We start from the raw sequence: 57,671 nt of genomic DNA, 5'->3' as shown, positions 1-57,671 counted from the left end.
TGGAAAGAAACACAGATATAGTAATATATCCTAACAGTTATGCAACACTAGAGGTAATATATTCTCCTAATAATAAAAAGGGAATTCATACAGCTATACTGGCATTGATCTTTTCCGATCGTGCGCAACGGATAGTTCTTACAGGCGAAACGAAAGATAAAGACGAAGATCGTAAACGAGAGGAAGAACGTAGAAGGGAAGAGGAGACTCGTAAACAAGAGGAAGAACGTAGAAGGGAAGAGGAGACTCGTAGGCGAGAGGAGGAACGTAGAAGGGAAGAGGAGACTCGTAGGCGAGAGGAGGAACGTAGAAGGGAAGAAGAGACTCGTAGGCGAGAGGAAGAACGTAGAAGGGAAGAAGAGACTCGTAGGCGAGAGGAAGAACGTAGAAGGGAAGAGGAGACTCGTAGGCGAGAGGAAGAACGCAGAAGGGAAGAGGAGACTCGTAGGCGAGAGGAAGAACGCAGGAGGGAAGAGGAAACTCGTGCTACATATACTATAAAAGAGGTACCTGCTGCTCAAGACGCTACCATAGAATGCCCTGCTCAAGGCCTACCAACGACTTACTCAGGGAAAAGAAAGATAGCATTACGGGATCTGAGGGTCACAGAGGTTGGAGGTAACTTACGAGTAACAGGTCGTCTTATAAAAGAAGATACAGAACGCTTTACCCAGCGTGGGGAAGTATACATCAAGTATGGTGAGTTCTGTCAGAATAATAAAGAGATAATTGGATTTTATTATTCGGGCGATAGTTCTGTCGATTTAGATTTCTATGTCTCAAAAGCAGAAATAAACAATAAAATATATATACTTACTAAATCTACTGAAAATAAAAACAATCGCTTCTTCACAAATATTATTATAGAATTAGTACGCCGCTAATGATTAAAAGAGGGGGCTGTCCGAAAAGTCTAAAACACTGCTTTTTGAAGTGTAAATAACGCTCAATTTAAATTTTATTTCATTGATAATCAGTTGTTTTTTTGGGTATTGCTGTAGGAGCAAAGTCGCGTAAGTGAGTATGTGAGGTAATTCGCTCTCTAAAGACAAGGCCTTTCGGACACCCTCTCTTTAAAGAAGACAGAAAAAAGACTAATAACAAGTGATAAAAGGAGTAAGTGCTGGTGCTTACTCCTTTTATTTAAAATGGTTAAACCTTTTATTTAAAATGGTTAAAAAAATATTTACGAAAAGATTATGAAAACTCAAGAAAAAAACGTATCTTTGGCAGGATATGACCATACAAAAACAGAAACGATGGAGACTGTAACTAATGTATTTACTGAAAAAGATAATCATTCCTATACAATATGCTTTTTGGGAGGACGTGATGAGAGTATTTTTAGAAAGCGAAAATACAATATTTCCAAAAGAGATATAGAACTATTGGTGAAAAAAATTTATGAGGTGTTCAAAAAATCTAGTGAAATAAAAATATTAAAAATTATTACAAGCGGAACAGGAGGAATCTCAGAAGTTGTAGTAAAGAAGTTTGAAAAATATAGTGATAAACGTGATCTTAGGGAAAAAGGAAAAGAAATACAACTGATAGCAGTCATCACAACAGAAGAAAAGAAGACGCCTATAGGGTATGATTATGTGATTAGAACCGATAATGTAACTGAGCAAATGGAAGCAATGATGAACCTTTCTAATCTTTTTATAGGTTTACCTGGAAGTACTAGCACCAATATCGCTACAGTAGTGGAAACTATTTCTAAGAAAGATAGCAAAGAAAACTTTATAGTGTTACTACATTCTTATTGGTATTCTGTTCCTTTTTGGAAAGGAGAGCTTCCTGTAGAAAAGGTAAAGACTTTGAATAAGGCCTTCCTTTTTAATCAAATATCTCCAAGGCAATATAGCTCAGCAACTTCAAAAACAGCAAGTTTGGAAGGCTTAAAAGAAGATATTTTAGATTGCTTATACATAAATGTCCCTAAAAAAGAACGAAATATAGAATATGATGTACCTATATTGGCTATTGATTTTAACTATGTTATTGAAGAAGAAAAAGAAGTTAAAATCTTTTCAATTTCTTATGAAACAGAAAGTTATATAAATACTTCTTTAGAATATTTCAACTATTTAAATGATTCGAAATATAAGGAAAATACGCACTTTGCAAGGGAAGAGGAAGTATATGCAGTAACTATTTTACCTAATGGAAAACATCGTCGACTAGAACATCTACATTATTATCCAGAAAAAACTCATACTAGTGTTTCTGAATACAGATTAGAACGGCTTAAAAACGGATCACAGCTATCAGGGAAAGATAAGATCTTTGAAAAATTTGCAAAATTTCTAGATAAGAAACAATATGGGCAGACGCTTCTATGGAGATGTAAATCTTTTGGAGCAGGGCTTAACAAATTAAGATTTTCTATCTTTATTTTATTTAATCAGCAATTGCCTGAGACAAAGATAAATGTTATTAAGTTACATGTAGAAAATTTTATTTCTCAATTCTCTTCCTCAAAAACAGCTGAAGTAATTGGAGAAAAGAACAATAAAATAGAAGAAAGTAATAGGGAATTACTAAATATAAATAAGAAATTAGAAGAGAGTAAAAAAAATGTTGAAGAACAGGCAAGAAAGGCTGCTTATGCACAGGTATTTATTAGGAATCTCTCTCATAATATTATCTCACACGTACTCGTTCATTTGCAGAAGGGAGAGGATTTCTCCTTTAATAAATTAAAAAGCCATATACAGAAACCTAATACTTATCAAGGTAGTTTCCAGCTTCCTTGGGAAGAAAAACAAAGGGGAATAACCCCTATAGAGCAGCAAGAACAATTAGCAGTGTTTTTTAGGTATATTTCTAATCGTTGTTTTTACCTCAATGAGGCAGTTTATGGAATAACTAATACGGTAGCAGAGAAAAGAGTATATGGAGAACTTTTTAAACAGTTAGATGAAAACCGTATTTTGCTTAATTATATATCGGGGATAGACAATTTTAAATATCAAATACATTTTATTAAAGAGACAGAAGAAGGATATGAAATCTTTGATGAGAAAAATGATATTTCTATTATGTTACCAGGAGGAACTATAGGACAACAAGCTTTTTATAATATTATAGAAAACATCATTCGAAATACAGCTAAACATAATGTGATAGGAATGCAAGATTGTGTACATTTTGTAGTTAAGTTTTCTAATTCAAAGTCATTGAAGAAATATTACGAAGTAGAAATTTTTGACTCTATTGTACAGACAAACTCGAGAAGATTAAAAAGTAAATTAAATAACATGTTACTTAAGTCTGCTTTTAATATGAATAATAATCAATTGCGTTCTTATGGTTTAGGACAGTTAGAAATGAAAGCAGCCGGAGCATTTTTGCAACAAGAAGATATAGCTAAAATAGGAGAATTTTCAGAAAAAACACTCAAGGAATATAAAAAAACAGGAAAAAATGTAGTGGAAATTTTTCAAGAACACAACCTTACTTTCTTGCATGCTTTTACTACAAATCAAGTTTATGATGAGGCTCTTCAAAACCTTAGAGAAACAGAAAATAGATATTTAGGCTATCGTTTTTACGTAAGAAAACCTGAAAAATACGCCTTTGTGTTTAAAGAAGATTATTTCTTAGAAGAAAAAAATAAAAAATCCTTAGAAAGTTATGGAATAAGTTTTTTAGCAGCAGAAGGATTTAAAAAAAGTATAGAAGAAGGGCAAGTATATAGTTATGAATTTATATTTTTACAAGAAGGAGCTCAGGATAAATTAGGGGAATTAGGAGAATGTTTTTACAAAACACATAATGATAAACAAACTAATAGAAAGGAAAGAATAGAGATACTATCTCTACTTCCAGAGAGACTGATGCTCATAGAAAAAGACTTTGTAAAGAAACTAATAGATTCAAAAGATATAGAAGATTTTGAAAAAAAGGTATGGGAACGGTGGGAAGGAAAGGAAGATGAGGAAATAGATGAAAATACAACAAAAGTTAATCAAAATATATGCCAAGATATAATAAGAGAGACAGATATAGAAAATGGATTTGATTATGATGAATGTAGACAAGTGGTCTTCTTTAACCATTTGAATAATTATCGTACCTGGGAAAGACTGACTGAAGGTGTAAATACCTCTTTGGTAACTATAGAACCATTATCAAGTGCAGCACAACGGAAATTACCAGGGTTTAAAAATGATTTAGAAGAATATGTAGAAGAGGCAAGAAAGTCTCCTATATGTCAAAAATTAGTAGAAGCCTATTTCAACAAAGTAATCGTAATAGATGAGCGTATCCAAAGAGCTGCAGAAAGTATTTATCCTGCAAAAGATGGCCAAGGGGTGAAAGAAGCTGAGATTTTTAATTATATAAATGTACTCATTCCTAAAAAAGAAGAAATAGATTTGGCGAAAGAACATTTTTCAAACGATGATAAAAATGCAATTATAGCATATATAGATAATATAAAAAAAGCAGAGTTTTTAGTAATTCACTATGGAATCTTAGAGCGGATTTATAACAATGACACTAATAGGACAGAAGCTATTAATAAGCAATTGAACAAATGGGTAAAAGTAACACGGGTTATAGTTACTTCAGGAAGAGGAAGACAAACCTTAGAGCACCTTCCCTTATCGGTAAATTACCTGAATATCTCTTCCTTATTATATGCTTTTGTGGAAAATAGAAATAAATATTCAATTAATTATATATTAAACCAATCAAGAAGATAATGGAAAAGTTAATCGTTTTTACTAATAAGAGAAGTATAAAAAATTTTATGCCCGAAGATAGAGAACGGAATAAAGTAGAGTTCAAAGAAATAAAAGAATTAGAAAACAAAGGGGTAATGGCACTTAGAGGAAATGTTTTGATTTCTGACTATAATAAAGAAGATGTTCTCTTTTTAGCAAGTGATATGATAGATCAGCAGTCATTCAAGAAATTTTATAATAATATAAAGGAAGACGAGGATGATATCTATATACTTTATCATCTTAATGATCATGGTAATAAATTTGATCATGAAAGTATTCTCTTTGATATTGATGAGAAGAGAAAAAAAGTGGGACAGCATGTAGGAAGGGATAGAACCTATGATGTTTTTGCCCAAAAAATATCAAGCTTTTTAATAGAAAGAGGAGTAAATGGAAGAGAATGGAAAGCAGATGGGCTCGCCTATACTCAAGACCAAATTGCAGATATCATAGAAGCTATTTTCTATGAAGGAGAAACAGAAAAGACAAAAAGAGCAGAGAAAGAATTCCTTGAAAGTATTAAAAATAAAAAAGAATGAATATATTTTTTGTAGGGAAACCTGATTTTATTTTTTTAGAAGGAGAAGCAGTCACCTTTTCGAGTGCCTCTCCTTTGGAGATTATAGAGGAGGTACAGTGTTTGCAGGAGCCTCCAAAGCTCTTCTGTATCTATATAGATTATAAGCCAGAGTTATCTCAGCATGCAGGTATAGAGGTGCTTAAGCGACTACGCTTGCACCACTATCACCAGCATTGTGTACTCTTTTCTTTCTATTCGAGAGAAGAACTTTTGCTAAAGGACACAAGAAATCTAATACTCTATTCGCAAGGAGTAACTTATTATCAGCTATCAACATCTTTTGATATAAAAAGTATTGATTTCGAAGCATTATCCCAACAACAAGTATACGAGGATTTGAGTTCTTTCTTTAAAATAGAAAACTATCTACCCGATAATCGACATATTTTTGCCAATTGGTGGGGAGTCTATACCCTTTGGCAAATGCATAAGGTTATGGAAGAGAGGCTCAAGAATCAAGCTCACTATACTCTAGAACCAACAATAGAGACATTTTTTAAGAGAACAGATAAACTATGGAAACAATATAACAGTATAGAAGGACAGATTGCACAATACCTAAACCCTATTGATAAAGACGATATTATAAAAGAGTTAGAAGAATATCAAAGGGAAAATAAAGAAGAAGATATCACTAATATATGGGAAGAGTTTAAAGAAAAACCTCCTATAATTATTTATGTAGATGATCAAGCAGAGGAAGGCTGGTCGGATATATTTCAAAAAATTATTTATGGAGAAAAAAATGAGTATTTTAGAACAATAGTCCCCAACAAAAATATAGAAGGAGAAGCATTCGTAGAAGAGGTAGTAAATAAAATAATAGAAACAAGAGATGAGTTGTTCAAAATTATAGAAGAAAGAAAATTATATGGAGACAAAAATATTTACCAAACAATTCTTTTGATCCTAGATATACGCCTTAGAGCAGAAGATGAAGAGATACCTCTGGAAGAAATCTCTGGAATACAAATACTTAAGATTCTTAAGGAAGAGGATTTTCCTTGTCCAATACTTGTCACAACGGCTTCTAACAAATGGAAATTGTACCATAACATACATAAATTTGGAGCGCTTGCTTATTGGCAAAAGAAAGGACTGGACGAACAAAATGACCCCAAATCTCTGTTGAATAACTATATAGATCTTGTGCGAATAATATATCACTTGGCTATAAAGAATAAACATATTCGCTTTGTTTATAGTAAATTTGTACCCCTATATAAAGTATACAAAAAACATGAGGATGTCTTTTGGTGGGAAACAGCATTTTGGATTAGAGAGAAAAAGCCGACAAAAGCTCCAATAAATAATAAAAAAACCTGTAATGATCTTTCCTCTCTAAAGGAAATTCTCAATATAGATATAGAAGGAGATGATATAAAAAAAGAAATGGTAAAGCGGGAAGATATTTGGGAGGTAATTAAAGAATCCATAAAGTTATATCTTGATTTTATACGAATGGAGATTGTAGAAAATGATTATAAAGAAGACTTATCTAAAGCATATAATAGTCTTATTGTAATTTATTTGTACAGAGTATTCGAAGTTATTTATTATACAGAAAAAGAGAGTAAGGATGCTGACAAGTTGAAGATAATGTCTCCTAAAGAAAAGTATAAGAAAACTGATGAAAATAAATCACAATACTCACAAAATATAATAAATAACAGAAATATAGCAACCCATTATAAAAATATAGAAATAGAAATTTTACAGGTTTTTATTTCTTCTATTTTCAATTTGTTGAGTAATAGGGATATAGATAAGAATATAGGAGATAAAGATGAATATGAATGGAATAAAAATTTTATATATATAGGAGCCGTTTCAGAAATAAAAGAAAACACAATTATAATAACTACTCCTGTGTTGAAAAGTGAGTTCGAGGTTGATAAAAACAATGAAAAATTAAAGGGAATAAAGGATGAAGAACTAAAAAACAAAAAGATATATTTTAAAATAGAAGAAATAGAATGTAGCGATTCTATAAATGATGGAGGAAAAGAATTAGTAGCTAAAATATTAGCTGTTGAAAATAAAGAGGTTGATAATATAATAAAAGAAGAGGCTGTAGTAAATATGAATATAGATATAGGTAAGGAATATGATGATACCATAGAATATAAAGGACAAATTAAAAGATTTGATGGCAAAAGAAGATGTATTATATTACAGTGTTCTGATTTGGACTTGAAAAGAATAGAAAAGGATATAGGAATCAAAATTAAAGGAGAAAATGCGATAAGACATATAATGAGTAAAAATGTAATAAGTAATGCTGATGGCGTAAATATTTATGAATATGGTATAACTTTTTGCAAAACAATGGAATTAAGAAAAGATGGAACACAAGTAACGTTTACTATTTGCAAAAAACAATCGAATTCAAATATATTAGAGGTCAAAATCGATAAAAAGTATTGGAATGATAAATAGAAAAATTTTATTATGCTTTAATAAGTATAAAGAAAAGGATGAGATAGAAAACTATTTTCAAAATAGTTTTTTCTCAAAAGATAGGATAGGAGCGATAGACTTTGTGTATGATTGGCCTTCTTTTGAAAAGAAACGAGAGGCTATAAAAAGTAGTGAATATGCTGCTTTAGTAGTACTCTGTCAGCTTACTTGGCAAGATGGACAAGGAAAGCTACATGAGGCGAAGGAACATTGGGGAGTGAGATTGGTACAAAGAGAAATATGCTTGAATAGAGAGATAGATATTCCTGTACTATTCCTTTCTTTTTTGCCAAAAAAGGATATAATCGACAGCTATCCCGATATGCAAATTATTTCCTTATATACCTTAGGATATCATTTTATTCAACTTTCAACAACAGGGCCAAGTAATGCAGATTTGGAAGCTTTCTATAAGATGGAGCGAGTGTTGCCTCTTGAGAAAGAAGATGCTTATCAGTTTGCTAATCCAAAGGGAATGTTAGCGCTTATTAGGCATGATGTAAAACAGGAAAAGATTAAATATTATAGAAAATGGCTTGAACAGATCTTGCAAACCGCCGCTGAAAGTACTGAGAAAAAACAGCTACTTGAACTATTGGATAGTGCCACTGAAGAAGAAATTAGGAATATCTGTACCGAAGCAGAAAAACTCTTTACCGATGCTATACTTTCTCTTCCAAAGGAAAACACAGCTACTGATAAGCAAAAGCCTCATGTACTCATTTTAGAAGATGATGAAAATATTCTAAAAGAATTTAAAGTGGAGGCTAAGGATAAAATAATACTGACCCATCACACCAATACAGTAGAGGCCTTAGCTGAGATAAAAGCAGATACTAATAATACTTATAAGGTAGTGATTGTGGATTTTCGCATTTGGGATAATCCTTCTGCTGCTCTTTCTCAGCGCACGATGACCCAACCTCAGGGCTACCGTTTTATAGAGAAGGTGGTTGCTATGGGGCATTACTGTGTATTTATAGCACTTTCAGAGCTTCCCAGAATGTTCCAGCATCGGATCTCCAGCCTTAGCCCTATACTGATTGTTCCTGAGAATAAGCAATTGGTGCTCTCGACAGCAGAACAGCGTGCCAATTTTATCCAGAAACTCCACTATTGGGCGGCCGATACCGAAGAAAGACTTAAGGTCAATGCCTTTGGAAGTGAAAAACTCTTTGAGTTTTATAAGTGGCTTTTGATGCGGAAAGAAGCGCTTGAAAAGATAGATAAAGGAGCTATAAAGCTTATAAATAGTTTTAAAAATGAAATAAACAATAATACAACCTCTAATGTATATAAAGCTCCAACTACAATAGGAATATTAAATAAAATAACAGGATATAAAGAAGAATGGAATAATATATATGAAGGATATCCTAATGATGTATATATAAAAGAATGGATAGGAAAAATTTTTGATAGAATAAAAAATAAAGGAATGTTAGATGGAAATACTAAAATAAATATTAGAGGGAAGTTAGAAGGGGTGGTAAAAAGAGGGAGTGAAAGAGAAAAAAACATATTTAATAAAATAGAAGCATTAATAATAGGAAAAAATATCCAATCTAAAATAGATGATGTATATAATCAATTAGAAGATAAAGAAAGATCATCTATTTTCAATGAATTAAAAAATGAAATGAGGATATTGAACTTTATAAAGGATGAAGATACTTTTATAGATAAACTAATTGTACGTCGTTTTGCTATTTATTTATATTATTGGATAGAAAAAGAATTTTCAGAAGAGGATTTGATAAGAAAACATAAAATAGCAGCAGTTAATTATTTTTTGATAAAGTATAAGTTTGATAAAAATGAAACCTATAAAAAACCTGATAATAGAATTACCAGTAAATGCTTACGCTTAACCGCAAATACAGGTAGAAGAACTATAAATAACCTACAAGATATAGCCCTTACTTTTGAAGAACGAATATTCTTTAGAAATAATGTACCTGACTTATACAATAAAATAAAATAATTGCGATCCGAATAGCTCATACCAACTCATACCCCTATCGGCTAAGAAAAACGTAACTTGCATTCCAAAAGAACCACACTATGGAAATGCAAAATATAGATACCCAAATCAAAGAACTGCTCCTTACGAATACTTCCTTGGACTTTCCTTTTGTAAAGCGTACCTTGGAGGGATTACCTAATAAGAGCGAGGCACTTAAAAAGAACCTCCAACAGAAACTGGAACAGCACCTCTTGGGCTTTGCCGAGGAAGTGAGTAAGCTACAAGGGACTGACCGCTATCAGCAATGTTGCCAGCAGGCCAAGGCTTATCTGAAGAATTGGATGACCTATATAGAGGAGGTGCCCCTCTCTCAGATAAAGAAATTGTGCAAGCGTACGCACTTGTCTTTCTTAGATATAGGAGAGGATTTTATCACTCCTACGACCCTATATGCTTATGCTCAAAAATATGTAAAAGGCCAAGATGCCTACCTTAAGAAGCTTTCCTTATGTCTCTATACCCACTATAAGCGACTACGCACTTCGGATCTTTCGTTGCCTAAAGCGAATCTCTTGGCCTATGGGCCTACAGGGGTCGGTAAGACCTATAGTGTACAGGTACTGGCCGATGTATTGGGCAGTGAGTTCGGTGTTATTAATTGCAATTCTGTCGTACAAGAAGGAATCGTAGGTGCTTCCCTGACGGATGTATTTGCAGAGATTTACCAGCGAACCGGCCAAAACCTTGCGGCAGTAGAACAATCAGTTATCCTCTTCGATGAGTTTGACAAACTCTTCTATAGTGGTACTTATAATGATAGAATTATCAATGAATTGCTCAATCTTATTGATGACAATGGCAAGGCCACTTTTTCCACTTCTTACTATAATAGTAAGGTCAGTCATACTATTTCTACTAAGAAAATACTATTCCTTTTTACAGGTGTTTTTGATCAACTCAATAAAGCAAGAATAAATGGGTTTGTGTCACCAGAGACAAAGACAGGCAAAAAGGAAGGCACTTTCTATGATAAGGCCACTCGTGAGGATTTCCTCAAGGTTATCAAAAAACGAGAGATACTGGGGCGTATCAATGATTTTGTAGCCCTTAAGCCTATTACTCCTGCTATATTAAAAGAAATTTTATTGGGTGATTCCTCTCCCTTGCGCAGCTATGAGCATTTTTTCAAACTGCATAATACTACCCTAAAGGTAGAGGAAAAAGCCATACAGAAATTAGCCTCCTATGCTGCCGATAAGCAGTTGGGTGTTAGAGGGCTCAACAGCCTGCTTTGGGAAATTCTCCAACAGGATATGCAACAGGTGCAAATCCCTACAGAGACTACAGAGAGCAGAAAACTCTGTATCGATCTACCTTACTTAAAGAAAAGAATAAACCATTAAAATAACTCACCATGGAAGAAGAAAGCCCTTTTATTAATTGGGTCATCGAAGAACTATACAAGGAAGAAGACCTAAAAGAAGAACTCGCTGAGTATGATACTTATTTTGGAACCCTTAGGGGAAAAGACTTTAGGGAGTCGGAGATATACAAAAGATATCTCTCTAAGTTCGATACCCTTCCTTTTGTTTGTCATGATGCTTCTGGGTATGGAGATGTTTTCGATTGGGACTTGCTATACCGATTAATCTTTGCTTCTAACTCTATAGAATACTATTTCAAAATAGAGTTACAGAACAGCCAGCAACTCATAGACTTACATATGATCGTAAAGGGTAGTGAGGAGGGACAGATGGTAGATAGAACCTTATTCGAATTGTGGCTTTTTCAGATCTTTGATCTCCACTATGTATTCCTTAGCGAGCAAATAAGATTCTTTGTTGACAGCATAGCAGAAGAAGATGAACAGGAGTTTGTGCTTTCTCAGTCGATGAAGGATAGAATAGCACATTTTCAACTACTTAGGGATAAGGTACTTATAGAGCTTGAGCTTTACGAGTTGGTATAGAGGAGCATACGAACTCATACAAAATACCTCAAAAATTCGCTTTATATTTGTACTGTTATTAGAAGCTATGTATAACTTTAAAAATAATTTTTATTATGAAGACTAAGAAATCAACCCCCATTAAGGTTGTTGGCTTCGGGAAGAAGAGTGCTGAAGCCATAACCTTTATAGAAAAAGAAAATACTCTTAAAGGCGCAGACTATGTGTTCTTAGATAAGGAGAGAGCGTATACAGAGGAGCAAATAGGAACCATCTTAGAAGACGAAACAGAGCTGGTATTCTTTGTTACTTATGCGAATGAAATTATCACAGAATCTGTAACTATAACCCAGTTATGTAAGGAGCTGGGGATTGCCACTATAGGTGTTCTTATCTCAGAAAAGCAGAAGGCTACCCAATCAGAAGAATTGAAGTCATTCCGCCAATCCTTAGATGGTATATATGTTGTAAAAGAAGAGGATTCCTATCCGAGGGTACTTTCTATCATCGACAATTGTATCAGCTATTTCTCTGATGATTATAATCAATTTCGAGATGTAATAGAGAACCCAAGAAAAGGTTTTGTAACCCATGTAGCATCAGGGAAAGGCAGTGCGAAGTCCCGTGCTCAACAAGCTATTACCACTGCACTGACCTCTGCAAAAGTGTCTATAAAAGCTTCTGCACTTCCTATAAAGAGTCTTAGGGAGGCCCAGTCGCTTGTTGTACGTGTCTTCTCTAGTGGCAGGAAGAAGGCTGGCAAAGAAGAAATAGTAGAAATAGCAGAGTCTATACGGAAAGAGATTCCTATTGACTGTCCAACGGCTGTTTCTATTGAAGACCAAACAAAACCATTATTAGGAAATAGCCTTGTGGTTGTACTACTCATCACTGTAAAGAAGTAATTTAAAAATATCTGAATTATGACAAATAATACATCGCCTATCAAAGAGTTGGAAAAATATCAATCTGACTACGAAAAAAGAGCAAAAGCAATTGAAGCTATCTCTCAGGAAATCACTCTTATAGGAGTAGGCGGGGGAGGAGTTAATTTTTTAGCAAATGCAAAGCAAAAGCTAAGAGCTTCCTATACCTTTCTCGAATACAATCTTTCTCAAACACCTAACATAGAAGAAATGCTACTTGGTGTAAAGCGTTTATTCCTTTATACTTCATTAGGAGGGCAGACTGGCTCAAAGATTACACCACTTATAGCAAAAGCAGCACATTCAATGGGTATTCCTACCTATGTGGTAGTAGCTTTCCCCGCTACCTATGAGGGGGGATATAGAAAAAATATAGCACAGATTGCCTTAGATGAGTTGAGAACTTGTGCTATAGACCACTTAGAAGTTGTATATCAAGATGACCTGAAGACTTTCTTTGGGAAATATCCTCTACGACATTACTTTGAGGCATTAGATGACTATATTCTTTGGAATCACATGAATCCTTTGATAGATGAATATATAAAAGAACAGATAAATTAACAACTCAAGTGTCAGCTATGATTTTGGGCAACCTACTGATGATCCCAATCCTAAAGATATGGAACTATTCATTATCTTAGGCAAAGGCCAGCAACAGGGTAGGGGCTTACATGAACTGAACTTTTATGAGGCAGAAGAAATCTTTGACTTCCTGATAATAGAACAGTTTATGGCTTCTATTAATTTAGCAGAAGAACAAGCACACGGCTTAGAGGCTGCACAACTATAGTCTCCTTATGACAACAGTGCTATGAAGCTTTCCAAGAGAAAATACAAAAAGTTACTTTTAACACTTGAATTTAAGAATAAATAAGGCCTTTGATCTTATAATAATCCGTGAAATCCGTAGGAGATTTTTGTTATGTTGAACTCACATTAATTAAATCAATAAAAGATAGAGAAATAAAGCAGAAGACTGTCCGAAAAAGTCTTGTTTTTAGGGGGGAGAATTGTCTTATACACTCCATTATTGCAGACTTTTTCCTATGAAAAACTAAAAATATCTGATTATCAATAAAATAGAATTTATAAAATACTCAATATGAGCAAATTTTATATTTCAAAAAGCAGTATTTTAGGATTTTGGGCAGTCTCTTCTTAATTTTCTATAAATGTTAAAAAAAATATTTAGTAAAAAAGTTGTATAATAAAAGAAAAAGACGTATATTTGCAGGGAGTTTTTATATTTATTAAATCTAAGTGAGGGTTTAATTTTGTAAAAGAGTAATCTATGAAGTGTTTTTCGAGATCAGTTTTTTTTATTAGGGCTGTTTTTTTATAATGTCTTGTGTTAGTTCAACAAAATTAGTAAGTAAGGACGATTATATCAGAAATAAAAAATTACCTAATGTTTCTATCCTGATGAGATCTAGTGACAATGAGTTTTCTTATGTTGATACGACTAATAATATGGGATTTTTTGCCAAAGCAATAATAGAAGGGCTTAAAGGATATGCTGATGCAGGGGATGTGAATCATATCATTTCACTTCGAGAGTTGGTGGATTATATAAAAAAGTGCTACCACAACGAACTCGTAACTGTCAATACTGCCGTAACCAACAAACATCACAGATATTGAATGAAGGGAAAAGTTTTAATACAAAATTGTCTAATTATTAAATACTAAAAAAATATGTTTACAGTACAAGTAATAGAAAGTAGTACAGGAAAACCTGCTTACTACAAGAGAGTAGGGGTCATTTTTAGTGGATTCTTTAGAGGAATGACTCAAGACAAATACACCGACAAGGATGGTGAAGTTCATTTTACAGAAGATAATGGGGAGGGGGCTATCTATGTGCAGGGTAAGAAAGTCTATGAAGGTAGGATAGAAGGAAGAAAAGTGATTTATATATGAGAGTGTTTATGTAAAAGAAAATATTATGCCAAAATATGAAGTAGAATATAGATCTAGGTATGTTACATATGATGGAAATGGAGATGTTTATGCAAAAGGAGAATGGGTTATTGATTATGAAACAATAGATACATATGAACATATGTCTAGAGAATCATTAAGATCTTATATTGTTAAAGAATGGAATTTATATGGGCAAGATGTAGAAATTCTTAATGTGGATGTTTCTTCTGGTAGGTATGAAAAGGAACTTGAGCAAGAGCAAAAATATTATCAAGAGAAAGAAGAAAAAGAGAGAAGACGACAAGAATTAATAAGAGAGTATTATGAGGAGCAGCGGTTAGATCAATTAAATGAAAAATTAGATCGATTAAATGAAAGATATGAAGATGTTCAAAATGAAGGATATGATGAAGGATATGATGAGGGATATAATGAAGGATATGATGAGGGATATAATGAGGGATATGATAAAGGATATAATGAAGGTCGAGATAATAACAGAGAACAAAATCAAGAATATAAAAAAGATTATGATAAAAATAGAATAGAACTAAAATTCATAGCTTTAAATGAGTTGAATAATGTAAAAGGAATGGTTTTTTTTAATAAGTATAATTGGTTTTATGGAGCTGATTTATCTAATAAGTTGTGGCTGAATCTTGATAATTGGACAATCTATAGCGATAGAGGACAAACAGCACATATTACAGAATGGAAAGTAAATCAAAACGCTCATTCTATGGTTTTAGGACAAGCTGGAGGGGACAACTATCAAAAAATAGATCTAGCTTTTGTAATATCTATGTTAGGTCAATTAATGAGTCATAATGATTTGGTTAATTATTTAGAGCAATTACGAAAAGAATTTATTAATAAATGAAATGTTATAATAAAGAAATATGGAAAAAGGACATAAGCAAAAACAAGAACAAGAACAAGAGGAAGTACAAGTTCAACTTCAGTTTTTGGATAATGGAGTGCATAGACTATTAATAGCATTAGAAAGATTAGAAGTTTTTCTATCTATAAAAGAAGGAACCAAAATAGAAAAGTATACTGCGATGAAAACGCATCGAGATAAACATGATGATACAACAATAATTCCTACAGAAACTTCTTATTATAAAGAGATATACCTTCAAATTTTAAGTCTCTCTATACAAGGACATTTTCCAAAATTTCCAAAATTAGCAGATAGTTCAATGAAGTATTTTCTGAATGATATTTTAGAATGGTATAGTCTTCGTGAAAATTTTATAGCAAATGATATAGAGCGTTTTGCTATACCTATATTGGCTTCTTTGACGGATAAGACATTAAAACCTATAGAACTTTCAGAGTTGATATATAAATATGTAAGAAATTTAGATAGTGATCTACACCATTCAACAAAGGAAGAAAAACAAAAAGTTATTCAAGAAGGAATGATTGCTTATATAAAGGCAACCAATTATGTAGAAGAGGAATTGAGAAAATTTGAAGAAGGGAATATACAAGTGACTTTAACCTCACATGCTAGAGGGAAGGCTGAAAATGGCTATAAACATCTTTTAAGATCATTTGCCATATTATATCCTGAAGATAGTATTCCTATTTTATTACTGGAAAAAATAATAAAGAATTTGCATCCTGATATTTTAAAAAAGGAAATTAATAAAGTAGAAAAAGCAAAAGAAATAGAAAAAGAGATAGAGAAGGAACCTGAAGATAATGAAGAAGATATTAAAGAAATAGAAGATAAATATAGAGAAATAAACGATAAATCTAAGGAGATAGAGGAGGAATCCAAGTATATAGAGGAAGAATCTAAGGAAACAAGAGGCTTTAAAGAAAAATAATGAAAGAAACCAATGAGAAAAGAAGAAAAAAATGAGTTTACAAAGTTTTGAAAGTGAAGGTTACTCTTATTTTGAGCTACATATAGCTTGTCCTGTTTGTAAGGAAAGAGGAATAACAACTCCTCAAACTGGTTGGATACATGCACATAATAATTGTGGGGGTACCATTTATGTAGGAGAGAATGCCTATTATTGTTGTGAAAGATGTAGGCATAAAGATCATGTAAAGGAATGGAAATACCAATGTCCTTCTCATTCTACCTCAGATAATGAATATTTAGGAGTAGGAGATATGGCAACACTAGCAGAGGTAATGTCTTGTGCTGGACAAATGGTTTCTGAGATTGGAATTGAGTGGCTAATCAAGTTTATGCAAAATTTGGGGTAACATGTGGGAAAAAGAACAAAAAAGAACAAAGTATAAGTTAGTACAAATTCCTATCATAGGACACGAAAGGTTTGAAAGAACAATACAAGGAGCATTTATTTCTAATGCAAATTATGAAATATTGGCTAAAAATTTAGAGCTACCTCCCAATGATGTGCTTTATGCAAGACTGGAATGTAAGGAACTCTTGAGTAAATTCGTAATATATGCTCAAATAGATAGATTAGCAAAGGATTTAGAGGGTGATGATGAGAATATTTATTTGCATAAAGATTTTCTAGGAAAAAATTTTTTGGATAATGGGAAATTATCAGTAGAAATCACTTCTTTTAAGATAGAACAGCTTCCTTATGCAGAGAAAGTAGTGATACAGTTACCTGAAAAAGAAGTAGAACTATGGTCAGAAGAAGAAATAAAGCATGCATTGTCAGTTTTACCTCACAAAAATAAGTTTGTGGAGTTAGGAAAACAAGTAAATCTTTTGCCTAGGACTAAGAGTAAAGTAAATGGAATAGTAGAAAAAATATCGCCAGAAAGAGAATCCTTGTTTGAAAATCTCTATAGAGTAGATTCTTCTACAGAATTTATTCTAAAAGGGCTTCCTGAAAAGAGACAAAAAGTATTGGAATTTGAAAAGATAGGCGGTTTGAATGAGACACTTGTACGTCTAAGAGAGATTATACAATTACCTTTGAACTATCCTTCTCTTTTTGAAAAGTTTGATATGAAACCCTATAGGGGATTGTTGTTATATGGGCCTCCTGGAAATGGTAAAACATTAATAGCAAAGGAATTGGCTAAATCGTTGGGAGGAAAATTCTTTCAGATAGAAGGCGCTGAGCTGATGTCAAAATATGTTAGTGTAGGGGAAAAAGAACTGCGCAAAGTTTTTGAAGATGCAGAAATGACGGGTAATGCGGTTATTTTTATTGATGAGTTGGATGCTATAGCAATAGACAGGTCTGATACTAGTGAAGGGTATGAAGTAAGATATGTAACTACACTATTGACTTTAATGGATGGAATGAAGAATAAGAAAAGTAATATTTTGGTTATTGGAGCAACCAACCGCTTGGGAGCTATAGATAAGGCATTGCGGAGACCAGGGCGGTTTGATTTAGAGTTTGAAATACCACTACCTAATGCCCAAAAAAGATATGAAATATTTAAGTTGTACTGCAAGTTATCAAATGAATGTATAGAAGAAGGCATAACTGAGGAATATTTAAAAGAACTTTGCAAGAATGCGGAAGGTTTCTCAGGAGCAGATATGGCAGGTGTTTATAGAGAGGCTTCTATGAATGCAATCAGGGATAACCTGATCGTAGAGCCCAATGGTAAAACAGCTATTAAAAAGGTAGTGAGTGAAATCAAAATAAAGAAAGAGCACTTAGAAAGCGCATTTAATAAATTTAGTTCATATAGTAATAGACAAAAATGAGTTATAAAATAGATTTGTATATAGCTTGTCCTATATGTGTGTCAAGTGGAAGAAATACAATAAGGCAATATTGGACTCATCATGGAGCATGTGGAGGTATCTTGTGCATTGATGAGAATGCTATCATAGAATGTAGAAAATGTCATAAAAAAGCACATATAAAGGATATGAGATTTATATGCCCTGATGATCTGCATCACTTTGGAAAAGCTAGTTCAGCAGGGCTTGCAGAGGCATTGTCTTGTTCTGCTCAAATGGTAAATGCCAGTGTTATGTCATGGTTCATTAGTGTTATCAAACATCTTGATTAAAAGGATACATTATGGGAAGTGCAATGTTTCCAGGTGAAGGAGAAGGGCCAAGCCAAACATTTATAGTAATATATTGGATTATTACTGTGATATGTGCTATTATATGGATACCTGAATATGGATGGTTTTGGGGGATTATAAGAGCTATTTTTTGGTATGTTATTTTTATATATCATCTAATTATGAAAATATTTTAATTGTTAAGTGTTATTTATAGTGTGAATTGATAGAGGATAAAAACACATATCGTTGGAATAGAGGAGGATAATTGTACGTTACACATAGGATAAAACAATCTTTTTGTAAAACTTGTTGTTTTTCCAAGAAGTTAGTGAATCATCTAAAGGTATTTGCTTATATCAATTACAGATACATCTGAAACTATATCATACTTTTTAAAACACTATGGCTTGTCTTATAGAAAATGGATTATTTGAATATGCAAATGAGAAAATATTCTCTAAAAGTAACTTGCTCGTCACTTACCTGATAGGAATCTATTCTTATGATCATAATCGCATATGACCCCCAAAAAGAAATGAGCAATGAATAGAATAAAGAACAGTTTATTTAAAATAAGAGAATTATATTCTCCTTTCAATTCTTCCTCCTCAGAAGAAGAAACTTCTGTACTAGGTATAGTTTTGATATTATAAATCTTATAATCGTTATAATATATGCATTATATGGGAGCCCAATTCAGGTTGGTTTTTGGGGGTACTAAAGGTGCTTTTTTGGCTTTTGTTTTACGTTATTATGCTTTTTAGATAAAAATATTAGAGATGAAAAAAGAATTATTTTTGTTTTTATTACTTTTTTTTGGTTGCAATTCACCACAAAAGGAAACTATATATACAGATATGATCCTAGTACAAGGAGGTTCTTTTTATAAAACAAATAATAATGGTATAGGAGAACAAATTGTAACTATAAGTAGTTTCTATATAGGTAGAAAAGAAGTGACACAAGAACTATGGATTGATATAATGGGGGGAAATCCTTCTTCTAATCAAGGTAATAAAAATTGGCCTGTTGAAAGTGTTTCTTATGAAGATATACAAGAGTTTATTAAGAAATTGAACGAAAGAACAGGACTTAATTATCGTCTTCCGACTAATGCTGAATGGGAATTTGTAGCTAAAGGGGGTGTTAATTCTCATGGATACTGGAATGTTAAAGAAAGGGAAGATTTTTGGAAAAATGAAAAATTGATATTACCTAATCCTAATGAAATAGGGGTTTATAATATGATAGAAGGTGTATCAGAATGGGTGTCAGATAAATATTCAGAAGATTATTATGAACGTGTTAATCCACAAGGTCCTAAAGTAACTTTTTGGTCTACAAAATATTGTTATAGAGGAAAATATGGAGAATCAGAAGGGACTAGGGTTTACCGAAGGACTCATTTTGGAGCTAAAGATGAGGCGTATCCTTGGTTAGGTTTTAGATTGGCTCTTTCAAAAGAATAGAAAAGATCAAAAAAGTCTATATAGAGAGAACTCTATCCTCCAATCTAAGTAGAACAAGATTTTTCACAAGGAGATAACTTGTCGGTGACATTTTTACTCTTATAAATAGCAGAAAATCATGAGAAAAATCCTTTATATAGACATGGATAATGTGCTGGTGGATTTTCCCACTGGGATTGCTGCTTTGTCCGACGAACTGAAAGAAGCCTATAAGGGCAATTATGATGAGACACCTGGTATTTTCTCTCTTATGCAGCCTATGAAGGGGGCGGTCGAGGCGGTCAATGCGTTGGCTGAGCACTATGATATTTATGTGCTTTCTACAGCACCTTGGCGTAATCCTTCTGCTTGGAGCGATAAATTGCAATGGATACAGAAATACTTTGGGAAAGAAGAAGATAGCCCCCTATATAAGCGATTGATACTCAGTCATCACAAAGACCTCAATCGGGGGGATTACCTTGTAGATGACCGTACTAAAAACGGAGCAGAGAACTTCCAAGGGGAGCTAATCCTTTTTGGCTCAGAAGCCTATCCTGATTGGGATCATGTGGTTAGAAGACTACTACACTAACCTATAGCCCACGCCCTTGACGGTCTTAATCCTTGTCTGACCGAGTTTGTCTCGGAGCTTTCCTATATGAACGTCAATGGTACGGCTGTGTGCTACGGCAGGGGCTGCCCAAATGTGAGTGGCTATTTCCTCACGGGAGAAAAGTCGGTTAGGGGCGGAGAGTAACAAGGAGAGTAGCTCATATTCTTTTTTTGTTAATACATATTGCCTATCGCCTTTAGTAAGGGTATAAGTCTCTTCATCCAAAGAGAAATCCCCATAGACCAAGGGCTGTTTCACCTCTTTGCGTTTCTGGAAACATAGCTTAACAAGCGCTTCAAGCTTATAGATAAAAAGCTTGGTTTTCAGTCGCTTGTATATAAAATCATCGGCTCCCGCCTCAAAGCCCGCAAGGAGCGCATAATCTTGGTTCTCTTCGGCCAATAGCACAATGACAGGACGGGTAGGCAGTTGCATTTGGCGCAATCGCTCGCATACTTCTACACCATCGGTGTCGGGTAGGAAGATATTCAGCAGTAATAGTTCGGGTGTCGTTCGCTTAATGATACGCAATGCCTGTGCTCCAGATATGGCGGTGAGCACCTCAAATCCAGCTTGTTGCAAGGTAGGTGCTATATATTCCAGCCACTGGGTATCGCTATCTATGATTAGGAGTGTGATAGGTGTTTCTCTTTCCATTGGGTATAAAAATCCGGATTATATAGGCAAAGGGTACCTTCTTTCAAGTGGGTAAATACCTGTACGGTCTCACCTGTACAGACTAACTCTTTTTGCTCATTGTAGATATAGTATTGGAAGACCAACTTGGCCGCAGAGGTATCCATATAGCGAGTCTCTACCTCCAAGAGTTCTCCGTAGCGCACCATTTTCTTATGTTTGCATACACTCTTTACAATAGGGGTAGCAAATCCATGGCGCTCTACCTCCAGATAGGAAATACCGTATTTCCTACCGAAAGCCTCCCGCCCCTCCTCAAAGTACTTGATATAGTTGCCATGCCATACAATGCCTAAGGGATCCGTCTCGCTAAAGCGTACCCTGAGTTGTACCGTTTCGCTTAAGGGGGTAGGTTTATAGATTTCTTTTTGCCTTGTCATATACTATAGAAATTACCATACAAAGAATAAAAAACAGCAGTAAAAGTCCCACTTTGCCTGCTATAGCTGAGAACTCACCTACTCTAAGAAGTACCTCATAGAAAGCCTGCAAACCCCAGTTCATAGGAGAGAGCTTAGCTATGGTTTGCATAAAGGGAGGCATTACAAAGACAGGAATCCATACCCCGCCGATAGCTGCCAAGATTACTGTAAGTGTTGCTCCCAGTGGTGCCGACTGTTCTTGGGTATGGCAGAGGGTTCCCAAAAGTACCCCTAAGCCAATGGCAGCCGTAGTGGAGGCCGTAGCTACAGCCAATAGTCCCCATACACGTCCGCCTATCTGCAAAGCTGGTAATCCCATAAGAGGGAAAAGATACAAACCCAGCAGAACCATAAGGACAAACTGTAGGATACCTATGGCTAAGAACACTAATATCTTGGCCATAAGCAACTCCCCATAAGAAAGAGGAGAGGTCAAAAGTCGTATATTTGTCCCTTGTGTCTTCTCTCTTACGATATTGGCCGAGAGTGGAATGGTGATAAAAAAGATAGCAAAGAGCGCCCATGCAGGCACATTGTGCTGTACCGAATTGGGCAGTTGAGCAGCAGGGGTAGGATTGATCTCCGCAAAAGTAACGAGACTTCCTTCTGTGGAGAAAGGCAGTTGTTTGCCTTCCCCTAATTCCTTTTCAAAGGCAGTGTAGATAGAACGATTTTCTACCTGATACATCATCTTATCTATATGGGTTTTGACCGTTTCCTTAAAGGAGAGTGGTAAGGTAGGATCAAAGTAGAGACGTATCTCCTTGGGTTCAAAAGGTTTGAGAGAATCTTCAATAGACGTCTCTTCCATAAAAGCACTCAGTATCCTATCTACCTTTTGCTTTACTTCACGCTCAAGGTCTTCGGAGAGGTGAGCGGGGAGCACAATGGCCATGGGGAATTTTCCTTCGCGTATCATACGCTTAGCCTTTGTCTCGCTAAGATCTCTGATAGCATCATCGGAGAGAACCGAAAAGAAACCACTCTCTTCCATGCTCTTGCGTATATGTGCTCCTACAGCCCCATAGTCATTGTCTACCAATAGCACGGCCGTTTTCTGCTCGGTGATATTGCGAAAAGCACCATCCTGCAAGAGGGTAACGGTAACAACTAAGACCAAGGGCATTACAAATAGGATAATAAGCCCTCCTAAGTCTCTGCTAATAAGCAGTATTTCCTTATAGATAGAAGTAACCAACTTATTCATAGGCTATATCTTGAGAAGTGAGACGAACGAACACCTCCTCCAAGTTTTGGACTTGGGTTTCAGCTATAAGGGTTTCAGGGGTGTTTTCACAGCGTAAGAGGCCTCTATCTAAGATAAGCACTCTGTGGCAAAAATCCTGTGCTTCTTGCATATGATGGGAGGTGTATAGCACAGACATACCCTGTCTATTAAGTTCTTTTAGGTAGTCTATGATGATAAGTTTGGAACTCACATCGACCCCTACGGTAGGTTCGTCCAAGAAAAGTACTTCAGGGGTGTGAAGAATCCCTGCCAAAAGGTTGATACGCCGCTTCATTCCTCCAGAGAAGTGTTTGATTTTCCTATCTGCTACCTCTAGAAGACCAACCCGCTCCAGTCCTTGAGTGACTCGCTCTTGTACTTGCTTGCCCTTAAGTCCATATAAGCTAGCAAAATAATGGAGATTTTCCCTTGCCGTAAGGGTAGGGTAGAGGGCATATTCCTGAGGTACAACCCCTATTTTATAGCGAATTTGTTGGGCTTGTCCTTTATAAGAGAGTCCACTTATAGTGAAGTTTCCAGCAGTAGGCTGAATCCCTCCCATAAGAATAGACATGAGAGTCGTTTTCCCTGCCCCATTGGTGCCCAAAACACCATAAATTTCTCCTTTCTGCACAGTAAAAGAGAGGTCTTTCAGGGCGAAATCCTCAGATTCTTTATATTTCTTATACAGATGGGTTACTTCTACTACTTTTTTCATCATATCGCTGAGAAGTTTTTAAGTTCTTCTACAGAAATTCCAAATATTTCAGCATATTTTCTCAAAGTCTTCTCTGACAAACGAGCAAATACTTTAGGTTTGGCATGTCTCTTGATAATCCATTGCCATCTGTTCATATAACTAGCTAAGGTAGCCCAATCCATACGTTCACGTATCATATAGTACACTATGGGGCTTTGCTTACCTGCTTGTATCTGAGTCTTAGCCTCTTGCATCTGCTCCTGTAAAAGGCCAAAAGAAGCCTCCAAGGCAATATTCTTCACCTCCCAACCTTCACTTAGGGCAGTGGTATATTTTCCCTGAGCATCTGTTACATAACAAAGCTCTTTCATGCCATCTAAAGCTCCTTTTTCTTGAGGGAGTTCGTTTTCTTTCATCAGTCGTTTTCTTTTATAAAAAGATTCATTTGAGCGGTTGCCAATAAGTGCTGCTGGTAATAGGCAGCACAATCCATCGCACAGATACTATACCCCTTATCATCATAACGAGAGAGCAGGGAGGCCTCGGTGCGAATGGTTTGGGTGACTTGCGGTAGGTCAAATATTTCAGCTTTCTTTATAGCGCTGATATAGCCTATGATTTTCTTAGAGCCTTCGTCATTTTTATCAAAAAAAAATTGTCCCACGATAGCGGAACAGGTTTGTGCCATATTCTCTATCAATCCCGATTCGGTGAAGTGTCCCTCATACAAGAAGATACAATCTTCCTTGATCTGAAAACAAGTAACAATACTTGTATCATTGATAAGAGTGATGGTATCGACCATTTGCATCGGGGGGCGATGGGGTAGGTATTTGAGGATAGAGGGGTGCATTGTCAATACTGTTCTAATACTTGGATACGCTTTTCAATAGGTGGGTGGGTGGCAAAAAGAGAGAAAAAGCCTTCAGCTTCGTAGTCAATAAAAAGTTCCTTTACCTCATCATTTCCCACTTCTTTTAGGGTAGAGTGTCCCGATATTTTTCTCAGCGCGCTGGCCAGTGCCATGGAATTATGAGTAAGCTCCACTGCTCCTGCATCGGCCATATACTCCCGTGAGCGAGAGAGCGCCAGCTTAAAAAGAATAGAAAGGAAATAGATAGCCCCTGCCACTAAAAGGATAATAAGCAAGAGCATGGCTCCGCCGCCCTTGTCATTCTTGCGATTGCGAGAGGAAAACATATTCCCCCCTCCGTTTAGGAGCATTCGCAAGGCCAAATCGGCTATAGTGGCAAAGATACCGACAAACACAATAGTTACTATCAGTAGGCGCACATCACGATTACGGATATGCGTCAGTTCATGGGCAATCACTCCTTCCAACTCCTCATCACTGAGGGTGTTAATGATCGCACGTGTTAGGGTAATGGCAAAAGTTTTTTCATTGATCCCTGAAGCAAAAGCATTCAGCGCATCACTCTCTATGATATAGAGCTTAGGCATGGGCATTCCTACCGACATACATAGGTTTTCCGTCAGGTTATACACCCGCTTGTTATTCCTACGCTCCAAAGGCTCCGAATGAGTTGCCATTTGGATCATCTGGGTATGGAAGAGGTAAGAGATAACAAACCATATACCCACTCCCGCCAGTACTATAGGAACTACTGAAAGGAATTGCATATTGGTTTGTTCTATATCTTGGTCAGAGAGCACATACAATACCACATATACCCCTACTAAAATAAGTAGCGGGAACGCCAAGAGAAACAATACAGACTTGGTATTATTTCTTGTTATTTGTTGTTGTATTCCGAGGTATTGCATTCCTTAACTAAAGTAAAAGATAAAAAGTAATGACAAGTAAAACCCATGCATAATAATTCCTATGGGACTATTTTGTAAAATATAACCCCAATATCATAAGCATCATAGAGATAAAGAAGCCTACTAACCATTTAATGATATTATTATTCATCTGTGTAAAGGCCTTATGGATATCTTCTTTTAGTTCAGAACGAAGTAGCGCTATTTCTTCCTTGAGTTCTGAACGAACCTGAGAGATTTCTGCATGAAGTTGTGCCACATGTACTTCCATGTCAGAACGGAGCTGCGCTATTTCTTCCTTGAGTTCAGAACGAACCTGAGAGATTTCTGCACGGAGCTGTGCTATTTCTTCCTTGAGTTCTGAACGAACTTGAGAGATTTCTGCACGGAGTTGTACTACATGTCCCTCCATATCTGTACGAACTTGAGATATTTCTGAACGAAGCTGTGCTATTTCTTCCTTGAGTTCCGAGCGAACTTGAGAGATTTCTGCACGGAGTTGTACTACATGTCCCTCCATATCTGCACGAACTTGAGAAATTTCTGCACGAAGCTGTACTACATGCCCTTCCATATCCATACGTAATAGCTTGATTTCTGTATGGAGTTTTACTAATTCTGCTGTAAGATCAGAGCGCTGTTGTGAGACTTCAGAACGAACTTGTGCCATGTCTATCCTTAGCTCTGTTTGCTCCTTCTTTATCTCTGTGAGGTCTGTAAGATGTGTTATATAGGAGGTCAGAAGCTCTGCTATTTCTATCCCAAATTTATCTCTGACAGCTTGGTATAATTCTGTAACGGTTGCCATAGTTTCTCTTTTTAACCTTTAACAAGGCATTGTATTACTTACGAAAAAGAAATTTCTGGTGCTTTATCCAATTGTTTGCGTTCCTCTTTTCCTAAGTCAAAGAATGGCTGAGGAGTCATGTGTTTAAAGCCTGCGACAATATTGGTAGGAATGGATTGGATTGCTGTATTGAGTTCCTTGGTAGTGGAGTTGAAATAACGACGTACAGAGGCCAATTTGTTCTCTATATCAGCAATTTCTTCCTGTAAATGCATAAAGTTGGTATTGGCTTTAAGTTCTGGATAGGCCTCTACTTGTATACTGAGAGCACGCATAGCTGAAGAGAGTTCTTTTTCAGCCTCAATTTTATCATTTACGGTAGTGGCACTGAGCGCCTGAGAGCGTGCCTGAGTTACGCGAGTGAGTACCTCTGCCTCGTGGTTCATATAACCCTTTACGGCAGCTACTAGCTGTGGAATTAGGTCATGGCGCTGCTTGAGCTGTACATCTATATCAGCAAAAGCATTCTCTCGGTTATTGGCCAAGGCGACCAATTTGTTATTGGCACTGATGTACCAAAGCACTACTACCACTACAAGGGCAATGACAATAATAAGTCCAGTCATGATAAGATGAATTTAAATTTCACGCAAAAGTAATCAAAAAAAACGAGTATTCCTACTTTTTTAATGCCAATCAATAGTTAAAATGAAGAGACGCTAAACCTTCTAAGACGCAATAAATTGCGTCTCTACCTGGGTGCAAGCCAATTTGTAGAAACGCAATTTATTTCATCTTAACTAATTAAACTTTTGTTTATCAACTCAAGAGCTGATAAGCAGCAAAAGCCGAAAGATACGCAAAGCCTGTCATGAAAACCCATTGCAAAATCGCCCATTTCCAGCTATTGGTTTCCTTGCGTACGATGGCAAAGGTACTGATACACTGCATAGCGGAGGCAAAGAATAGTAGGATAGAGACCCCTGTGGCCAAATTAAAGACAGGGGTACCATCGGGACGCATTTCTTGTTGCAAACGAGCTACCACTGTACGTTGTTCAGCCTCGCCTTCTTCTACATCTACCTCACCCAAACTATAGATAGTGGCCAAGGTACTTACAAAGGTCTCTCGTGCGGCAAAGGAACCTAATACAGCTATACTGATCTTCCAGTCATAGCCTAAGGGACGGAACACAGGTTCTACAAACTTGCCCATATTCCCTAAAAGGGAGTTTTCGGTACGATAGCTTAAAAGGTAGTGTTCCTTCTCGTCCTCATCCCAACCATATTGGCTGGCCAGCTGCTCGGTATGTACTTCAGCATTGTGGTACTTCTCACTTAGCCCATGGGTCTGTAAGAACCAGATGAGCACCGTCATAAAGAATATAATCTTCCCTGCACTGAGGACGAAGGCCTTAGATTTATCATATACGGTTAGTAGCACATTTCGTGCCAAAGGTACTTTGTAGGTTGGCATCTCTACAATAAAGTGTGTTTGGAAAGCATTCTTCAGCACCAAGAACTTGCTCAAGAGCCAAGCGGAGAAGATGGCCATAAATACGCCAAACATATAGAGTAAGAAAAGCGCTACTGCCTGATTGTTAAAGAAGAAGTAATTTCCCTCTGGAATCACGAGCTTTATCATAATCAGATAGATAGGCAGTCTTGCAGAACAAGTAATAAAGGGAGTTACCAGAATAGCAATTAATCGCTCACGCCAGCTCTCAATAGTACGGGTAGCCATTACCGCTGGTATAGCGCAGGCAGCACCTGAGATTAGCGGAATAGTTCCCTTACCATTAAGCCCAAAGGGACGCATGATCCTATCCATAAGGAAAACCACTCTACTCATATAGCCGCTTTCCTCTAGTAGGGAGATAAAGAAAAAGAGCAGCGCTATCTGGGGAACAAAAGAAACTACGGCAGTAAGCCCTGGAATCACCCCATCTACCAGAAGGGAGGTGAGCGAGCCTTCGGGCAATACATTGCCGATCCAAGTGCCTACCCAGCCTAAGGCGCTTTCTATCCATCCTTTGGGGTATTCACTTACATAGAATATCATTTGGAAAATCAGCAGTAATATGGCCATAAAAATCACATAGCCCCATACCTTGTGCAAAAGAATTTTATCCAAAAGGGCACGAGTACCCACTGCTGTTACCTTATAAGTATCCTTGAGTGCATGGTTTATAGCCTGATAACGGAGAATGGTCTCCCGCTGCTGCATTTTCTTGATTTCGGCCTCGGTTTTTATATGCTCTTTTTGAATTTCTACCTTGCGCAGTGCCCCTATCACCTCAAAGTTTTGAGAGATGACCATCCAGAGTTTGCCTAATTCTTCATTGGGGAATTTCTCCTTGAGCGTTTTGAAATAAGTAGGGTCTATACGGTTGATATCTATAACCTTCTCCAAGGGGAGTTTCTTGTAATTGATAATCAACTCTTTCAACTCCTCTATCCCCATTTTCTGTCGAGTGCTCACAAGAGCTATGCGTGTATGGAGTGCGGCTTCCAAGGCGGGTATATCTATGGTGATACCACGAGGCTTCATCCGATCGGCCATATTGATTGCCAAGATCATAGGAATGCCAAAGTCCTTTATCTGGGTATAGAGATAGAGGTTTTGCTTGAGGTTCTCCACATCGGCCACCAGCACTACCACATCGGGAAAGTCTATATCATCTTTGTCCAAGAGACAACTGATGGCCACCTTCTCGTCCATAGAATTGGGATTGGTGCTATAGGTACCTGGTAGGTCGTATATTCGGGCATTGATCGTTTGGGAAAGCTTACAAAAGCCTACTTTCTTATCCACAGTAACCCCTGGGTAGTTCCCCACATGCTGGTTCATACCCGTTAGCAAGTTGAAGATAGAGGATTTTCCCACATTGGGGTTTCCTATCAGTGCTACTTTTATCTCATGCTTACTCATTGGAATCTGAATTAGAGAATTCTACTTCAATATATTGTGCCATCTCTCGGCGAATAGCCATATGAGTATCATTAATAATCAAATAGAGCGGGTCACCCAAAGGGGCTATCTCCACCAGTTCTATACTATTGCCGGGGAGACACCCCAGTTCCAACAGCTTCATAGGCAACTGTTCGGTAACTACTTCTTTGATCAGGCATTTATCCCCACGCTTAAGGTCATTGACAGTAAGAGTCATTTTTATTTATACTTAATTTAAGGAGGCAAAGATACTATTTTTTTCTTATATATGAAAAATTTTATTTACTTTTGTTCTGTATAAGAAAGACAAAAGCCTATGAAAAAATATCTTTTACGTTCGATAGTATTGGTGCAACTCACTTCGCTTGCTATCGTTGGCCTACTTGTTTTTATAACCCAATTTATCAACGATAAGGTCTATCTGTATGGGTACGAACCTGCTGAAGAATTCTTAAAAATCGTACTAGCTCCCTTTTATGTGCTTACCGATAACAGCCAGTATGGTAACTCTTTCTTCCTATTGTTACATTCGCTCTGCTATTTCTTGTTTTTCTCTATGGTAGTGGGAAATATCATAGGGGTTATTTGGTATCATATCAAGAAAAAAACACTCAAACCCTTGCCTTGGATGGAGGATTTCCTACTGGGGGAGGTTATTTTCATAGGTATATTGGTTGTCAATTATCTTATCATCTATCTGACGAATCATTTTTCCTTTGAAATAGAAAAAGATACCTCCTTACTTATGTTTTTAGCTGTCTTTGTGGGGTGTCTTCCCGTTTTTCTTTTAGGCAGATGGCTTTGGCGGCACGGTATTCGGCTATTGGGAGGTGTGGTTTTGGCCATTTGTGGTATCACCCTTGCCTTTGTATCGGGTATTAGTATCTATGCCTATCATAAACAGCCGAAAGAGCCGAATTTTGATGACTATTCCTATATCAATAAAGATTACGACCCTGAGCCAAGAGCGACCGACTCTTATGTATATTATGAAGAAGAAGAACCTATAGAAGAGAGTCCTGAAGAAGAGGATGAGCCTTGTATTACCTATCGTATTGAAGAAGAAACCAAAGGGACCTACAATCCGCTTGCTTTTAAGGCAGACCAAGAGGATTATATGGAATGGGATAAGCCTGAGGAGTTTTACAAGTGGGATTCTGACAAATTTGGTCGTGATTTCTTTACAAAATTATTCGATCAGGTGAAATCTGTACTTGGTTTAGAAGAAATCTCTCCTGAGATAGACCGTAGTAAAGAAAGCAAAGATGCTCATGGAAAAGACCTCTATAATTTCGTGACGGAACTCGGCAAAGACTCTTATATGCTCTCCTCTTTTTGGAAACATTTCGGTACTTTTACCCTAGAAAATATGGATCAAAATCAACTGCTCCGTTATAGTGCTAGAGCGCGTTACCTACTTAAGGTGTATTATCTGGATAAGAACAATATCTCTTTATACAAAGACATCTACCGAGTGATGGAGCAAACCGAGAAAGAAGAGCCTGCTTCAGGAGGTTATAGTGAGAAATGGATGCTAGAAAACCAACTAAGAGGACTGGTAAGGATATATACTCAGCACAACCTCTCTGAGGAACTCCGCCGAGATCTGAACAATAGTGATATAGAAGATACAGCAATACGCTGGGCATATTCCTTTTGGGCACGCCGATATAAGGAGAAAAACATCCCTATCACCCTGCGTATTCTCTTTGATGTCAATTCTTATGTAAAAGAAAAATATCCTGAAAAATATGATAGGGCAGCAGCTCAGTATATTTTTTAAAACACAACAAATGGCGTCTCTACATAAATAGAAACGCCATTTATTATGTATTAGCTATTTTGTTATAGGTGTTATAACATGGTTTTTACCTTTTCCAAAGCCTCAGCGATACCTTCAGGATTTTTACCCCCTGCGGTAGCGAAGAAAGGCTGACCTCCGCCGCCTCCTTGGATACATTTACCCAATTCGCGTACAATCTTTCCTGCATCTAAACCTTTATTCTTAGCCAATTCCTTGTTGATATAGCACAAGAGTAAGGCCTTGCCATCTTCTTGAGCAGAGCCAAAGAGAATAAAGGCATCTTTGACCTCTTCACCAAGCATAAAGGCTAAGTCCTTAAGAGTGGCTACATCCAAATCCAAGTGCTTAGTAAGACATTGTACATCACCAACGGGAACAAACTCGCCCTTGAGTTCGCCCTTGAGCTGTTTGGCTTGTTCTTTCTTGAGTTGCTCCAACTCCTTGTGTAGGCGTGCATTTTCCTCTTGTAAATTAGCAATAGCCTTGACAGGATCTTGAGGGTTTTTAAGGGAGGACTTAACCTCTTCCAAGAGTTTCTCTTGTAATAAGAAGTGCTTAAGGGCACCCGCATTGGTAATAGCCTCTATACGGCGTACCCCTGCGGCTACGGCTCCTTCGGAAACAATCTTAAAGAACCAGATGTCTCCTGTATTCTTCACATGGGTACCCCCACAGAGTTCTCGGCTTTCGCCAAACTGTATCATACGTACCTTATCGCCATATTTTTCTCCAAAGAGTGCCATAGCTCCAGCCTCCAAAGCCTGTTGGATAGGAATATTGCGATGCTCCTGAAGTGGAATTTTCTCATAGATACGTTTGTTCACCAAGCGCTCTACCTCAGTGAGTTCTTCCTGAGTGAGTTTGGCAAAGTGTGAAAAGTCAAAGCGCAAAGCCTCTGGAGATACATGCGAACCCTTTTGTTCCACATGGGTACCCAATACCTCTCTTAGAGCCTGATGCAATAGGTGAGTAGCACTGTGGTTGGCTTGTGCCAAAGTACGACCAGCAAGGTGCACTTCCGCCTTGAACGGATCGGTAAGGTTTTCGGGCAGGTGTTCCGCTAAGTGGATAATAAGGTTGTTCTCCTTCTTCGTATCTATAATATAAATGATTTCTCCATTGGCCGACTGTAACGTACCTCGGTCTCCTACTTGTCCTCCTCCTTCAGGGTAGAAAGGAGTAGTGTTGAACACCAATTGGTAAAGGGTACCGTCCTTTTGGCTTTCTACCTTACGGTATTTGACCAAGCGAACCACTGCCTCCAGTGTATCATATCCGACAAACTCTTCTTCTTCGTCATCACGAAGTACGACCCAGTCACCTGCTTTCACTTGAGCGGCAGCACGAGAGCGTTCTTTCTGCTTTTGGAGGTGCTCCTCAAAAGAGGCCTCGTCCAAGGTCATACCACGTTCTGAAAGGATAAGGGCAGTGAGGTCTTTAGGAAAACCATAAGTATCATAGAGTTCAAAGGCTTTACTACCTGAGAGTTGCTTATCGGTAGTGTTCTGTATCATTACATCTAGCATCAATAGTCCTTGCTCCAATGTACGCAAGAAAGAGGCTTCTTCTTCCTTAATCACACTTACAATCAAGAGGAACTCTTTTTCTAACTCATGGAAAGTGCTGCCCATTTGCTTAGCCAAGGTCTCTACCAACTTATAGATGAAAGGTTCTTTCTGTCCTAAGAAAGTAAAGCCATAACGAATGGCACGGCGCAAGATACGGCGAATCACATAACCAGCTCCATTGTTGGAGGGCAATTGCCCATCAGCTATAGCAAAGGCGACCGCCCTAATGTGGTCGGCAATCACACGTATCGCCACATTGATCTGTTCTTCTTCGGGGGTTACCTTGATCCCATTGGTATAGCTAGTTTTGGTAATCTCTTCTACCTTGTGGATCAGGGGTGTAAAGACGTCCGTATCATAGTTGGACTGCTTGCCTTGTAGCACCATACAAAGGCGCTCAAAGCCCATACCTGTATCCACATTCTGTGCAGGGAGTTTCTCCAAGGAACCATCGGCCTTGCGGTTGAACTCCATAAAGACGTTGTTCCAAATCTCAATTACCTGTGGGTGATCATTATTGACCAAATCACGACCTGCTACCTTAGCTTTTTCTTCTTCCGAACGAATATCTACATGAATTTCAGAACAAGGACCACAAGGGCCTTGATCACCCATTTCCCAGAAATTATCCTTTTTATTTCCTAAGAGAATATGATCCTCGGCGATACGCTCTTTCCAAATATCATAAGCCTCTTGGTCAAAGGGTACGCCTTCCTCAGGACTTCCTTCGAACACGGTTACATATAGGTTTTCTTTTGGAATCTTATATACTTCGGTGAGCAGTTCCCATGCCCAACTGATAGCTTCCCTCTTGAAGTAGTCGCCAAAAGACCAGTTGCCCAACATCTCGAACATAGTATGGTGGTAGGTATCACGTCCTACTTCTTCCAAGTCATTGTGCTTACCCGATACACGGAGACACTTTTGGGTATCTACCACACGCTTGTACTTAGGCTTGGCATTGCCTAAGAAAAATTCCTTGAACTGGTTCATACCTGCATTGGTAAACATCAGGGTAGGGTCGTTCTTAATCACCATAGGAGCAGAGGGTACTATGGTATGTCCCTTGCTCTCAAAAAATTTTAGAAATAACTCTCTTATCTCTTGTGAGGTCATGTTTTTAAGTTTTGAGTTTTAAGTTTTAAGTTTTAAGTTTTAAGTTTTAAGTTTTAAGTTTTAAGTTGCAAAGAACTCAAAATTCATTACTCAAAACTTTTCATATTGTACCTTTACTTGTGGGGGAGCAAAGGACTTAAGTATTTCCACTTGCTTGTTCGTCAGCCAAAGGTGGGTGGGCGAAACTTCTCCCTTGGCCAGTAGGTTGTTTTGGGAGAGAATACGCTTGGTTTGTTTGGCTACTGCCTCAGCGGAATCTAAAATACGGATATTTTCTGGTAAAATCTCCGAGATAAGGGAGGTAAGATAGGGGTAATGGGTACAGCCTAAGACCAAATAATCCATTCCCTCAGCGATCATAGGACGGAGATATTGTTCTAAAAGGGCGAACATCTCAGGGGTATCTATTTTTCCCTCCTCAATAAGAGGCACCAACCCTATTCCTTCTCGCTTAAGCACACGTACTCCCTTATCAAGCAAGTGCTGACAAGTATTAGCAAAGAAAGCACTCCTTAGCGTACTCTGTGTGGCCAACACCCCGATTGTTTTTGTCTGGCTATAAAGTCCCGCAGGCTTAATAGCAGGTTCTATCCCTATAAAGGGCACTTTGTACTTAGCCCTAAGGTGAGTTATGGCATTGGTAGTAGCTGTATTGCAGGCTACAATAATGAGTTTGCTATTGTGGTCTAATAGGTACTCGGTATTTTTCTCGCAAAGAGCTATAATCTCCTCCGTAGACTTTTCCCCATAGGGAGCATTGAGGCTATCGGCTAAGAATAAGGTACTTTCATAGGGAAGCTGGCGCACCACTTCCCTCCAAATAGTAGTACCTCCTACCCCTGAATCAAATAAACCAATTGTCAATGATTAATGATTAACGGTTAATGATTAATGGTTAATGATTAATGCCATTAATCATTAGTGGCATTAATCATTAATGATTTTTATTCTTTCTTTTTTATCATTCCCCCTACTTGGTTAGAGGCGGCAAAAGAAGCGATCATATTGGTGAGCATTTCAGCACCTGCCTGTGGGGAGTTGGGAAGGAGGATAAGGTTGCTCTTGGTGTCCTGTCCTACCGCCTGTAGGGTATCATAGTGCTGGGTTACCACAATCAGTGCAGAAGCCTCCTGAGAGCTGATGCCTACTTTGTTAAGCACATCGACACTTTCTACTAACCCACGTGCAATCTCACGACGTTGGTCGGCTATACCTTGTCCTTGTAGGCGCTTGCTTTCTGCCTCGGCCTTGGCTTTTTCTACAATCAAGATACGCTGGGCATCCCCCTCATACTGAGCAGCTACTTTTTCACGTTCGGCAGCATTGATGCGGTTCATAGCGGCTTTTACCTGCGCATCAGGGTCTATATCAGTAACCAAAGTCTTGATGATATCATACCCATAAGTTTCCATGGATTCCTGTACCTCACGCTTTACGGCTATAGCAATATCATCTTTCTTGACAAACACATCGTCCAATTTCATCTTAGGTACTTCGGCACGCACCACATCAAATACGTAGCTGGTAATCTGATCATGAGGGTATTCGAGCTTGTAGATAGCATCATACACCTTGTCCTTGATTACGACAAACTGTACTGAGACTTTGATTTTGACAAATACATCGTCTAAGGTCTTAGTCTCCACAATAACATCTAATTGCTGTATTTTTAAGCTGATACGTGCAGCTACCTTGTCAATCACTGGAATTTTTAGTTGTAATCCAGAATGGCGAATGCTTTGGAATTTTCCAAAACGCTCAATAGAAACAGCTGTTTGTTGCTTCACTGTGAAAAATAGAGAGAAGAACAGAAACAAACCTAATAGAACAAAAAAGAGAATTGTATAATTCATAAAAAGCTTGGTTTTATTTTGGGCAAAGTTATAACTTTTCTTGGAAAAAAACAAGCGAAAATTCATCGGCTTAAAGGTTGTACAAATGGAGAATTTTCTCTATTTTTGCAGTCTATTATACGTACTATGGAATGGACACAGATGTACATAAAATCACTCGGTGAGATGTCGGCTAGAAGCTATGTGCTCCTTCTAAAAGAAACAGAAGGAGCGCGACAAGTACCTATTGTGATTGGAGAGCGAGAGGCTATGGCTATACAATATAGCAACTATGGGAGGTTCTTCATCAGCCAACCGCCTATCTATAATGTGTTGTTCAACCTTATGAAAGCCAACCAGATACAAATCACTCAGATACAAATCACTGAGTTTCGGGAAGGAACTTTCTATGCTCATATGCTCTATAAGGGAGAGGAGGAGACAGGCATGCAACCTATATGTATAGGCGATGCCATGGCCATGGCTATAGTGGGAAAGATACCCATCTTTATGATTAAGGAATTGGTAGAGAGGTATGGTACGGCTCAGACCCAGGAACAAGATATCCTCACAGAGGATACTCCTGCTCCTCGTGCAGCAGGTAATAAGAACCTAAAACGCTATCTGACCACTGAATTAGAAAAACTTATGGATTCGGCCATAGAGGAAGAAAACTACGAATTGGCAGCTGAAATCCAAGAAGAACTTACCAGAAGAAAGAAAATATAAAAACAGGATCATATGAAACTTATACATACACTTATCCTCCTTGTGCTGCCTGTTGCAGGTATGGCTCAATCACAAGCGAGTATGATCCCAAGTGCGGGTATGAGCGTAGAGAGTGTACTCAGAGGCCTATTGGGTATGTGCGTACTGCTGATGATAGCCTTCCTCTTTAGCCACAATCGCAAGGCGATTGCTTGGAAGACGGTCGGTATAGGACTGGCTATACAACTTTTCTTGGCCTTTGGTGTACTGAGAGTGGAGTGGGTCAGAAAGGTCTTTGAAGTAGCAGGGAGTTTCTTCTTGCTTATCTTGGACTTTACCAAGGCGGGGAGTGATTTCCTCTTTGGCAACCTTATGGATATCAATGGTATAGGGTATATCTTTGTCTTTCAGATACTACCTACCATTATCTTCTTCTCCGCCCTTACCTCTATTCTATTTTATTATGGAATCATTCAGATATTTACTCGTGCGCTGGCTTGGGTATTGAGCAAATCTCTAAAGATCTCAGGGGGCAGAAAGTCTTTCAGTTACAGGTAATATATTTTTAGGGCAAACCGAAGCCCCGCTGATGATTAAGTCCTATTTGGAGAAGATGACCAAGAGTGAAATCCTCCTTGTTATGGTGGGCGGTATGGCTACGGTTGCAGGAGGAGTATTGGCCTCGTATATCAACTTCTTAGGAGGGAATGACCCAGTGATGAAGTTAGAGTTTGCCAAGCACCTACTGGCGGCCTCTGTCATGGCTGCTCCTGGGGCGGTGGTGATCTCCAAGATGCTCTACCCACAAGAGGAAGTTATTCCCACGATGTATGAGACCTCCAGCGAAAAGTTTGGCAGCAATGTCCTTGATGTAATTAGCACAGGTACTAGCGAAGGACTTAAGCTAGCGGCCAATGTAGGGGCTATGCTTTTGGTATTTGTTGCCCTGATTGCCATGATCAACTATTTCTTGGGCTGGGTAGGAGATATTACTTACCTGAATCCGATTATCAAAGATAGTAGTGTGCTTCCTTACGATCGCTTCTCTTTGGAGATGATCTTGGGATCTATTTTCTCTCCTATTATGTGGCTCATTGGAGTTGCTAAGGAAGATATGATGCTGGTAGGACAGCTTTTAGGAATTAAGCTCGCTGCTTCAGAATTTGTAGGCTATACCCAATTGGCTACACTAAAAAATCCTGAAGCCCCTATACACCTCATGTACCAAAAGTCGGTAATTATGTCCACTTATCTCCTATGTGGGTTTGCCAACTTTGCCTCTATTGGTATTCAGATAGGTGGTATCGGTTCACTTGCCCCTGGTCAGCGTAAGACACTTTCAGAATTTGGTCTTAAGGCGGTATTAGGTGGTACACTTGCCTCACTGATGTCAGCTACTATTGCAGGAATGATCTTAGGATAATGACAAGTGACTAATGACAAGTGACTGATGACAAGTGACAAATGACTAACCACTAATCACTAATAACTAACAACTAATTATAAAGAATGGAAAGAATTGCAAGTTTTTGTGTAGATCATCTCAAGTTACAGCGGGGGATTTATCTCTCTCGCCGAGATGTAGTAGGTAATGAAGTGATTACCTCTTTTGATATTCGTATGAAAGCCCCCTATCGAGAACCAGTATTAGGAGGAGCAGAGATACACACTATGGAGCACTTGGCCGCTACATGGCTACGTAATAGTGATTGGAAGGATAAGATCATCTATTGGGGGCCTATGGGCTGTATGACAGGGAATTACCTGATTCTGGCAGGCGACTATACCTCCAAAGATATAGCCCCACTGATTACTCGTCTTTTTGAGTATATGGCCAATTTCGAGGGAGATATCCCAGGCGCTTCCGCTGTAGAATGTGGTAATTATTACAACAATAACCTACCTATGGCTAAGTATGAAGCCAAAAAATACTTGGAAGAGGTGCTCTACCACTTGAAAGAGGAGAATTTAAATTACCCAGAGTAGTTAAAAGGTAAAAAGTAAAGAGTAAAAAGTAAAGAGTGAAAAGTTCATCTTTTTCACTCTTTACTTTTTCAATCTTCACTTCCAAAGACTTGTGTCCAGTATTTGCCCTTGTGGGCAACACCCATCTCCTTTACATGAGGGTTCATGATATTGGCGCAATGGGCGGGGCTACTGAGCCAACCTTGTATTACTGCTCTTTCGTCGGAATAGCCCATAGCTACATTCTCTGCATAGGCACGCCAGTGGTAGCCTGCTTTGCTTAGGCGTTTGCCAGGGTCATCACCATTTTTACTACTATGGGTTAGCTGGTTGCGCTGTGCCATCTCATTGCTATGCTTTTGGGCAACAGTGGCAAGTTTGTCACTCCATGTCAAGGGCGGTACCGCAGGGTAATAAGTGCCTCCACATTGGCAGCCTTGACTTCTTTGAGCATTGACCAATGTCAGTAGTAGCTCCTTATCAATAGAGCTAAGAGAATCTGCTTGATTCTCTAAAGAGTCCTGCTTGTCTGCTATGGTACAACAGATAAATAACAGGGGAAAGAGAAAGATCTTAGACATAGGATTTATTCTTCAAAGATAGCTTTAGTATTGATACTTAGTTCAGGAAATTTTACAGAATGGATAGTTTTTCCATAACCTTTCATTTATCATTCTTCACTCTTTATCTTCTCCCAAGTGTCCTTAAGTCCTACAGTCTTGTTAAAGACGAGTTTCTCGGTGGTACTCTCAGGATCTACACAGAAGTAGCCAAGACGTTGAAACTGTACTGTATCGCCCACTTGAGTTGTCTGTAGGCTAGGTTCCACATAGGCAGTGATGGTCTTGAGTGAATTGGGGTTGATATAATTAAGAAAACTATCCTCTTGGCGATCGGGTTCGGCTATGGTGAAGAGACGATCATAGAGACGTACTTCGGCGGCTATGGCATGAGGAATAGAGACCCAGTGGAGGGTACCTTTTACCTTGCGAGTACTTGCCTCAGTGCCACTACCACTGCGGCTGTCGGGGTCGTAGGTGCAGTGTATCTCGGTGATATTGCCTTCACTATCCTTTACTACGCTTTCTGCCTTGATGATATAGGCATTCTTTAGGCGTACTTCTCCTCCTAGTTTCAGGCGGAAATACTTCTTGTCGGCTTCTTCGCGGAAATCCTCACGCTCTATATACAGCTCACGAGAGAAAGGCACCTTGCGGTAGGTCATAGGGCTTACCTCAGGGTTGTTTTCGGCATCAAGCCACTCCTCTTGGCCTTCTGGGTAGTTGGTGATTACGACCTTTACAGGGTCAAGTACAGCCATGACACGGTTGGCCTTCTTGTTGAGGTCTTCGCGTACACAAAACTCTAAGAGAGAGACATCTATAAGGTTTTCACGCTTGGCAATACCAATGGTGTCGGCAAACTTGCGGATGGCCTCAGGAGTATAACCACGACGACGCAAACCAGAAATAGTAGGCATACGAGGGTCGTCCCAGCCTGCTACATAGTGCTCATTGACTAGCTGCAATAGCTTGCGCTTACTTACAATGGTATGGCTAAGGTTACGACGGGCAAACTCTCGTTGCTTAGGGCGTACTACCTTTTCCCCTTGAGGGATGATCTGGTCTAAGAACCAATCATAGAGTTCTCTATGGGGTAGAAACTCCAAGGTACAGAGCGAGTGAGATATTTGTTCTAAGTAATCACTTTCCCCATGTGCCCAATCATACATAGGGTAGATATGCCACTTATCCCCTGTACGGTGGTGAGAGGCATTCATGATACGATAGATGATAGGGTCACGCATGAGCATATTGGGCGAGGCCATATCAATCTTGGCACGTAATACATAGGTACCATTGTCGAACTCCCCATTCTTCATGCGCTCAAAAAGGGCAAGGTTCTCCTCTGGGGAAGTATTGCGGTAAGGGCTTTCAGTACCTGCGGTGGTAGGAGTACCCTTTTGAGCAGCAATCTCCTCGGAGGTTTGCTTATCTACATAGGCCTTGCCTTGCCTTATGAGCATCACTGCCCACTCATATAGTTCTTGGAAATAGTCAGAGGCGTAGCACTCTTTGTCCCATTCGAAGCCGAGCCATGCCACATCGCGACGGATGGCATCTACATATTCTTGTTCTTCCTTGCTGGGGTTGGTATCGTCAAAACGTAGATTTACAGGGGCATTGTAGCGCAAGCCCAAGCCAAAGTTTAGGCAAATAGAGCTAGCATGTCCCAAGTGTAAGTAACCATTAGGCTCTGGAGGAAAGCGAAAACGCAATTGCTTGTCAGCAAAACCTGCAGCGAGGTCTTCCTCTATGATATTTTCTATAAAATTGTTGGATCTTTCTTTGATTTCTTCTGCCATTTTAGGTGTTAAGTTTTAGTTTGAGTTACAAGATAAAGTATTCAGAATTTCCAAGGGGTCATTCTCTCGAAGAAATTAATGACTACCGACAAGGTAAAACCATTAAAAGTAGCTTCATTTCTCAGAGGTAAGGAATAGCCCGCTTGTATTTGGTATTTGTTGGCCAAGGATAGCCCCATGCGTGGGGTGATAGTCACTATCTTAGTTTCCTACTTCGCTGATAAACTTGATACGATAGAGGCGTAACTCGTCGTCTTCATAATCTCCGCCAAACTCCTTGGAGGCTACGGAAATCTTATCAGTATCGGCATTTAAGAAATAGTCATGGAGTTCTTCCTGTTGCTCTTCGTCCAAGATCTCATCTATCCAGTAGTTGATATTGATTTTGGTGCCACTATATACGATTTGCTCCATTTCCTTGAGAAACTCATCTATGGAGAGACCTTTGGCTTTAGCAATATCAGGAAGAGGTAGTTTCTTGTCTATGTTCTGGATAATGAATAGCTTAAGGGCAGAATTGGCGCCTGTGGTTTTTACGATAAGGTCTTCGGGACGTATGATATCATTTTCCTCTACATATTTGCTAATCAGGGCAATAAAGTCCTTACCATATTTCTTAGCCTTCCCTTCTCCTACGCCAAAGACATTGGTCAGTTCCGAGATCGTAATAGGGTATTTCATACACATATCCTCCAAAGAGGCATCTTGGAAGACCACAAAGGGAGGTACGCCAAATTCCTTGGCTACCTTTTTGCGCAAGTCCTTGAGGTATTTTAAGAGCGTTTCGTCAAGAACAGAAATGGTATTCTTAGCGGGCTCTTCTATATCCTCCTCGAAATTATGGTCTTCGGTCATCATAAAGGAGTGTGGTTTCTTGAGAAAATCACGTCCCTTATCAGTGAGGAACATTACCCCATAAGTTTCTATATCCTTACGGATATAATCATTGACCATCACTTGGCGAATCAGCGCCATCCAAAAGCGACTATCGAACTCCGCACCACAGGCAAAAAAATCCTGTTGGTCAAAAAGGTTGGACTTGATAATGGCAGAATATTTTCCAGTCAGCACATTCACTAAATCCTTGGCTTTGAGCCTTTGTCGGGTTTTGTCAATCACGTCTAGGAGCATGAAGACTTGATCTTTGGCTTCTTTCTTGGTCTTGGGGTAGCGCATATTGTCGTCCATATTGGCACCCTCACCATTGATCTCGTCAAACTCTTCTCCGAAATAGTGTAGAATGAACTTGCGTCGGGAGCTGGAAGTCTCAGCATAAGCAACCATATCCTGCAAGAGGGCTTGTCCTACCTCTTGCTCGGCTATAGGCTTGCTTACCATGAATTTTTCCAATTTCTCTATATCCTTATAGCAGTAGAAAGCCAGGCAATAGCCCTCTCCGCCGTCGCGGCCTGCGCGGCCTGTCTCTTGGTAGTAGCTCTCAATACTCTTAGGAATATCATAGTGAATCACAAAGCGTACATCGGGCTTATCAATCCCCATACCAAAGGCAATGGTAGCTACCACTACCTCTACTTCTTCCATAAGGAACATGTCTTGGTGCTTAGCACGGGTCTTGGCATCAAGCCCTGCATGGTAGGGGATTGCGGTAATACCATTGACCTGTAGGGTCTGGGCGAGTTCCTCTACACTCTTGCGGCTTAGACAATAGATAATACCTGATTGGCCTGGGCGTTGCTTGACAAAACGAATGATATCACTATTGATATTCTTTGTTTTAGGGCGTACCTCATAATAGAGATTGGGTCGGTTAAAGGACGATTTGAACACATTGGCCTGCGGAATCCCCAAGTTCTTGAGAATGTCCTCCTGTACCTTGGTAGTAGCTGTAGCGGTAAGGGCTATGATAGGGATTCCTTCGCCCAAGCGATCGATAATTGTCTTGATATTTCGGTACTCAGGGCGAAAGTCATGCCCCCATTCGGAAATACAGTGTGCCTCATCTACAGCTACGAAGGAGATATTGATCGTTCTGAGAAAATCAGCGTACTCGTCCTTGGTCAAGGATTCAGGGGCTACAAACAGCAGTTTGGTATCCCCATTGCGAATATCCTCCATAACGGTACGTATTTCCCCCTTGGTAAGGGAGGAGTTCAGTACATGGGCAATTTTATCAGTGCCTGAGATGCCGCGAACGACATCCACTTGGTTTTTCATCAGAGCGATAAGGGGAGAGATCACAATAGCTGTCCCTTCTTTCAAAAGCGCAGGGAGCTGATAACATAGTGATTTTCCACCACCTGTAGGCATCAGAACGAAGGTGTGGTTGCCCTCCATGATGCTACGGATAATGTCTTCTTGTTTTCCTTTGAATCCGCTAAAGCCAAAAATGCTTTTTAATGCTTTTTGTAAATCAACATTATTAGTACTCATAATAATATGTAGTATTTTATATGTAGTATTTTTTTTTACTTTTGCAGGATAAAATTACAACTTTTTTTTTAAGTGGCAAATTTAAAATCAACTATTTTGGAAAATTTTAATAATGTACTTGATTTTGCTCGCAAAACCATTGAGATTGAGCTTGATTCTTTAGGGAAATTAACAGAGTTTTTAGATGAAAACTTCCCTCGTGCCGTACAGGCGATTCTACAATCCAAAGGGCGTGTGGTCATCACAGGCATAGGAAAAAGCGCCATCATCGCCCAAAAGATGGTCGCTACGATGAATTCGACAGGTACTCCTGCGATTTTTATGCACGCAGCCGATGCTATTCACGGGGACTTGGGTATGATACAGCCATCCGATGTGGTTATCTGTATTTCCAAGAGTGGCAATACTCCAGAAATCAAAGTGTTGGTCCCGCTGCTCAAGCGTGAAGGCAATCCACTGATTGCCATTACGGCCAATAAGGAATCTTTCTTGGCTACTCAGTCCGATTATGTACTCTATGCCTATACGGAAAGAGAAGCCTGCCCGAATAACCTAGCCCCGACCACTTCCACTACCTCCCAATTAGTCATAGGTGATGCCCTAGCCGTCGCACTCATGCAGGTAAAGCAGTTCGGCAGTGCCGATTTTGCTAAGTATCACCCAGGCGGTGCTCTCGGAAAGCGACTTTACCTCACTGTGGGAGAGGCCATAGCCAAAAATCAAGTGCCTGTGGTAGCTCCAGAGACGGACATCAAGCAGGTGATTGTAGAAATCTCTCAGAAGATGCTTGGAGTAACAGCAGTGCTCGATGGGGAACATATCGTAGGGGTCATCACCGACGGAGATATTCGCCGTATGCTCAGCCGTTACGACCAAATCAAGGGACTTCGTGCGCGCGACATCATGACCACTCACCCCAAAACTATAGCAGCCGAGGTGTTGGCCGTAGATGCATTAGACTTTATGCAGAACCACAAAATTACCCAGCTACTGGTTACCCGCCAAGGCAAGTACGTAGGGGTGATACACTTGCATAACCTGATACAGGAGGGAATCATTTGATAGTGACAAGTGACAAGTGACAAGTGACGAGTGACAAGTGACAAGTGACGAGTGACTAATCTTGGTATGGTATTGTCATTAGTCATTAGTCATTAGTCACTAGTCGTTAGTCATTAGTCACTCGTCGTTATTAAGATGGTTTTCTCATTCCCTCTACTATCCATGCACTTAAGTAGGTGTTCCCCTGGGGTGAGATATAGTTTCATGTCGTGGAAGTGGAGGGTTTCTCCCAAGAAGGTGTTGTCCAAGTACCAGAAGAGCTTGCCTGGGTACTTATAGGCTACACGAGCTATAATGGGCTGGAGACTGCCTCCTAAGCCCTTGGCGGGGTGTAGGGTAGTGCCATGTTTGGGATAGATGAAATCCAATACCTGCTGCTTGTCTCCCTCCTGACAATCCTCTCTTAGGGGAGGAAGCACCTGGTAGGAAGGGTGTTTTTTCTTATAAAACCACTCCATAAGTGGCGGCAGTACAAACCAGCTTTCTGAGCGTATATTGGCGATCTGCTCACAGTTGCTGTTGACCTGCCAAAGGCCATCGGGAGAGAGGTGCACCCAGCGGTGGTACTTGCATAGGGAGGTCTGTAGCTGTCTATGAGGTACCCAAATGTTTTTTTTAGGGCATAGGTCGCTGGCAATCATACCGCTTAAGGCACACACTTCGACCTTTTGAAGATCTTCCCAAGGGGTATCAAACCATTTGTCTTTTTTGAGCAATTGGAAAATTTCTAGCATCACAGGAGCGGCTGTCCCCACCCCAGTAAGTTCAGGGCGCCCTTCTCCAGAGGCATTGCCCACCCAGACCCCTACTAAGTAACGGGAAGTAAGGCCAATAGACCAAGCATCGCGGTTGCCAAAGCTGGTACCCGTCTTCCAAGAAATTTTCCGAGACGAGGTATAATAGCGCCAAGCCGAGTCAAACGAAGGACGGTTCACCTGAGTTAGTGCCTCAAAAGTCTTATAGATAGCCCCTGCCGAAAAGTGATTTTTTTCCTCTTGTAAAGTGCCATAATCACGCTCGCCCCTGAGGTAGGTGAGTCTCTGGAAGGCATGAGAGCGGTATTTGCCTGTTTGTGTATATTCATTCAGTTCATAGCCCATATTGGCATAGGCCTGCGCAAGTTCCCAAAGCGAACACTCGGCGCCACCTAGAATGAGCGACAGCCCATAGTGGTCAGGGGAGCGGTTGATAGAGCGCAGACGAAGCTTTTGTAACTGTTGGTAAAATCGGCTGATGCCATATTGGCGTAGAAGTAGCACAAAGGGAATATTCAGCGAGCGGTACAGCGCCTCATCGGCAGGAACAGCCCCCTCGTAAGTGTTTTCAAAGTTCTCAGGGGAATAGCCCCCAATATGGGTAGGAATGTCCCCCACAAGCTCCTGAGGTAACAGTTCACCACTATCAAGCATAGCAGTATATAGGAAAGGTTTCAGCACGCTGCCTGTACTACGTGGTCGGTGAATGATATTTACATCCTTATGGTGCTGCTCATCGGTAGGGCTATTGCCCACATAGGCCAATACCTCTCGGCTTTGGATATCTACCACCAGAGCACAGAGGTTATGCACCTCGAAACGCTTGTAGTGTCGGTAGTACTTGGCTATCACCTCCTGCACGCGCTCTTGCAGGTAATAATCTATGGTGGTGACCTGTCGCTTGTTCGGAGTAGTACGAGCAATGCGCTCTACAAGATGTGGGGCTATATTGGGCAGCTCATGAGGTCGCTCCACCAAAGGCTCCTCAAGGGAGAGTTCGTAGGTGGTTTTATCTATGGTATGATTTTTGAGGAGCTTCTCTAGAAGGAAATCACGCTTTTTTTTCAGAGCGTTTTGATTATGTCCAGGAAAGATTAGGCCAGGAGCATTGGGCAGCACAGCCAGCGTACAAGCCTCTGCCCAAGAGAGCTGCTCTAAAGAGACACCAAAGTAGCGCCAAGCAGCCATATCGGCTCCTATCACATTGCCACCAAAAGGCGCATGGGAAGCATATAGGGCAAGGATCTTCTCCTTGGAGTAGCGAAACTCCAAGCGGGTAGCCCAGATAGCCTCTATGAGTTTCTCGCCGTAAGTACGGGCTTTGTTCTTGCGGGCTAAACGAATCACTTGCTGGGTAAGGGTACTGCCCCCACGTACAGTATGCCCATGCCTCAGATTGGTTAGTAAGGCCTTAGCAGTAGATATAGGATTCACCCCCCAATGGTAGTAGAAGTGAGCATCCTCAAAAGCCAAGATCGCCTCGCGTAGCTTATAAGGCACTGTATCCCGCTCAGGGAATCGCCATTGGCCATCAGGGGCGATTTTACCCCCAAGAAGTTTGCCCTCTCGGCTCTCTACCACAGTGGCATAGCCTTCCTTAAAAAGCGGGCTAGGCAAGCAAAAGATATACCATAATAGTAGGATGCCCCCTATGGCGGTACGGATCTTGTGCCTGCGAAGATAATTGATAAGAGAAAAACAATAGTTACGTATCATTACCACAAAAGTACATGGTTTTTTCTAAAGAAACAAACTTTTTTAATGGTTAATTGTTAGTTGTTAATTGTCAATGAGCTAATTTGACTAACCACTAGCCACTAGCCACTAACTACTAACCACTTGTCACACATATTGATTTTAATCCCTATTGCTTTACATTGATTTAATATTTATTTAACCACAAACAAGAGAACCTGTTATCCATACTATGTATCTTTTTGATAAAAAGAGTAGGGGAGGGGTAATTGTTTATAACATTAAAAAATGTTAATAACTTTTTGGGTGTGGGTAAAAGCAAAGAAAATATTTCTTTAACCCCTTGTATTTGCCTGAGATAAATAAATTTTATTTTGTATCCAAATAAAAAAAGAAAGCACAGGAAAGATAATTTTATTTAGGACAAACCAACTAATAAAAACTTTTTTATATATTTGCATTGGTTTAGTGATTGGCTAAAAGTCACATAAACACATTGTTTAAAGAAAATATAAATTAACCAATAAATTTAACAAACAATCAATAAAGAGCCTATTATGAAAAAAATGAGATACTTACTATGTATGCTGTTGGTGCTGCTTATCCAGACTCTTTATGGGCAGACAAAACGTGAGATATACAGTATAATTACAGGGAATGGAGGTACTGATAATTATTATTGTGTGCGTAATTCTTCAGGAGAGGTGAAGGTAAAATTCAAATGGAAGGGGACTCGTGCCAATGTAGATAATAAGTTCATTGCAGAACTCTCAGATCCCAATGGGGATTTCTCCGCTCCTGTAAAGCTAGGTGAGATTACCGAACGAGGAAATCAATCGGATATATTTGAAATTCCTTTTCGTTTGCCTGCCACTACTGATGGAAAGCAGTATAAAATCCGTATCCGTAGTACTTCTCCAGAGGTCATTGGCATCAGTGATCCTTTTGAGGCACACCACTTGGGTAATGCCGACCCGCTGCAACTTAACAATTTCCAAGGGATAGAAATCTGTCCTGATTCTGAAGGTCGTACCATTTCTGTAACAGGAGGTACTACTGCTGCTCAATATAAGTGGTATAAGGATGGGAATCTCATAGCAGGAGCTACAGGTAGCAGCTATACCGTAACCCAAACGGGGTCTTACTCAGTAGAGCCTGATTTTGGGCGCTGTGCAGCTTCTATGCGTTCCAATGAGATACAAGCTACCCTACCTGGTTCAGCTAATTCTATGGGAATCAAGATAAAAGGCGATGCTACTCGTGATATTTGTTCAGGGCAGACCCTTACTTTGGAATCAGAAATCACCAACGAACAACCTGGCTTTACCTTTACCTATCAGTGGTATAAGGACAATAACCCTATACCAGGAGCTACGACAGCTACCTATCAGGCTACCGAGGCAGGAACTTACAAGGTAAGAAGTGTACCTGGATCTAATTGTCCTATGACCTCAGCTGAGGTAAAGCTCAATGCTCGAACTACAGCCGATCTACTGAAAATAGAAGGAGGGGAGACCCAAGTGAAGTGTACAGGGCAAACTATCACCCTTACCACCAAGCTCAAAGATGCCAGCCTTACAGGTACTTATAAGTGGTATAAAGATGGTACTGAAATAGCAGGTGCTACTGCCAATACTTATGGTGCTACCGATATAGGAAGCTATTATGTAACCCTTACCGAGGCTGGCGGCTGTGTGATTAAGTCCAATACAGTAGCCATAACCAATCGCTCTGGGGTGAATGCAGGAGATATCAAGTGGCTCGGCCATGCCAATGGGGAGGTCGTATTTGCTTTTCCTTATCGTCGTCCTATTATAGAATTGGATATTCCAAGCACAGAAACCCTTACTGTAAAATGGTTTAAGGAGGACGACCCTACCAATATATTACAGGAGAACACCACCCGCTCTTTCCAAGTACCTTCCGAAGGAACTTTCGTGGCCGAGGTATATGATGCCTGCCAAACCAAAGTGAGCGAAGGGGTACTCAAGCTACAGATCAAGGAACCTTCCCGCTATATCCCTACCATAGGTTTCAAACAAGGAACTTCTCCTTGTGGTTCAAACAATGCGATCTTGGAACTCTCCAGCCTAGAGGCTGTGATTGTAAATGGCAGCGAAGAGAAGAAAACCCTTGTCCCTAGTACAGATTATGACCAATATACACTCCAATGGAAAAAGGACGGAGCAGGGGTCGGTATGGGTAAGGAGCTTACCACTACCCGTTCGGGTTCTCTAAGTGTATATAGGCTGATGGTCAATGGAGCTTTTAACTCCAATGAAGTTAAGCTCGTAGATATCAAGCTCCCCACAGCGGTACGTATCACTACCAATACAGGGGTAGCTGAATTGCAGGACAAGCAAGCCTTGGATCTCATTCCTACTTTAGAAGGCGATTTCCAACAAGAACTCTTTACCTATACTTGGAATTACCGCAAGGATGACTCCCAGCCTTGGACACTCAAAAAAGAAGTAACCACTGAAGCGGATAAGAAATACACCATTCCTGCCATCCCTTATAAAGACCCTGCCTTTAGAGAAGCTGTAGGCCAATACCAGTTTGTGGTGAAACTCAAGACAGGGGAGGTGAGCATAGGGGGCGATACCATAGACCTAACGCCTTATGCCCAGAGTTGTGGCAATGCCGAAGGGGTGATTAGTATTACCTATTCAGTGTCCTATGATGGTAATGAGATTCCTAATACACTACTCCTTTCAGGAGAGGACGTTAACCGTAAGTGGATGCTGCCAGCTCAGTGGGCAGGTGCCAAGGTGACTATCTATAAGCAAACAGGAGAAATTGTCTATCAGGCAAACCAATATAACAATGATTTTCCGAACTTTACCCCACCTGAGAGCCAGAGGGGGGCAGCCATCTACTATTTCTATATCTTAGAAAAAGATGGAAAAACAGAGAACGGAACCATAACACTATTACAATAGAATGAAAAGAGGACGCTACTATAGGATTTGTATTTTATTCTTGACCATGGTCTCCACCTGGGCGCAAGAGCAAAAGGGCTTTTATGTACCTTACCAGATGCCTACCCATGCCTTTGTACGGTTTAATACCTTTGTGGCTAACCCTGCCGCTCCCCTTGTTGTCAATTATCAGGAACACAACGTGGGACTGTACTATCGTAACCAGTGGATGGGTTATAAGAATGATAATTTTTCACTCATGGGACTCTCCTATGGCCGCAACTGGCGGGAGACCAGCTCTATGAACCTTTTTCTATACAAGCGCAATGTAACGGTGATGACCAACTATGGAGTGGTGCTTAACTATGGACACCTCATTCACCTCTCGGATAATGTGCGTATAGGCATGGGACTCAATGTAATTCCATCCTTTAGTGGCTTAGACAAGGGACGTATCCGTGTGGCCGACCCAGCCGATCCGCTCTTGCAGGTGGGTAACTCCTTTGATTTCGTCCTCCAACCAGGGGGCTATCTTGCCTTTGGGGATTTCTACCTTATGGGGACAGCAGAGAACCTCATTGACTATTCTGCTGGAGCGTCTAAGGCTATGACAGAGTTTCGAGATAAGACCTTCACCGCACAACTTATGTATCGCAAGGCCTTGGATTCCAGAAGTGATCTCTTAGAAGATGGCTATTGGTCAGTAGCTTTCCGGGCTACCAAGGAATTCGATGGGTACAACTTCGGTGGTCATGCCATGATAGACCTACCCGCCTTGGGCTGGGCTAATCTCGGTTATACCCAGCGCAATGGCCTTATAGCAGGGGTGGGCTTTAACCTTAGCCAGCAGTGGAGTCTTGGGATAGAGTACGAAAATGCCATGGGTGTGAAGGTGCCTCAATTGGGTAGTACTTTAGGAGTATACCTCAATGTACAGTTTGGTGGAGAGAGACAAAAACGCACGCCCCCCGCTCCTGCTAAGCCACCAAGGCTTCCTGTGGTACCTGCTAAGGAAGAACCTAAGAAAGAAGAACCCCAACCTTTGGTACCACACAATCCAGAGGTAAAACCTAAACCGGTGAAGCCGAACCAAGCGCCTATTTCGGTTAAGACAGAGACCATGGAAGGGGTGCCAGCAGGACACTATGTAGTTATTGGGGTATATGCTAACCCTCGTAATGCCTATAGTTTCCTACAGCAGATGGGCAAGCGTTATGAAGTAAGTTCTTTTGTAAATAAGAAGAATGGTCTTACCTATATATATTTAGGTAAGGGTGCCCTCTCCCTCGAAGATGCCCAGAACCTTATGCGTAAGTATATGCTTAATATAGATTTCATCGGTGGTATTTGGGTATTGGAAGCAAAATAGTGGTTAGTTATTAGTTGTTAGTCTATTGGAACTAGCCACTAGCTACTAAATCGTTAAACTATTCATAAACTTTACATTTTTCGTAAAATAAATTCTTTTAGTTCTAAAAAATTATATATATTTGCCCAAAAATAGAGTGCCCATATACAATGTAATGGGTTGTTTTGTAATGTGTTGATAGATAGATAGTTGGTTTGTTGAAAGGCTATTTTAGAACTAATAGACACTAAAACCAATAATGATATGAAAGAAGTAATACATGCCAGAAGCCTAAGGAATAAGGTTGACGAATTGAAATTCAGTACTGCCTCAAGACTTACTCAAAAGAGAGAAAGCATTCGTATCTTATATTGGGTACTTGGTATAGTAGGCAGTGGGGTAGTAGCAGGAATTACCATTTATTTAGCAATACTTAGATAATAAAGCCAATTACAGATGTCTGACATCTGAACACTGATAATTAATGAAACTAAACAAGAGTAAGATAATAACCAAACAATTATGAAACTTAAATCATTCTTCCAGTATGCACTGACCGTTGCCTTATTAGCTTTAGTAGGGACAACGGCTTTTGCACAACAAACCTTCACTACTGTATATGATAATGGAGGAAAATCAATCAGGGGGGATTTCAAACTGATAGGGAATCGTTCCGATGCAGGTTATAACCTTAACATTCCTACTATAGATGGTTGTCCCTCTACTGTGAAGTGGGCACGTCTCTATTGGGCAGGTCATGCAGGAGGAACTGGAGATCCTAATGCTGTACGTCTCACAGTGCCGGGGGGACAGAGTAAAACCATTACCTCTACTCAAGGGCATGAAGAGTCCAATGCCGTACAATGGGACGATGCAGATTATCTGATCTATCGTGTACAATTTGATGACGGCCTAGACCTTGATATTCGTGTAACAGTAAGCGAGCCTTTCTATGGTGTAGGAGGATGGTGTGCCAATACTCAGATGGGGTTACCAGGCTTCCCTTCCAATTTTGCACAATGGAGTGGTGATAATACAGGAACAGGTCGTGAAGCAGTACTCTTCAATGTTAAAAACATGCGACAGGCAGGACACAGCAAACTCCGCTTTAATTACAAAACTTGGTGGTTTAGATATAAAGTTAGTGGAAAAGTTTCTATCTTGGTAGAAGGTTATAGGGGAGGTACTATGCGAAAAGTAGGCTTTGACTGGGTCAATGATGGAGGTACTAGAATAGGCACCTATAACTTCCCTCCAGTAACTATAGAAGAAGAAAGAGGAGGGTGCCGATCTAATCCAGGAAATGTAGGAGACTTTGAATATACCTTCAATGACGGACGATTAGTATGGTATAAAACTGATAATACTACTTATATAGCAGGACAAAATGATGATATAGATCCTACTAAGACCATTATCAATGATGGAACACGTGTAACCGACGATTCTTATTACTATCGTTGGGCAGATGTTACGGCCGATCTACAAGCCTTGGCCACTGCAGGAAACCTCAATGGTACTTATCAAGTAAATAATATCTATAATAATGGTGGGGATTCTTGGAAGTTTGGTGCAGGATGGGCTTTGGTAGTGGTTTATGAAAATCCTAAGCAACAACAAAACAAAGTAATCCATATACAAAGTGGTTTTGAACGTGTAGGAGCAGGGGGAAGTAATAGTAGAACAGATGCTATTATAAATGGATATCAAAAACCATCATCGGGGGGGGGAGAGCTCTTTGGTCAGGTAACCCTCGGCGGGGAAGCTGGCCGTTCGGGAGACCGATTTAAGGTCAATGCAACAGATATAGGCTATAATGGGCGAACGCCAGTAAACTTCTTCAATGGTACTGCTACTATACATAACGAAACGGCACAGGACACTCGTGGTTGGGATGTGTCCCTTTTTGGAAATGCAGATATAATACCAGCAGGTGCGATATCCTATAATACTACCTTTGAGGCAAGTAATGGTGGGTATGATGCCTATATTCGTATCATCAATGCTTCTTCAGCAGTAACAGCACGACCTACCTATGAGTTGGAAACTTTAGTAAAGAACACATCCAATGCAGATATAGCAGGAACAAGACTACCCCTTAATACCCCTTTTAAATATGAAATGAGGGTACGAAACTTAGGGCAGGGTATTGCTGCCTCTAATTCAGTACAACTTATAGCCCTTCTTCCTGCCAATGTCTCCTATGTAAGCCATGAGGCTTTACCTTTGGGGGCTACTCTTATGGGAACTACGCAGGTAAGCGGGCGTACCCAAGTTATCTTTTCTATTCCTACAGCCAATCTTCCTGTAGGGATGACTACCCTTTCAGCACCTATAGTGATCAATGCCAAGACAACTAGTGACTGTAGTGTGCTTAGGGATGCTTGTAGTAACAAGTTGGAGTTTCAACCTTCCCTTTCCTATGACTTAGGAGGAAATCCAGCAGCGGATAATGGAAATAGTAGAGTACTTTCTCGTAAAAAGATTTCCGATTGTGCGCCAGCTCCTACTACCTTCTATATAGAAGATGAGCCTTGTGGGCAGGTCGGTAGCAATACAATGCCTTATTGTTCCTCTCTTACATTGGACGCAGGTGCAGGCTATACTTCTTACAAATGGACCAAACAAGGTCAAGCTGGTGTACTTTCCACCGAACGTACCTATCAGGTTAATGCTGCAGGTACTTATATCTTGGAAAGAACAGGTGGCTCTGCCGATTGTGCCAATACCGCTACTATTACCTATAATATTACCCCTCGTTCAGGAAGTGATGCCAACCACCCCTTGCGCAACAACCCTAAGGTAGTGGAAAGACAGACTTGTAACAATACGGGATTGGAATACCTACAAGTAGCTCTCTGTGGTGATTATGTGGATTTGGCTACAGGACTTACCCTGCCTAATGAAAAAATTGTATGGTATAAGTATAAGGGAAGCACAGCCCAGCTAACCCCTTCTTGTCCGCCAGCTTCTATAGGGGCAGAAAGAAGTAACTGGGAAGAGTTGGGTACAGGAGCAACCTTTAGGCTTACGGCCGATAAGGTAGCTGATAATGGTTCTCACTTTGCAATCCTGCTCAAGTATGCTGGTTGTGATATGGACTTCTACTTCCGTGCCTATAAGAGTGTGGTCACTTACAACTTAGATAAGGAGAATATCATGCCACTGGATTGTAATCCGGGAGGTATGGTCTCTCGTGGTTGGCTCAAAGTAACTAATATCCCTAATGGGCAGTACCAATATAAGATAGATGGGCAATCTAACTCCATAGATTGGACAGACCTCTCTGCACAGGAATTTCAGCATGAGGTAACCACAGCAGGTACTTATAGAGTAACTCTACGTCCTAAGCTCGGTTCCAATGCCTCTCAGTTCCAAAGTAATGTTTGTAGCTTTGAGCAGTCTATAGAGGTACTAGCAACCACTGGTGGAAATACAAATCCTAACTTTACCCTTACTAAGACCGATGTACAATGTGTAGGAGAGAATCCTTCAGGAGGTAAGCTTAACATACGAGTTTCTAACGATGTTACCCTACCTGTGAAAGTAGTGGTCAAAAAAGTAGGAGGTCTTGAGGTAACCAACTATCAGGTAACTACTGATGCCTTGCGTGACTCAGACAATACACCTACGGCAATAAAGAATAAACTCAACTCTTTGGCCAAGGGTACCTATGAGGTAACGATACACCCCTTACATCGTGATTGTGCCTCTCCCTCTAGAAGTATAGAGATTGTGGAACTTCCAGAGCTTAAGTTGCTTAGCGCTGCTCAAGAGGTGCCTACTTGTGGGCCTAATAAAAAGATTACTATTACTTATCAGGGAGGAACTCCTCCTTATACGGTATGGGTAGAAGCCAATGGGGTACTACAACGCCCCAATGTAGGCAATGCTACCTCCTATACCTTCGATATCAATGACCCTAACTTTAAGGCAAGTGATAATCAAAAGACTTATATCGTAGGTGTTATAGACGCCAATGGTTGTAAGGCATTTACCAATGTAAATTACAAACAACAACCAAGACCTACTTTTGATAAGTCGGCTACTCCTGCGGATTGTGATCCTAATGCGGGAACTATTACTATGGGTATCAATAACCCTCAGTTTGATCATACCAAATATACAGTACAATATGCTATCCAGAAGAAAGTAGGTAATAGTTACCCTACTACTGATACTTGGGTAAAACAGAATTATCCTAATGGTACCTTTAGAGGGCTTACTGCTGGTTGGTACCGCTTAAGGGTATACTATACCCGTGGTAGTAAGACTTGTACTTACCCAGAGGAAAGCTATCAGGTACCTGACCCTAATACCAATCAGCTAAAATATCTCACAGGAGAAGGCTATGATGATATAGAAGTAGAGGTAAAGACAGGAGAACCAATCAAAGGCTTTGGTATGGTCTCTCACTTGGCTTGTATACAAAATCCATCAGATCATGCCCATGCTTCTATACGCCTCTCTGACTTAGGCGGTGGTAATGGTACCCCAGGAGGGGTAGGACCAGGAGGCAAATATGATGTGAGCTTGGACGGAGGTCTTTCTTGGAATAATAGCCCTTCAGCTATGTATCCAAGTGCAACATTTGTAGCCAATGATTTGCGTTGGGATAATCTAAGTCCAGGTACTTATAACATTAAGATAAAGAGCCATGCCCCTGCAAGTGGTCTTACCCCTTGCGAGATGTCCTTCTCTCTACAGGTAGAAGAGCCTTTGGCAGCTCCTACAGTAGGAAAACAAATAAAATATGATTGCGAAGGAGCAGCACGAGTTACTTTCACAACTAATCGTGCAGACTATAGCTATCATGTAGAAAAAGCAAATACCCTAGCAGGACTTCCTAATCAGTGGTATGGACAGTTTGAGGGAGTGGGAAAAATAGATAGTCTTGATTTTGATAAGACACATGCAGGAAATACTAGGTATGCACGTATATTCTATAGAAAGACAGTTAATCCTAAGAAACTACTCTTCCGTGAGGACTTTGGAATTGGTGCTACTACTGACTTTGCAGGCTTAGGCCGTGATGCTGCTTCTACCGCTATATCCCCTAACCTAACCTTTAGGGATTGCCATATAGGCCCTAATAACTATGCTATATTAGGGTATGGAGAATTTCATGAAAAATGGTGGACATCAGCAGGGGCTTGTAGTGTGGATCGGACAGGTTCAGTGGCTCAATCTTTTTGGATATCCGATGCACCTAAGGATCATACCTCCAATGGGACAGAGGATAAGGGACGCTATATGTATATAGATATGGGCACCAATCTTGGTGTTGGAGAAACCCTTTATGAAAAAACGGTAGATATAGAACCCAATGCACCTATAGGCTTTGAGGTATATGTGATGAATTTAAATAATTCAACTGCCAATCCTAACTATTGTGGTACGGTACCTACCAAACCAAATATTCGTGTACGGGTACTCAATGCCGCTACCAATGTGGAGTTAGGACAGGTAACCTCAGGCGATATACCTTATAATACTCAAGGAAATACAGAGTGGGTACGTATCTCCTCTGACCAGTTGGGAGATATAAACCCAGGTAACGTATCTCGTGTAAAAATACAGATACAAAATACACGTAACCACTGGTGTGGTAACGACTTTGCCATAGATGATATAGAAGTATGGCAAGGGCCTGTGTATTGTCCTACCCTCAAGGTAGATGAAAGACTTGACATAGCAGCCAATAAGGCGCTTGCTGTTTCCATCACCCAAACCACGGAAGAGACATGTTATCAGGCGAACAATGGATCAGCGCAGGTGAAGGTAGAGAATTATGGTAACAAGGACTATAAGTGGCGATTGGTAAAGGCGGGCACGGTAACGCCTATATTGCAACAGGGCACGAAGAATGCGGAGCGTTTAGATTTGCAGGGATTGACCAAGGGCAATTACAGTTTGTATATTACGGCCAATGATGCTATAAAGAAGTTTTCTGATGGTCAGGCTTGTGATATAAAGGTAGATTTTGCTATAGAGGGTTATGACAAGGTAACGATCACCCAGCGTGGAGGCGCTTCGGCACATACCTACTTGGATTGTGGAGAAGGGCGTCGTAGGATATTGGTAGTTGATGCACATAAGACCTCACCAGATCCGTCAGCTTTGTTCCATGTAACAGGAGGCAAGCAGCAGCCAGGAACATATAACAATTATACGATAAAGGTAAAGGATCCAGCGGGAGCGGAAGAGACATTGCCACGGGATACAGATGGCAAGTATTGGTATACATTTTCTTCAGCGGGAGACTATCAGATAAGGATAGCGGATGTGAATGGCTGTAAGGATGCGGCTGCCTTATATAATTATAAGGTAAAGAAGCGAGTAGCGCTCAGTCCGATCAAGGCCGAATTTGAGGATTGTACCAATAGTTCTAATACAGGTATAGGGCCACTTAAGATCAAGGATGCCGCAACAGGTTCTACTCCTACATGGTCAGCCACACGCGACTATACCAGTACGCTTCAGTACCAATGGAAGAAGAAGAGTGAGCCAGACACTGCGTGGTCAACGCCAAGCACTTCTGATGTGATAGATGCTCCTACGGTAAATAGCTGGGAGAAAGGCGTAGTCTATGTCATCAGAGCCAAAGATGAGTACAATTGTGGTCAAGAGATAGAGGTGACGATCTCACCAGAGATAAATAACTTAGCTCAGGCGGACTATACGGTAACTCAGCCGACAGCGGCATGTGGCACATCATCAGCTACCCAAGGAAAAATTACTGTAGATGTAGTCAGAGGCGGCAGTCCAGCAGCAGCATACCACTATGCCTTTGTACATAGGACGAATGCCACCGATCCACAGAATGCTCCAGCAGATGCAGCATATACTGGATCTAACTTCAAGAGTGGTTTAGCGCCAGGCTATTGGGATGTTTACATCAAGGATGTGAATACGTCCCCTAAGACCTGTGGTAAGTTAGTAACAGGTACTACGGGCATCAAGATAGAGAGTCCAGTGAATCCT

General features: G+C 39.8%; 46 protein-coding genes and 1 pseudogene (1 of these 47 running past the window's edge). 28 read left to right on the top strand and 19 right to left on the bottom strand.

Annotated elements, in window-relative coordinates:
• From HMPREF9331_RS12295 to HMPREF9331_RS12205, 19 genes are all read left to right on the top strand, one after another.
• On the top strand, positions 1-884 hold the final stretch of the coding sequence (locus HMPREF9331_RS12295) for a C1 family peptidase (RefSeq protein WP_234945890.1). 1,189 nt of this gene lie to the left of the window's left edge; only the last 884 of its 2,073 coding nucleotides appear in the window; its start codon lies beyond the left edge, outside the window; it ends in the stop codon at positions 882-884.
• A gap of 315 nt (positions 885-1,199) precedes the next feature.
• On the top strand, positions 1,200-4,712 hold the full coding sequence (locus HMPREF9331_RS12290) for a hypothetical protein (protein ID WP_016421216.1): 3,513 nt from the start codon (positions 1,200-1,202) through the stop codon (positions 4,710-4,712).
• A complete protein-coding gene (locus HMPREF9331_RS12285) occupies positions 4,712-5,275 on the top strand; it encodes a hypothetical protein (protein ID WP_144267038.1) in 564 nt (187 codons plus the stop codon). Before HMPREF9331_RS12290 ends, HMPREF9331_RS12285 begins: the two co-directional genes overlap by 1 nt.
• Entirely contained in the window at positions 5,272-7,755 is a 2,484-nt protein-coding gene (locus tag HMPREF9331_RS12280) for a response regulator (RefSeq protein ID WP_016421214.1), read from the top strand. Before HMPREF9331_RS12285 ends, HMPREF9331_RS12280 begins: the two co-directional genes overlap by 4 nt.
• Positions 7,745-9,760, top strand: coding sequence for a hypothetical protein (locus HMPREF9331_RS12275; protein ID WP_016421213.1), 2,016 nt, complete (start codon positions 7,745-7,747; stop codon positions 9,758-9,760). Before HMPREF9331_RS12280 ends, HMPREF9331_RS12275 begins: the two co-directional genes overlap by 11 nt.
• Before the next feature lie 80 nt (positions 9,761-9,840).
• On the top strand, positions 9,841-11,145 hold the full coding sequence (locus tag HMPREF9331_RS12270) for an AAA family ATPase (protein WP_016421212.1): 1,305 nt from the start codon (positions 9,841-9,843) through the stop codon (positions 11,143-11,145).
• 11 nt (positions 11,146-11,156) lie between these two features.
• The gene (locus tag HMPREF9331_RS12265; protein WP_016421211.1) at positions 11,157-11,711 is read left to right on the top strand and encodes a hypothetical protein; all 555 of its coding nucleotides are present in this window, start codon (positions 11,157-11,159) and stop codon (positions 11,709-11,711) included.
• Positions 11,712-11,806: 95 nt separating this feature from the next.
• Positions 11,807-12,595 (top strand): FtsZ/tubulin family protein, encoded by a 789-nt coding sequence (locus tag HMPREF9331_RS12260; protein ID WP_016421210.1) that lies wholly within the window; start codon positions 11,807-11,809, stop codon positions 12,593-12,595.
• Positions 12,596-12,613: 18 nt separating this feature from the next.
• Positions 12,614-13,180: an FtsZ/tubulin family protein gene (locus HMPREF9331_RS12255; RefSeq protein WP_016421209.1), complete on the top strand. Its 567-nt coding sequence runs from the start codon at positions 12,614-12,616 to the stop codon at positions 13,178-13,180.
• A gap of 58 nt (positions 13,181-13,238) precedes the next feature.
• Positions 13,239-13,409, top strand: coding sequence for a hypothetical protein (locus tag HMPREF9331_RS13035; RefSeq protein ID WP_016421208.1), 171 nt, complete (start codon positions 13,239-13,241; stop codon positions 13,407-13,409).
• A gap of 680 nt (positions 13,410-14,089) precedes the next feature.
• Positions 14,090-14,260, top strand: coding sequence for a hypothetical protein (locus tag HMPREF9331_RS12250; protein ID WP_169450073.1), 171 nt, complete (start codon positions 14,090-14,092; stop codon positions 14,258-14,260).
• Positions 14,261-14,314: 54 nt separating this feature from the next.
• Positions 14,315-14,539: a hypothetical protein gene (locus tag HMPREF9331_RS12245; RefSeq protein ID WP_016421206.1), complete on the top strand. Its 225-nt coding sequence runs from the start codon at positions 14,315-14,317 to the stop codon at positions 14,537-14,539.
• A gap of 25 nt (positions 14,540-14,564) precedes the next feature.
• Positions 14,565-15,422, top strand: a complete 858-nt coding sequence (locus tag HMPREF9331_RS12240) for a FliH/SctL family protein (protein ID WP_016421205.1) — start codon at positions 14,565-14,567, stop codon at positions 15,420-15,422.
• Between the two features lie 19 nt (positions 15,423-15,441).
• Entirely contained in the window at positions 15,442-16,380 is a 939-nt protein-coding gene (locus HMPREF9331_RS12235) for a hypothetical protein (RefSeq protein WP_016421204.1), read from the top strand.
• A 31-nt stretch (positions 16,381-16,411) separates the two neighbouring features.
• A complete protein-coding gene (locus tag HMPREF9331_RS12230; RefSeq protein ID WP_016421203.1) occupies positions 16,412-16,768 on the top strand; it encodes a hypothetical protein in 357 nt (118 codons plus the stop codon).
• A 1-nt stretch (position 16,769) separates the two neighbouring features.
• A complete protein-coding gene (locus HMPREF9331_RS12225) occupies positions 16,770-18,209 on the top strand; it encodes an ATP-binding protein (protein ID WP_016421202.1) in 1,440 nt (479 codons plus the stop codon).
• Positions 18,206-18,520, top strand: a complete 315-nt coding sequence (locus HMPREF9331_RS12220; protein ID WP_016421201.1) for a hypothetical protein — start codon at positions 18,206-18,208, stop codon at positions 18,518-18,520. The genes HMPREF9331_RS12225 and HMPREF9331_RS12220 overlap by 4 nt, the downstream gene beginning before the upstream one ends.
• Before the next feature lie 782 nt (positions 18,521-19,302).
• Positions 19,303-19,992 (top strand): formylglycine-generating enzyme family protein, encoded by a 690-nt coding sequence (locus HMPREF9331_RS12650; protein ID WP_016421197.1) that lies wholly within the window; start codon positions 19,303-19,305, stop codon positions 19,990-19,992.
• A gap of 118 nt (positions 19,993-20,110) precedes the next feature.
• Entirely contained in the window at positions 20,111-20,566 is a 456-nt protein-coding gene (locus HMPREF9331_RS12205) for a 5' nucleotidase, NT5C type (protein ID WP_016421196.1), read from the top strand.
• Here HMPREF9331_RS12205 and HMPREF9331_RS12200 read toward each other — a convergent pair.
• From HMPREF9331_RS12200 to HMPREF9331_RS12150, 11 genes are all read right to left on the bottom strand, one after another.
• Positions 20,558-21,244 (bottom strand): response regulator transcription factor, encoded by a 687-nt coding sequence (locus HMPREF9331_RS12200; RefSeq protein WP_016421195.1) that lies wholly within the window; start codon positions 21,242-21,244, stop codon positions 20,558-20,560. The genes HMPREF9331_RS12205 and HMPREF9331_RS12200 overlap by 9 nt on opposite strands.
• Positions 21,214-21,663 carry an acyl-CoA thioesterase gene (locus tag HMPREF9331_RS12195; protein ID WP_016421194.1) on the bottom strand — a complete coding sequence of 150 codons (450 nt, stop codon included), beginning with the start codon at positions 21,661-21,663 and terminating at the stop codon, positions 21,214-21,216. Before HMPREF9331_RS12195 ends, HMPREF9331_RS12200 begins: the two co-directional genes overlap by 31 nt.
• Entirely contained in the window at positions 21,638-22,912 is a 1,275-nt protein-coding gene (locus HMPREF9331_RS12190; RefSeq protein ID WP_016421193.1) for an ABC transporter permease, read from the bottom strand. The genes HMPREF9331_RS12195 and HMPREF9331_RS12190 overlap by 26 nt, the downstream gene beginning before the upstream one ends.
• Positions 22,905-23,654, bottom strand: a complete 750-nt coding sequence (locus tag HMPREF9331_RS12185) for an ABC transporter ATP-binding protein (protein WP_016421192.1) — start codon at positions 23,652-23,654, stop codon at positions 22,905-22,907. Before HMPREF9331_RS12185 ends, HMPREF9331_RS12190 begins: the two co-directional genes overlap by 8 nt.
• The gene (gene DarG, locus HMPREF9331_RS12180; protein ID WP_009641279.1) at positions 23,651-24,049 is read right to left on the bottom strand and encodes a flexirubin biosynthesis protein DarG; all 399 of its coding nucleotides are present in this window, start codon (positions 24,047-24,049) and stop codon (positions 23,651-23,653) included. The genes HMPREF9331_RS12185 and DarG overlap by 4 nt, the downstream gene beginning before the upstream one ends.
• Complete coding sequence (locus tag HMPREF9331_RS12175) at positions 24,049-24,486, bottom strand: hotdog family protein (protein ID WP_016421191.1); 438 nt, start codon at positions 24,484-24,486, stop codon at positions 24,049-24,051. The genes DarG and HMPREF9331_RS12175 overlap by 1 nt, the downstream gene beginning before the upstream one ends.
• 2 nt (positions 24,487-24,488) lie before the next feature.
• Positions 24,489-25,418 carry a M48 family metallopeptidase gene (locus tag HMPREF9331_RS12170; protein ID WP_016421190.1) on the bottom strand — a complete coding sequence of 310 codons (930 nt, stop codon included), beginning with the start codon at positions 25,416-25,418 and terminating at the stop codon, positions 24,489-24,491.
• A gap of 67 nt (positions 25,419-25,485) precedes the next feature.
• Entirely contained in the window at positions 25,486-26,226 is a 741-nt protein-coding gene (locus HMPREF9331_RS12645; protein WP_016421189.1) for a coiled-coil domain-containing protein, read from the bottom strand.
• Between the two features lie 38 nt (positions 26,227-26,264).
• Entirely contained in the window at positions 26,265-26,831 is a 567-nt protein-coding gene (locus tag HMPREF9331_RS12160; protein ID WP_016421188.1) for a LemA family protein, read from the bottom strand.
• Between the two features lie 193 nt (positions 26,832-27,024).
• Entirely contained in the window at positions 27,025-29,136 is a 2,112-nt protein-coding gene (gene feoB, locus HMPREF9331_RS12155) for a ferrous iron transport protein B (RefSeq protein ID WP_016421187.1), read from the bottom strand.
• Positions 29,129-29,374, bottom strand: a complete 246-nt coding sequence (locus HMPREF9331_RS12150) for a FeoA family protein (protein WP_016421186.1) — start codon at positions 29,372-29,374, stop codon at positions 29,129-29,131. Before HMPREF9331_RS12150 ends, feoB begins: the two co-directional genes overlap by 8 nt.
• Positions 29,375-29,473: 99 nt before the next feature.
• On the opposite strand from HMPREF9331_RS12150, the gene HMPREF9331_RS12145 reads away from it, so the two are divergent.
• A complete protein-coding gene (locus tag HMPREF9331_RS12145) occupies positions 29,474-30,940 on the top strand; it encodes a DMT family transporter (protein WP_016421185.1) in 1,467 nt (488 codons plus the stop codon).
• 71 nt (positions 30,941-31,011) lie between these two features.
• Here HMPREF9331_RS12145 and alaS read toward each other — a convergent pair whose 3' ends face one another.
• The 3 genes from alaS to HMPREF9331_RS12130 all read right to left on the bottom strand — a co-directional run bounded on the left by alaS (position 31,012) and on the right by HMPREF9331_RS12130 (position 35,498).
• The gene (gene alaS, locus HMPREF9331_RS12140) at positions 31,012-33,645 is read right to left on the bottom strand and encodes an alanine--tRNA ligase (protein ID WP_016421184.1); all 2,634 of its coding nucleotides are present in this window, start codon (positions 33,643-33,645) and stop codon (positions 31,012-31,014) included.
• A 90-nt stretch (positions 33,646-33,735) separates the two neighbouring features.
• Positions 33,736-34,509 (bottom strand): glutamate racemase, encoded by a 774-nt coding sequence (gene murI / locus HMPREF9331_RS12135; protein ID WP_016421183.1) that lies wholly within the window; start codon positions 34,507-34,509, stop codon positions 33,736-33,738.
• A gap of 80 nt (positions 34,510-34,589) precedes the next feature.
• Positions 34,590-35,498 carry an SPFH domain-containing protein gene (locus tag HMPREF9331_RS12130; protein ID WP_016421182.1) on the bottom strand — a complete coding sequence of 303 codons (909 nt, stop codon included), beginning with the start codon at positions 35,496-35,498 and terminating at the stop codon, positions 34,590-34,592.
• A 105-nt stretch (positions 35,499-35,603) separates the two neighbouring features.
• Between HMPREF9331_RS12130 and HMPREF9331_RS12125 the strand changes: the two genes are divergently transcribed.
• From HMPREF9331_RS12125 to HMPREF9331_RS12115, 3 genes and pseudogenes are all read left to right on the top strand, one after another.
• Positions 35,604-36,206, top strand: coding sequence for a bifunctional nuclease family protein (locus tag HMPREF9331_RS12125; protein WP_234945889.1), 603 nt, complete (start codon positions 35,604-35,606; stop codon positions 36,204-36,206).
• A gap of 60 nt (positions 36,207-36,266) precedes the next feature.
• Positions 36,267-37,608: pseudogene (locus tag HMPREF9331_RS12120) on the top strand (NupC/NupG family nucleoside CNT transporter).
• An 86-nt stretch (positions 37,609-37,694) separates the two neighbouring features.
• Positions 37,695-38,171 (top strand): S-ribosylhomocysteine lyase, encoded by a 477-nt coding sequence (locus HMPREF9331_RS12115; protein WP_009641303.1) that lies wholly within the window; start codon positions 37,695-37,697, stop codon positions 38,169-38,171.
• A 68-nt stretch (positions 38,172-38,239) separates the two neighbouring features.
• Here the strand turns inward: HMPREF9331_RS12115 and HMPREF9331_RS12110 are convergent, their stop codons facing one another.
• The 4 genes from HMPREF9331_RS12110 to recQ all read right to left on the bottom strand — a co-directional run bounded on the left by HMPREF9331_RS12110 (position 38,240) and on the right by recQ (position 42,906).
• A complete protein-coding gene (locus tag HMPREF9331_RS12110; protein ID WP_016421178.1) occupies positions 38,240-38,731 on the bottom strand; it encodes a CAP domain-containing protein in 492 nt (163 codons plus the stop codon).
• A gap of 89 nt (positions 38,732-38,820) precedes the next feature.
• Positions 38,821-40,515 (bottom strand): glutamine--tRNA ligase/YqeY domain fusion protein, encoded by a 1,695-nt coding sequence (locus HMPREF9331_RS12105; RefSeq protein ID WP_016421177.1) that lies wholly within the window; start codon positions 40,513-40,515, stop codon positions 38,821-38,823.
• A gap of 41 nt (positions 40,516-40,556) precedes the next feature.
• Complete coding sequence (locus tag HMPREF9331_RS13030; protein ID WP_155848683.1) at positions 40,557-40,712, bottom strand: hypothetical protein; 156 nt, start codon at positions 40,710-40,712, stop codon at positions 40,557-40,559.
• Positions 40,713-40,716: 4 nt separating this feature from the next.
• Positions 40,717-42,906: a DNA helicase RecQ gene (recQ, locus tag HMPREF9331_RS12100; RefSeq protein ID WP_016421176.1), complete on the bottom strand. Its 2,190-nt coding sequence runs from the start codon at positions 42,904-42,906 to the stop codon at positions 40,717-40,719.
• 96 nt (positions 42,907-43,002) lie between these two features.
• On the opposite strand from recQ, the gene HMPREF9331_RS12095 reads away from it, so the two are divergent.
• Positions 43,003-43,968: a KpsF/GutQ family sugar-phosphate isomerase gene (locus tag HMPREF9331_RS12095; protein ID WP_016421175.1), complete on the top strand. Its 966-nt coding sequence runs from the start codon at positions 43,003-43,005 to the stop codon at positions 43,966-43,968.
• A 113-nt stretch (positions 43,969-44,081) separates the two neighbouring features.
• On the opposite strand, the gene pbpC is transcribed toward HMPREF9331_RS12095, so the two are convergent.
• Positions 44,082-46,439, bottom strand: a complete 2,358-nt coding sequence (gene pbpC, locus HMPREF9331_RS12090; RefSeq protein ID WP_234945888.1) for a penicillin-binding protein 1C — start codon at positions 46,437-46,439, stop codon at positions 44,082-44,084.
• A gap of 545 nt (positions 46,440-46,984) precedes the next feature.
• Here pbpC and HMPREF9331_RS12085 point away from each other — a divergent pair.
• The 4 genes from HMPREF9331_RS12085 to HMPREF9331_RS12075 all read left to right on the top strand — a co-directional run.
• Positions 46,985-49,360 (top strand): T9SS type B sorting domain-containing protein, encoded by a 2,376-nt coding sequence (locus HMPREF9331_RS12085; RefSeq protein WP_234945887.1) that lies wholly within the window; start codon positions 46,985-46,987, stop codon positions 49,358-49,360.
• Position 49,361: 1 nt separating this feature from the next.
• Complete coding sequence (locus tag HMPREF9331_RS12080; RefSeq protein ID WP_016421172.1) at positions 49,362-50,708, top strand: PorP/SprF family type IX secretion system membrane protein; 1,347 nt, start codon at positions 49,362-49,364, stop codon at positions 50,706-50,708.
• Positions 50,709-50,951: 243 nt separating this feature from the next.
• Positions 50,952-51,128, top strand: a complete 177-nt coding sequence (locus HMPREF9331_RS13150; protein WP_016421171.1) for a hypothetical protein — start codon at positions 50,952-50,954, stop codon at positions 51,126-51,128.
• 81 nt (positions 51,129-51,209) lie between these two features.
• A partial coding sequence (locus tag HMPREF9331_RS12075) for a hypothetical protein (RefSeq protein WP_016421170.1) occupies positions 51,210-57,671 on the top strand: 6,462 nt, incomplete at its 3' end.

The sequence above is a fragment of the Capnocytophaga granulosa ATCC 51502 genome (genome assembly GCF_000411115.1).
Taxonomy (GTDB): Bacteria; Bacteroidota; Bacteroidia; order Flavobacteriales; family Flavobacteriaceae; genus Capnocytophaga; species Capnocytophaga granulosa.
The sequence above is the reverse complement of the archived record's forward strand: the minus strand, read 5'-3'. Positions and strand labels throughout refer to the sequence as shown.

Coding starts and splice junctions, on each gene's coding strand:
- HMPREF9331_RS12290 (WP_016421216.1), top strand. CDS start 1,200: ATGAAAACTCAAGAAAAAAACGTATCTTTGGCAGGATATGACCATACA.
- HMPREF9331_RS12285 (WP_144267038.1), top strand. CDS start 4,712: ATGGAAAAGTTAATCGTTTTTACTAATAAGAGAAGTATAAAAAATTTT.
- HMPREF9331_RS12280 (WP_016421214.1), top strand. CDS start 5,272: ATGAATATATTTTTTGTAGGGAAACCTGATTTTATTTTTTTAGAAGGA.
- HMPREF9331_RS12275 (WP_016421213.1), top strand. CDS start 7,745: ATGATAAATAGAAAAATTTTATTATGCTTTAATAAGTATAAAGAAAAG.
- HMPREF9331_RS12270 (WP_016421212.1), top strand. CDS start 9,841: ATGGAAATGCAAAATATAGATACCCAAATCAAAGAACTGCTCCTTACG.
- HMPREF9331_RS12265 (WP_016421211.1), top strand. CDS start 11,157: ATGGAAGAAGAAAGCCCTTTTATTAATTGGGTCATCGAAGAACTATAC.
- HMPREF9331_RS12260 (WP_016421210.1), top strand. CDS start 11,807: ATGAAGACTAAGAAATCAACCCCCATTAAGGTTGTTGGCTTCGGGAAG.
- HMPREF9331_RS12255 (WP_016421209.1), top strand. CDS start 12,614: ATGACAAATAATACATCGCCTATCAAAGAGTTGGAAAAATATCAATCT.
- HMPREF9331_RS13035 (WP_016421208.1), top strand. CDS start 13,239: ATGGAACTATTCATTATCTTAGGCAAAGGCCAGCAACAGGGTAGGGGC.
- HMPREF9331_RS12250 (WP_169450073.1), top strand. CDS start 14,090: ATGGGATTTTTTGCCAAAGCAATAATAGAAGGGCTTAAAGGATATGCT.
- HMPREF9331_RS12245 (WP_016421206.1), top strand. CDS start 14,315: ATGTTTACAGTACAAGTAATAGAAAGTAGTACAGGAAAACCTGCTTAC.
- HMPREF9331_RS12240 (WP_016421205.1), top strand. CDS start 14,565: ATGCCAAAATATGAAGTAGAATATAGATCTAGGTATGTTACATATGAT.
- HMPREF9331_RS12235 (WP_016421204.1), top strand. CDS start 15,442: ATGGAAAAAGGACATAAGCAAAAACAAGAACAAGAACAAGAGGAAGTA.
- HMPREF9331_RS12230 (WP_016421203.1), top strand. CDS start 16,412: ATGAGTTTACAAAGTTTTGAAAGTGAAGGTTACTCTTATTTTGAGCTA.
- HMPREF9331_RS12225 (WP_016421202.1), top strand. CDS start 16,770: ATGTGGGAAAAAGAACAAAAAAGAACAAAGTATAAGTTAGTACAAATT.
- HMPREF9331_RS12220 (WP_016421201.1), top strand. CDS start 18,206: ATGAGTTATAAAATAGATTTGTATATAGCTTGTCCTATATGTGTGTCA.
- HMPREF9331_RS12650 (WP_016421197.1), top strand. CDS start 19,303: ATGAAAAAAGAATTATTTTTGTTTTTATTACTTTTTTTTGGTTGCAAT.
- HMPREF9331_RS12205 (WP_016421196.1), top strand. CDS start 20,111: ATGAGAAAAATCCTTTATATAGACATGGATAATGTGCTGGTGGATTTT.
- HMPREF9331_RS12200 (WP_016421195.1), bottom strand. CDS start 21,244: ATGGAAAGAGAAACACCTATCACACTCCTAATCATAGATAGCGATACC.
- HMPREF9331_RS12195 (WP_016421194.1), bottom strand. CDS start 21,663: ATGACAAGGCAAAAAGAAATCTATAAACCTACCCCCTTAAGCGAAACG.
- HMPREF9331_RS12190 (WP_016421193.1), bottom strand. CDS start 22,912: ATGAATAAGTTGGTTACTTCTATCTATAAGGAAATACTGCTTATTAGC.
- HMPREF9331_RS12185 (WP_016421192.1), bottom strand. CDS start 23,654: ATGATGAAAAAAGTAGTAGAAGTAACCCATCTGTATAAGAAATATAAA.
- DarG (WP_009641279.1), bottom strand. CDS start 24,049: ATGAAAGAAAACGAACTCCCTCAAGAAAAAGGAGCTTTAGATGGCATG.
- HMPREF9331_RS12175 (WP_016421191.1), bottom strand. CDS start 24,486: ATGCACCCCTCTATCCTCAAATACCTACCCCATCGCCCCCCGATGCAA.
- HMPREF9331_RS12170 (WP_016421190.1), bottom strand. CDS start 25,418: ATGCAATACCTCGGAATACAACAACAAATAACAAGAAATAATACCAAG.
- HMPREF9331_RS12645 (WP_016421189.1), bottom strand. CDS start 26,226: ATGGCAACCGTTACAGAATTATACCAAGCTGTCAGAGATAAATTTGGG.
- HMPREF9331_RS12160 (WP_016421188.1), bottom strand. CDS start 26,831: ATGACTGGACTTATTATTGTCATTGCCCTTGTAGTGGTAGTAGTGCTT.
- feoB (WP_016421187.1), bottom strand. CDS start 29,136: ATGAGTAAGCATGAGATAAAAGTAGCACTGATAGGAAACCCCAATGTG.
- HMPREF9331_RS12150 (WP_016421186.1), bottom strand. CDS start 29,374: ATGACTCTTACTGTCAATGACCTTAAGCGTGGGGATAAATGCCTGATC.
- HMPREF9331_RS12145 (WP_016421185.1), top strand. CDS start 29,474: ATGAAAAAATATCTTTTACGTTCGATAGTATTGGTGCAACTCACTTCG.
- alaS (WP_016421184.1), bottom strand. CDS start 33,645: ATGACCTCACAAGAGATAAGAGAGTTATTTCTAAAATTTTTTGAGAGC.
- HMPREF9331_RS12130 (WP_016421182.1), bottom strand. CDS start 35,498: ATGAATTATACAATTCTCTTTTTTGTTCTATTAGGTTTGTTTCTGTTC.
- HMPREF9331_RS12115 (WP_009641303.1), top strand. CDS start 37,695: ATGGAAAGAATTGCAAGTTTTTGTGTAGATCATCTCAAGTTACAGCGG.
- HMPREF9331_RS12110 (WP_016421178.1), bottom strand. CDS start 38,731: ATGTCTAAGATCTTTCTCTTTCCCCTGTTATTTATCTGTTGTACCATA.
- HMPREF9331_RS12105 (WP_016421177.1), bottom strand. CDS start 40,515: ATGGCAGAAGAAATCAAAGAAAGATCCAACAATTTTATAGAAAATATC.
- recQ (WP_016421176.1), bottom strand. CDS start 42,906: ATGAGTACTAATAATGTTGATTTACAAAAAGCATTAAAAAGCATTTTT.
- pbpC (WP_234945888.1), bottom strand. CDS start 46,439: ATGATACGTAACTATTGTTTTTCTCTTATCAATTATCTTCGCAGGCAC.
- HMPREF9331_RS12085 (WP_234945887.1), top strand. CDS start 46,985: ATGAGATACTTACTATGTATGCTGTTGGTGCTGCTTATCCAGACTCTT.
- HMPREF9331_RS12080 (WP_016421172.1), top strand. CDS start 49,362: ATGAAAAGAGGACGCTACTATAGGATTTGTATTTTATTCTTGACCATG.
- HMPREF9331_RS13150 (WP_016421171.1), top strand. CDS start 50,952: ATGAAAGAAGTAATACATGCCAGAAGCCTAAGGAATAAGGTTGACGAA.